We start from the raw sequence: 40,441 nt of genomic DNA, 5'->3' as shown, positions 1-40,441 counted from the left end.
GGTGAGCTCCTACAAGTCCAATATTTGCTATGGATGTATTAAGAGAGCAATCAACTGCCTGATCCGTCCTGTCACTTTGTGCTTCTTTTTCCCTCACATTTAAGTCTGGCACTCCGATAGTGCGTGCTTAGGCGTTTTGTGTATTTTTGGTGCGTTTTTCTACTGAGGCGCTGTGCACATCGGTAACAAAACGTGTCACTGACCAGCTGAAACGATTCTTCCCAAGAGTAATCCGTTAGCTCTAGCACTAACGTTTCCATAAGCGACGTCGTTTTTGAACTGTTCTGGCGCAGAACTTGCGTAAAGAATAAAAAACGCCCCGTTTCTTTCCTTTTACGGAGACGGTCAGGCAGTCGCTCCGCACGCAAAGGTAGTTTTATGAGCAGCATCCCTAATGCTTCAGAGCTCAATCAGGGGCTCAAACCTCGGCACATCACCATGCTGTCCATTGCTGGTGTCATTGGCGCCGGTCTATTTGTCGGTTCCGGGCATGCGATTGCCGAAGCCGGTCCAGCAGTTCTGCTGGCTTATGCGGCGGCCGGTACGCTGGTGGTACTGGTCATGCGCATGTTGGCTGAAATGGCAGTAGCGGCGCCGGATACCGGGTCGTTTTCGACATATGCTGATCGCGCTATCGGGCATTGGGCCGGTTTCACTATCGGTTGGCTGTACTGGTGGTTCTGGGTATTGGTCATCCCGCTGGAGGCCAACGCTGCCGCAACGATCCTGCATGCGTGGTTCCCGAACATCGCAATCTGGGTGTTCACATTGGTCATCACCCTGCTGCTCACGGTAACCAACCTGTTCAGCGTGAAGAATTACGGTGAGTTCGAGTTCTGGTTCGCCTTGATCAAAGTGCTGGCGATCATCGGTTTTGTAGTGCTGGGCGTGGCGGCTATTTTCGGCCTGCTGCCCAACAGCCAGGTCAGCGGCGTCAGCCATCTGTTCGATACCCAGGGCTTTTTGCCTAACGGTATGGGCGCTGTGCTGGCTGCCATGCTGACCACCATGTTCTCGTTCATGGGCACCGAAATCGTCACCATCGCTGCGGCTGAATCGAAGAATCCAGAAAAACAGATCACCAAGGCCACCAATTCAGTGATTTGGCGGATCTGCCTGTTCTATCTGGTTTCGATCTTCATCGTGGTCTCGCTGGTACCGTGGAACGACCCGCGCCTGGCTGAAGTGGGTTCCTATCAGACCGTGCTGGACATGATGGGCATTCCAAACGCCAAGCTGATTGTGGATATCGTGGTACTGATTGCGGTAACAAGCTGCCTGAACTCAGCGCTATACACCGCCTCGCGCATGCTGTTCTCGTTGGGTAAGCGCGGCGACGCCCCGGCGGTATCGACGCGTACCAGTAAAAGCGGCACGCCTTACTGGGCGGTCATTCTGTCCACTGCGGCTGCGTTCCTGACGGTATTCGCTAACTATGTGGCTCCGGCTGCCGTGTTTGAATTCCTGCTCGCCAGTTCCGGTGCAATCGCACTGCTGGTGTATCTGGTGATCGCGGTTTCCCAACTGCGTATGCGTCAGAAGAGCATTGCAGCGGGTGAGACCCTGTCGTTCCGGATGTGGCTGTTCCCGTACCTGACCTGGGCGGTGATTGTGTTCATCGTCGGCGTGCTGGGCATCATGCTGGTTCAGGAGTCGCACCGCGTGGAGATCATCGCGACGGGCTTGCTCAGTATTCTGGTGATTGCCGCCGGTGTTCTGGTTTCCCGGCGTCGCAAGGGCGAGCGGGCTGGCAAGGCAGTACTGAACTGACCGATTGACCTGCTGCAAACAAAAACGGCCGCGATCAGCAATGATCGCGGCCGTTTGTATTTGTCCTGTGAGCGTTTCCACCTGTAGGAGTGAGCTTGCTCGCGATCCAGTGCGAAGCGCTGGTAAAAGTTTGAACCTGAATTCGATTTAAGGCCCTTCCGGCCTTATCGCGAGCAAGCTCACTCCTACAGATTATGCGTGCACGTCTACAGGTTTTTCATTAGTCCCGAACACGCTGCCTTGTAAGCCTCGTGCTGATATTTGTTCAGCGAAGCAGGCAGGTCGAAGTTGTGTTTCTTGTTTTGCGCGTTGATGGTTTGCGGTGACAGCAGGGTGACCTCGCAATCGCGCAGTAACTGAAAAACTGTCTCGATCTTGAAGGTGGTCGGGCCACCGGCGAATTCGCCTTTTTTACTGCGCTTCTTGATGACGATGTGGCTGATACCGTTTTCGCGCACGAAACTGGCGATCTGAGTCGCGAAAGCTTTGACGTTGGCGGACTCGTCGTCATCTTCGAGTGCCAGCTTCTTGGTCGCCAGGGGGACATGCTCAAGGCCGCCTTGCTGGCGGGTCGCCAATGCAAAAATAGCCTCGCTGCCTTTGATTTCCACACCACAAATAATCATGAAAGAGCCTTTAAGTTACTGCCTTGGTTAGAAGGCAGACACCATAGCTCATTGCGGTGTTCATTCCTGCGCGATTGATTCCAGATACTCGGAGCGCTCGTCGCTGGTCCGCGCCAGGCAGTCGTTCTGGGCGATGTTGAAAGCCTTGCTGCCAGCCGCAGCCGGGAATACTTCCACTGCGCAATCGGCATCGCGAAGTTTTTCCCACGCCAGCTGGGCAGCCTTGAGTTTTTCGGCGAAAGCGTTGGCTTGCGACTTGTTCGCGCCGAACTGGGTGTTAACCCGCTGCAACAGGTTCTGGAAATTTTCTTTCAGCAATTCTTCCGCCGTGTCCCGGCTGTACTTCGAGCACTCAAGCGTTTGTTGGTCCTCTTCTACACCGTCGCATGGGGATACGTCCGGGTTTTGTGCTGCGTGGGCGCCAGCGATGCCGGACGCTAAAAGAAGCAAAGCCAGGCAAACCTTGTTCATCGAGTCTCTCCACTCCATTTGATGAGCTGGATTCTGGCCTAAGCGCGCTCTAAAGAACAGGTTGGCGAGATGCACGTCAGTAGCGTCCTGTCGCCCTTTGTCGTTTCTTGACGCTTTCGGCAAACCCCCTGTCGTTTTTGCACCCGGCTCGCTCGACCCTCAGGCATATGCTGGCCCCAATAGCGTCGGCATACGATTCGACGCACCAGTACCTAATCAGCACTTATATAAAGGGACAGCCTGATGAGCCCAGCCGAATTACACGCCGACAGCATCGTTATTGACGGGCTGATCATCGCCAAGTGGAACCGTGAGCTGTTCGAAGACATGCGCAAAGGCGGTCTGACCATGGCCAACTGCACTGTGTCGGTGTGGGAGGGCTTTCAGGCGACCATCGACAGCATCTGCAAAAGCCAGAAGCTGATGCGCGAAAACAGCGACCTGGTGATGCCGGTGCGGACTACCGCCGACATTCGCAAGGCGAAAGAACTGGGCAAGACCGGCATCCTCTTCGGCTTCCAGAATGCGCATGCTTATGAAGACCAGATCGGCTACGTCGAGATCTTCAAACAGCTCGGCGTGGGTATCGTGCAGATGTGCTACAACACCCAGAATCTGGTGGGCACCGGCTGCTACGAGCGTGACGGCGGATTGTCCGGTTTCGGTCGTGAAATCGTCGCTGAAATGAACCGTGTCGGCGTCATGTGCGACCTGTCCCATGTCGGCTCCAAGACTTCAGAAGAAGTCATCCTCGAATCGAAAAAGCCGGTCTGCTATTCCCACTGCCTGCCTTCGGGTCTTAAAGAGCACCCGCGCAACAAGTCTGACGAAGAACTCAAGTTCATTGCTGATCACGGCGGTTTTGTCGGCGTGACCATGTTCGCGCCGTTCCTGGCCAAAGGCATTGATTCGACCATCGACGATTACGCCGAAGCCATCGAATACACCATGAACATTGTCGGCGAAGACGCGATTGGTATCGGGACCGACTTTACTCAGGGCCACGGTCAGGACTTCTTCGAGTATCTGACCCACGACAAGGGCTACGCCCGCCGCCTGACCAGCTTCGGCAAGATCATCAACCCGCTGGGTATCCGCACGGTTGGCGAGTTCCCGAACCTGACCGAGACCCTGCTCAAGCGCGGCCATTCCGAGCGCACGGTGCGCAAGATCATGGGCGAGAACTGGGTCAACGTGCTCAAAGATGTGTGGGGCGAGTAACACCCCCGATCACGAGCAAAACCTTAATTGAATTGATCACCCCCACTGCCATTTCGCGCAGTGGGCGTACCCCGAACATCTGGAGTTTGACCCCATGGCTAAAATCGCCCCGCAACTGCCTATCGAAGTCGACAGCGAAACTGGCGTCTGGACCTCCGATGCGTTGCCGATGCTGTACGTGCCACGGCACTTTTTCGTCAACAATCACATGGGCATCGAAGAAGTACTGGGCGCTGATGCTTACGCCGAAATTCTCTACAAAGCTGGCTACAAATCCGCCTGGCACTGGTGCGAAAAAGAAGCTGAATGCCACGGTCTGGAAGGTGTCGCGGTTTTTGAGCACTACATGAAGCGTCTGTCGCAACGCGGCTGGGGCCTGTTCAAGATCCAGGACATTGATCTGGAAAAGGGCACCGCCAGCGTCAAGCTTGAGCACTCCTGCTTTGTGTACGTCTACGGCAAAGTCGGCCGTAAGGTCGATTACATGTTCACCGGGTGGTTCGCCGGTGCGATGGATCAGATTCTGGCCGCAGCAGGCAGCCCGATTCGCACCGTGGCCGAGCAAGTGTATGGCGGTTCTGAAGAAGGCCATGACGACGGCCTGTTCATCGTCAAGCCGCTGTAAGTCGAGGAACCTGTTATGGCTTTCGAAGCGATGTTTCAGCCTATCCAGATCGGCAAACTCACCATACGCAATCGTGTACTGAGTACTGCGCACGCCGAGGTCTACGCCACCGATGGCGGCATGACCACCGACCGCTACGTGAAGTACTACGAGGAAAAGGCCAAGGGCGGGATTGGCCTGGCGATCTGTGGTGGCTCTTCCAGCGTCGCTATCGACAGCCCGCAAGGCTGGTGGAAGTCGGTCAATCTGGCGACCGACAAGATCATCCCGCACTTTCAGAACCTTGCTGACGCCATGCACAAGCACGGCGCCAAGATCATGATCCAGATTACCCACATGGGCCGTCGCTCTCGTTGGGATGGCGATCATTGGCCAACACTGATGTCGCCGTCTGGCATCCGCGAGCCGGTGCACCGTGCGACCTGCAAAACCATCGAACCGGAAGAAATCTGGCGGGTGATCGGCAACTACGCCAGCGCTGCGGCGCGGGCCAAAGCGGGTGGTCTGGACGGTGTTGAACTGTCGGCGGTGCACCAGCACATGATCGATCAGTTCTGGAGCCCGCGGGTTAACAAGCGTACCGACGAGTGGGGCGGTAGCTTCGAAAATCGCATGCGTTTTGGCCTGGAAGTGATCAAGGCAGTGCGCAAGGAAGTCGGTCCTGACTTTTGCGTGGGCCTGCGTATCTGTGGTGACGAATTCCACCCTGACGGCCTCAGCCACGAGGACATGAAAGAGATCGCCAAGTACTACGACCAGACCGGCATGATCGACTTTATCGGCGTGGTCGGTTCTGGTTGCGATACCCACAACACGCTGGCCAACGTTATTCCGAACATGAGTTATCCACCGGAGCCGTTTCTGCATTTGGCCGCCGGTATCAAAGAAGTGGTCAAGGCACCTGTGCTGCACGCGCAGAACATCAAGGACCCGAACCAGGCGACGCGGATTCTTGAGGGCGGTTATGTCGACATGGTCGGCATGACGCGTGCGCACATTGCTGACCCCCACCTGATCACCAAGATCAAGATGGGCCAGGTTGACCAGATCAAACAATGCGTGGGTGCCAACTATTGCATCGACCGCCAATACCAGGGCCTCGACGTACTGTGTATTCAGAACGCCGCGACCTCCCGTGAATACATGGGCGTGCCGCACATCATCGAAAAATCCACCGGGCCGAATCGCAAGGTGGTGATCGTCGGTGCCGGGCCTGCGGGCATGGAAGCTGCGCGGGTTTCGGCCGAGCGCGGTCATAACGTGACCTTGTTCGAGAAGAAAGAGTTTATCGGCGGGCAAATCACCACCGCCTCGAAAGCCCCGCAACGTGACCAGATTGCAGGCATCACCCGTTGGTTCCAGCTGGAGCTGGCGCGTCTGAAAGTCGATCTGCGTCTGGGTACTGCGGCGGATCCGGCAACCATCATGGATCTGCGTCCGGACATCGTCGTGCTGGCGGTGGGCGGTCATCCGTTTCTGGAGCAGAACGAACATTGGGGCGCCGCTGAAGGTTTGGTGGTCAGCAGCTGGGACATCCTCGACGGCAAGGTCGCGCCGGGCAAGAACGTGCTGGTTTACGACACCATCTGTGAGTTCACCGGGATGTCGGCGGCTGACTTCCTTGCCGACAAAGGCTGCCAGGTAGAAATCGTCACCGACGACATCAAGCCGGGCGTTGCGATTGGCGGTACTTCGTTCCCGACTTACTACCGCAGCATGTATCCGAAAGAAGTGATCATGACCGGCGACATGATGCTGGAGAAGGTCTATCGCGAAGGCGACAAGCTGGTGGCGGTGCTGGAGAACGAATACACCGGTGCGAAAGAAGAGCGGGTGGTGGATCAGGTGGTCGTCGAAAACGGCGTGCGTCCTGATGAAGAGTTGTATTACGCGTTGAAAGCCGACTCGCGCAACAAGGGCCAGATCGATATCGAAGCCTTGTTCGCCATTCAGCCGCAACCGTGTCTGAGCGAGCCGGGTGACGGGTACCTGTTGTTCCGTATCGGTGACTGCGTGGCACAGCGTAATACCCACGCGGCGATCTACGACGGCTTGCGTCTCTGTAAGGATTTCTGATGGTGATTCTGTAGGAGCGCGCTTGCCCGCGATGAACGATGACGCGGTTTACCTGATACACCGCAGCGCCTGTATCGCGGGCAAGCCCGGCTCCCACAGGAAACACCGAATCCTCCTGTAGGAGTGAGCTTGCTCGCGATAAGGCCGGAACGGCCTTCAGTCGGGTTTGAATTTGAATCCATTGCCAGCGCTGCGCACTGGATCGCGAGCAAGCTCACTCCTACAGGAGACCGATGACCTCTGTCGGACCGAGCGCCGTAGGAGCTTCACATGCTGAACACACTGCTTCCGATCCTGCTGTTCGCTGCTCTGGGCCTTGCTGTCCTTGGGGCTGTGCGGCGGGTGAATATGTGGCGCAATGGCCGAGCCTCTAACGTCGACCTGCTCGGCGGGCTGTTGGCCATGCCCAAGCGCTATATGGTCGATCTGCACCATGTCGTGGCCCGGGACAAATACATCGCCAATACTCACGTCGCAACGGCGTTGGGCTTTGTGCTGTCGGCATTGCTGGCGATTGTGGTGCATGGTTTTGGCCTGCACAGCCGCATCCTCGGTTATGCCCTGCTGCTGGCGTCGACCTTAATGTTTGTCGGCGCGATCTTCATGTTCCTGCGCCGCCTTAACCCACCGGCTCGGCTGTCGAAAGGCCCGTGGATGCGCCTGCCAAAAAGCCTCATGGCGTTTTCCGTCAGCTTCTTTCTGGTCACGCTGCCGGTCGCGGGGATTCTGCCGCAGGACTTTGGCGGCTGGGTATTGGTCGCGCTGCTGGGCCTGGGATGCCTGTGGGGCGTGTCGGAAATGTTCTTCGGCATGACGTGGGGCGGCCCGATGAAGCACGCCTTTGCCGGTGCATTGCACCTGGCCTGGCACCGTCGCGCCGAACGCTTCGGCGGTGGTCGTTCAACCGGCCTCAAGCCGCTCGACCTCAATGACAAAACTGCACCGCTCGGCGTAGAAAAACCCAAGGATTTCACCTGGAACCAACTGCTGGGTTTCGACGCCTGCGTGCAGTGCGGCAAGTGCGAAGCGGCATGTCCGGCATTCGCAGCCGGTCAGCCACTGAACCCGAAAAAGCTGATTCAGGACATGGTTGTCGGACTGGCCGGCGGCACCGACGCCAAATTCGCCGGCAGCCCTTATCCCGGCAAAGCCATCGGCGAGCACAGCGGTAACCCCCATCAACCCATCGTCAACGGCCTGGTAGACGCTGAAACCCTGTGGTCCTGCACCACCTGTCGGGCATGCGTTGAGGAGTGCCCGATGATGATCGAGCACGTGGACGCCATCGTCGATATGCGCCGTCACCTGACACTCGAGAAGGGCGCTACACCCAACAAAGGCGCTGAAGTGCTGGAAAACCTGATCGCCACTGACAACCCGGGTGGGTTCGCACCGGGCGGACGGATGAACTGGGCGGCGGATTTGAACCTGAATGTGCTGGCCGACAAGCAAACGGTCGATGTGCTGTTCTGGGTGGGCGATGGCGCTTTCGATATGCGTAACCAACGCACTTTGCGCGCCTTCGTCAAAGTCTTGAAAGCGGCCAAAGTCGACTTCGCAGTGCTCGGTCTTGAAGAGCGGGACAGTGGCGACGTAGCGCGGCGTTTAGGTGACGAAGCGACTTTCCAGATGCTCGCCAGACGCAACATTCAGACCCTTAACAAATACAGCTTCAAACGCATCGTCACCTGCGATCCGCACAGTTTCCATGTGCTGAAAAACGAGTACGGCGCGTTCGAGGGCAACTACCTCGTGCAACACCACAGCACCTACATGGCTGAATTGATTCAAGGCGGCGCGCTGAATCTGGGCCAGCACAAGGGCTCCAGCGTGACGTATCACGACCCGTGTTATCTGGGCCGCTACAACGGTGAATACGAAGCCCCGCGTGAGGTGTTGCGTGCGCTGGGCATCGAGGTCAAGGAAATGCAGCGCTCCGGTTTCCGCTCCCGTTGCTGCGGTGGCGGCGGCGGTGCGCCGATCACTGATATTCCCGGCAAGCAACGTATCCCCGATATGCGCATGGAAGACATCCGCGAAACCGGTGCGGAGCTGGTGGCGGTCGGCTGCCCGCAATGCACCGCGATGCTCGAAGGTGTGGTCGAGCCGCGACCTCTGATCAAAGACATCGTCGAATTGGTCGCCGACGCGTTGCAGGAAGAAGTTATCCCCAGCAAATCTGCGCCAGTAAAACGTGAACCTGCGGAGGTGCACTGATGAGCGACATTATTCGCCGCGATCCGCGTGCCGAGTGGATTGCCCGCAACCGCTTGCACCCACTGCATGCCGCGATGCAGCCAGCGCAAACCAGCTGGATGGGGCCAAATGGCGTGATGCGCAAAAACGTGCACGGCATCGGTTTCATCGGTCCTAACGGGCTCAAGAGAATTGACCGCAGCGGTGCTCAGCAAGGCGGGGCGGTGAAACGTTCAGCAGCAGCCGAAGTGCAGTTGCCGCTGCATCAAGTGCCAGAACCGGCTTTCTATATCGCTGTAGTGCCAGACATGGTGGGCGGGCGTTTGAGCAGTCACGACCGAGACCTTCTGGGCCTTGCTCATCAGCTCGCTGGCCAGAACGGCGCGGTACTCGCCGTGGTATTTGGCGAGCACAAAGAGAGCGCTTTTGCGACGGCAGGCGTTGATCGCCTGCTGACACTCGAAGGTAACGAATTCAGCGGTTATTCACCGGAGCAACGTGTTCAGGGCCTGCGAGCTGTGGATAACCAGTTCAACCCTAGACACTGGTTATTACCGGATAGCCGCAGCGGTGGTGGTGAGTTGGGTCGCCGGTTTGCCGCTAGCCTGGGCGAGCGCCCCGCCACGCGTGTCTGGCAGGTTAACGATGAGCAATGCATAGGCCGGGCAGGAGCTGGGCAGCAGGATCTGGTGAGGCCTTTGGCACGCTTGATTTTGGCCGCTGTGGAATGCGCTGAACCGGTCAGTGAAACCCGTCATGAAGCGCTGCCGGTTGAGTTATCCACAAGCGTCGCGCGCAGCCTGCCCCGGATTGAAGACCTGGGCGCTGTCGCCGTCGACCCGTCCATGATTCCGATGGCGGAAGCGGAGTTCATCTTTTCGGGGGGCAACGGCGTCAAGGACTGGGATTTGTTCCATCAAACCGCTGCGGCGCTGGGTGCCACTGAAGGCGCCTCCCGTGTTGCGGTGGATGATGGCTTCATGGCTCGCGATCGTCAGGTCGGGGCCAGCGGCACCTGGGTCACGGCGCGGGTTTATGTAGCGGTGGGTATTTCGGGTGCAATCCAGCATCTGCAAGGCATTGGCGCCTGCGACAAGGTGGTGGCGATCAATCTGGACCCAGGTTGCGACATGATCAAGCGCGCCGATCTTTCTGTGATCGGCGACAGCGCTGCAATCCTCAAGGCGCTGATCGAAGCCGTGGAAATCCATCGCAATGGAGCAAAACAAGATGCGGCCTAAGCCAACTGCTTCCTCTGTGGATAACGCTGCGCTGCACGTCATCAGCCTGGTATCCATCGGCGCGCACCCTACGTCGGGGCGTTCACGTCGCGCCGAACAGGATGCTCGCGCCGTTGAGTTGGGCTTGCAACTGGCTGGGGATAACTTGCATGTGCTGCATGCAGGAAATGCCGAAGAGCCTGCATTGCGGGCTTATCTGGGGATGGGGCTGGACGAGCTGCATGTGCTGGAGCAGCCGGAAAACGCCGATGCATTGCCTGCCTTGACGGATTACATCCGTGAGTCGGGGGTACAAGTGGTGCTCACCGGAAGCCAGGCAGAAACCGGCGAAGGCTCGGGCATGTTGCCGTTCCTGCTCGCGGAAAACCTTGGCTGGCCGTTGGTCGTGGGGTTGGCTGAGGTGGAGTCGCTGGATAACGGCTCTGCCCTTGTTTTGCAGGCATTACCCCGTGGCCAGCGGCGGCGGTTGAAGGTGCGCCTGCCTTTTATGGCGACTGTGGATAACGCCGCGCCCAAGCCCCGGCAAAGCGCCTACGGCCCCGGACAGCGCGGCACGCTAGCAGCCGAACAGGTGGAAATCATCAATGATGAGCTGCTCGGCGGCTCGGCCCTGCAACCGGCCAAACCCCGGCCCAAACGCTTGAAAGTCATCAAAGCCAAAAGCGGCGCAGACCGCATGAAAGCTGCAACAGCCAAAGCCAGCGGTGGCGGTGGGCAAGTGCTCAAGGGTGGCACGCCCGAGGCAGGCGCGGAGGCGATCCTCAAGTTACTGATCGAAGAAGGCGTGGTGCGGTAAACCCTTCCGCAAGTTGACCCCTATCTTGTAGGCGCTCACCGAGTTACGAGGCCAGCGATCACGGTTTGTCTGACACTCCGCTATCGCTGGCCTCGTAACCTCGGTGAACTCACAAAACCGTTGTTGCCAGGCGACAGCGCTCTGTCGCGGCATGGCATCTCTTCGAATTTATTTTCAGCGCCCCCTGTCACTTTCCACTTTTCATTCGGCACATGGTTACTGAGAATTGCTTCCATTCACGAGTAGCCGCCATGTCCCTCCCGCTAGATACGCTTCTACGCCCCATTTTGTTGGCCATGGCTATCGCTTTTGGTTCTTCGATAGCCAGTGCACAGTTGATTGCGGCGGAACAGAGTTCCGCCATTCACGCCTATGATTTGCCAGCGGCCCCGTTAGCCAGCACCCTCAACGCTATTGCCAGTCAGGCCGGGCTGGCGCTGAGCGTCGATCCGTCTCTGGTTTCAGGCAAGACTTCGGCGCCCGTCAAAGGTGATCTGGATGCCGGTAGCGCAATGCGTCAGGCGCTGAGTGGCACGGGTCTGCAAGTGCAGCAGAATGGCAACGGTGGCTATTATCTGGAGGCGGCGCAGGAAGGCACGCTGGCGTTGCCGGATGTAAACATCAATGCTGCGGGTGCAGCGGTTTCCGGTTCCGAGGCCGCTGGCTATGTCAGCGAGAATGTCACCAGCGTCGGTGCACTGGGCGGGATGAGGCTTCAAGACACGCCTTACTCGATGAGTGTCACCTCTCAGGCGATGTTGAAAAATACGATGGCCACGTCTCTCGATGATGTGTTCAAACATAACCCGTTCACCCAGCTCTATTCACCGCGCAATGCCGGATACGCCAGCGCGGTCAACATGCGTGGGTTCAGCGCTGCGGGTAATCTCAACATCGCTAACGATGGCTTGCGCTTTACCACCGGTGCCGACGGCGGCAACTACATCGAAGAGAATGAGCAACTCGAAATCATTACCGGCCTGACCGGCTTCCTGTATGGCCCGGCTTCGCCTGGTGGTCTGGTTAACTATGTGCTCAAGCGTCCGACTTATGAGCGCTATAACAGCGTGACGCTGGGCAATGCGGGTGGCGAAAACTATTACCTGCACGGCGACTTTGGCGGACCCATCGACCCCGAAGGCAAGTTGGCTTACCGGGTAAACATCCTGACTCAGGACGGCGAAACCGCGGTTGACATGCAGAAGCGTCGACGTGAAATGATCAGCCTGGCGCTGGACTGGAACGTCAGTGATGACTTGCTGGTTCAATTCGACGCATCGCACAAGAAGTCCGAGATGCGTGGCACCACCAGCTACTGGTACTTCAATAACGAGGCCTGGCGGCCAAGCGCGTCATCTCTGGGCAACGATAAGTTGTACAGCCAGAAGTGGAGCTTCGCCGATGACGAAACCGATAAGGCCGGTGTGCGAGCCAAGTGGCGCCTGAACGATGTGTTTACCCTGCGCACTGCATTCTCGGCCCAGCAATACACGACGGAAAACACCTACACAGGCCCGACTGTCACCGGGCCCGGCGTTTACGCGCAGAATCTTTATGCGTTCGCGCCTATCGAGACCGAGGAGAAGTCCGGCTATTTGTTCCTTGATGCTGCGTTCGATACCGGCCCCATCGGGCACAAGATGACCATGGGCTATCAGGGCAACACCTCGCGCCAACGCCAGTATGAAGACCATATTCCGTTCCCGGGGCCGCAGTACCAATCGCCGGTTGGCACCATACCGCTCAGCCAGACTCCACAAGTCGACAAGCCGGGCTACTCCATCGGCCATGGCGATCAGCGCCTGGCGAATACATCAGAGACCAATAACTTTCTGATCGGTGATGTGATCACCTTCAACGAGCAGTGGTCGACGATTCTTGGCGTCACTAATACGCAAATCAAGACTTACGCCAACGAGTTTGTATACGCGAAAGCGTTTGGTACACCGGAAACAGAAACCAAGTACAACGAAAGCAAGACTTCGCCCAACATCTCCCTGATCTACAAGCCACTGCCCTGGCTGACAACCTACGCCACCTACATCGAAGGCCTCCAGTCGGGCGGTGTTGCGCCTTCGAGCACGATCAACGCCGGTCAGGCTTTTGCACCGGAAATCAGCGAACAGTATGAAATCGGCGCGAAGGCAACGGTTGGCGAGACGCTGCTCACACTGGCTTTCTTCAATATCAAAAAGCCTAACGCCTATACCAACGGTGCCAACGTTTACGTGGTTGATGGGCAGCAGGAAAACAACGGCGTGGAGTTCAGCGTCACCGGTAAGGTGATACCGGAGTTGACCGTGGTCGGGGGCATGACCTTCCTTGATCCACAGGTCAAAAAGACCGAGATTGCGGCGAATGAAGGCAATGCGCCGACCAACGTTGCCAAGCAGTTGGCCAAGGTCTATGCCGAGTACGACATCAATGGTCTGCCAGGGCTGGCGCTTACGGGCGGCGCGTTCTACACCGGCAAGCAGTACACCGATGTAAACAACGACTACCAGTTGCCTTCCTTCACGACGTTCGATGCGGGGGCCCGCTACCGGATGCGCCTGTCTGAAAATGATCTGACCTTGCGCATGAACGTCAGCAACCTGACCAATAAAGAGTACTGGCTCAACAGCAGCTACCTGGGCGACCCGCGCACCGTCGCGTTCTCGGCGCAGCTGGAGTTCTGACCCTGCTCTAAACCTGAGCTCATGCAGGATTGAATGCATTGTCTGTAGAAGCTGCCGAAGGCTGCGAAGCATTTAGCCTGACACACTGCGATCGCAGCCTTCGGCAGCTCCTACAGGTCCAGTGTGTGCCGCGAGACAGTGCGGTGCCATGGACGGCGGGGTAGCTCCTGCGGGGCGAGGTCGATCCCAAATTCCTGCCTCCCAGGCTGCATGCGTCAAACGTTATAAATCCCCTTCCGACGGGTGCCATTTGCCACTACCCGTCAGCTCTGAGACAATCGCGAATAGTTCTCGTTATTTAATGCACCTTATTCGAGGTTCGTTTCGTGTCGTCAGCCCCAAGCCCTCAGAGCGAGCTCATTGGCGCCCTCTATCGCGACCACCGCAGTTGGCTGGTCGCCTGGTTACGGCGTAATGTCGCCTGCCCGCAACGGGCTGAGGACTTGAGCCAGGACACGTTTGTGCGGTTGCTCAAACGTGAGCAGCTCGATTATCCGCGCGAGCCGCGGGCCTTCCTGGCGGCGATCGCTAAAGGGCTGTTGTTCGATTACTTCCGTCGGGCGGCGCTTGAACAGGCGTACCTGAGCGAGCTGATGCTGATCCCGGAAGCTGAGCAACCCTCTCTGGAAGAGCAACTGTTGATCCTCGAAGACCTGAAAACCATTGACCGCATGTTGGGCAAACTCTCGAGCAAGGCGCGTGCTGCATTTCTCTATAACCGCCTCGAAGGTTTGAGCCACGGTGAAATTGCCGAACGGCTGGGCGTTTCTCCTTCACGCGTACGGCAGTATCTGGCGCAAGGCATGCGGCAATGCTACGTGGCGTTATACGGCGAACCGCTATGAGCGCTTTCAGCTCTAAACCGGTTTCAGCGACGGTGCTGGAGGCGGCTATCGCCTGGCAGCTTTGCCTGGACTGCGGCAATAGCAGCCAGGACGAGCGCGATGAACACTCCCGGTGGCTGCGCGCCAGTGAGGAGCACTCTCGTGCCTGGGCACAACTGGGCATGCTTGATCATCAGTTTTCCCTGACGTCCGCGCCAGCGCGGTCCGCATTGCTGCAATCGCACGACAGCGCCTTGCGGCGCATGCGCAAGTTTGGCGGCGGGCTGGCCGGTGTGATGCTGGCCTGCGGCCTTGTGCTGTTCATGGGCAACCGTTTGATGCCGATCGATTACTGGCTGGCCGATCAGCGCACCGCAACAGGCGAACAGCGCACGGTGCGTCTGGCGGACAACACCGTGATCAGGCTCAACACCCACAGCGCAATTGATGTGAGATTCGACGCTACACAACGGCGCGTAATCCTGCAGGACGGTGAGATCTTCGTAGAAACCGGAAGCCATGAGGATCCGCGCCCCTTTATCGTCGAAACCCGCGACGGTCGCCTGCGTGCACTGGGTACCCGGTTTCTCGTGCGCCGTGAGGACGAGGGCACGCTGCTGGGCGTGCTGCAATCAGCGGTAGCGGCTCACGCGCAACGTGATGATCGTGAGCAGATTCTGCGTGAAGGTCAGCAGGTGCTGATGACCCGTGATGGCCTGGGGCCGATGCTGGCGCTCAAGCCTGGGGCCGATGCATGGACGCGCGGCATGCTGGTGGTGGATGACACGCGGCTTTCCGATCTGGTGGCTGAGTTGGGTCGCTATCGAGCCGGTTATCTCGGCGTCGCGCCTGAGGTGGCTGATCTGCGTATTACGGGCAGCTTCCCGCTGACCAACACTGACTTGGCGCTCAAGGCGCTATCGCCCACTCTTCCTGTTCAAGTTGAGCAACGTACCCAGTGGTGGACGAAAGTGATTGCGAGCGACGTCAAAAAAACCGCTCCCCAAGTACCTCCGAAACCTGAGACCTAGAGTCGAACAGTCCGTTGTGCGCGCTGTAGCGGGCGCGACGGCTCTCAGCATCAGGGGCTTGCTGGTTCGCAAGTCCTGAAAGCAGATATTGCGGACGTCGGTAGCGCTGGCTAGTCTGACGGACTGTCTTATTCGAGGAACCTCCATGTCCGCGCCAACCATGACTTTGTACTACAACCCGGCATCTCCTTTCGCCCGCAAGGTGCTGCTTGTACTGCATGAAACCGGACAGCTGGACAGGGTGACGCTGCAAACCACGATCCTGACGCCTGTCGCCCCGGTTGCAGAGTTGAACAGCGATAACCCTGCCGGCAAGATCCCGGCGTTGCGCCTCGCGGACGGTAACGTCATCCATGACAGCCGCGTCATCCTCGACTATCTCGATCATCAGCACGTCGGCATTCCGCTGATCCCACGCGAAGGTTCGGCCCGCTGGCGGCGTTTGACCCTGGCGTCTCTGGCGGATGCGCTGTTGGACGCGGCGTTGTTGATTCGCTATGAAACCGCATTGCGCCCGGCTGAGAAGCATTGGGAACTCTGGCTCGATAATCAGCAGGAAAAAATCGAGCGCACACTCGGTTATTTTGAGCAGGAAGCGATTACCGAGCTGAGTTCGTCTTTCGACGTAGCTTCAATGAGCGTCGCCGCTGCGCTGGGGTACATAGACTTCCGCCAGCCGGACCTGGCATGGCGCAGCCGCTACCCGCGTCTGGCCAACTGGTACTTTGAAGTCAGCCAGAGACCGTCAATGCAGGCGACACTGCCTTCGGTTTGATTTGGAATGCATTTGCTGTAGGAGCTGCCGAAGGCTGCGATAGCGGTATGTCAGGATCAACGCTTCGCAGCCTTCGGCAGCTCCTACAAGTCCTTTGTTCGCAGCTTACCAGCGTTGCTCAACCATCAATCACCTTGCGATAAAACGCCCACTCTTTTTCCAGCGCATCGGCCTGATTAACCGCTTTGCGGAAGCCGTGGTGTTCGTCGGCGTAAAAATGCCCTTCAGCCACGACACCTCGGGATTTCAGGGCCATCAGCATGGCGCGGGTTTGTTCGGGGACGACCACTGCATCAAGCTCGCCCTGGAAGAAAATCACCGGCACCTGAATGTCGGCGGCATGCAGCAGCGGCGTGCGGGCGTGATAGCGGTCGATGTCCTCCTCTGGATCGCCGATCAGCCAATCCAGATAGTCGCTTTCGAATTTGTGCGTGGCTTTGCCCAGTGCCAGTGGGTCACTGACGCCGTAAAGGCTGGCACCCGCGCGGAATACTTTCTTGAAGGCCAGTGCACATAACGTGGTGTAACCCCCTGCACTGCCACCACGAATGAATGCCTGCTCGGGATTGATCAACCCGCGCTCACCCAGATGCGCGACCACTGCGCAGGCATCTTCCACGTCCGCCACCCCCCAATTGAGGTGCAGGCTTTGACGGTACTCACGGCCGTATCCGGTGCTGCCGCGGTAGTTGAGGTCGGCCACGGCAAAGCCGCGTTGTGTCCAGTACTGGATTTTAGGATCAAGCACCGGGTAGCAGGCTGACGTCGGACCACCGTGCACAAACACCACCAGCGGCGGCGTGCCGACAGCATTCATGGCGGGATAGAAATAACCGTGCGCTTCACCGTCCCCACTCTTGTAGCGCAAAGTTTGTGGGCGGCTGATCTGTTCAGCCGGCAGTGGGGCGACGCCACCCGCCAGCACCTGGACGCTGTGGTCTTTACGACTGATCGCCAACACCGCCGAGGGGCTCGTTGCGGAGGCCGCGATGCAATAAACGTATTGATCGTCGAGCGCCAGGCTGCGGAAGCGGCTGTACTCGCCGCTGAAATCCTCCAGCGTGCCGTGGGTGTCACGCATGCCCAGCACGCCGGCACCATTTTCCGACCAGGTGGCGAGGTAGGCGCCATGATGCAATGGCAGCCAACTGCGCCCGCCCAGTTGCCATGGGGCGGGCGCATGGTCGGCGTCGGAAGCTTTGAGATGGGTCAGGCCGAACGAGCCTTCCACGCACGGCTGCCAGAAACCCCCTTGGTCGCTCAGGCAATACAGCCGACCCGTGGCATCGAAACGCGCTTGCTGGATGGACTCTTCTTCGCGATCGCCCGCCAGGCAGCGCGGTTCGGACCAGCCTCCCGCAGCCTGACGCTTGCTGCTCATCAATAAGGTGCTGGTCCAGGGTTGATGCGGCTTCTGCCATTCAATCCAGGCCAGACGCTGGCCATCCGCAGTCATGGTCGGCGATGCGTAAAAATCCGCACCTCTGGCCAGCACCAGACGCTTGCCATTGGCGACGTCAATGCTGACCAGTTGGTGGATGTCTTTGTCTTCTTCAACGGCCAGAATCTGTCCGTTGGCGAACACCAGATCACCGTAGCGTTTTTTGCCGGTGGTGATGGCTTCAGGCAGACCTTCTCCCTCGAACTCATCAAACACCAGTGGCTGGCGATAGAGCTGCTGATCGCTTTCGTTGACGAACACCAGCGCATCTTCAGTCAGGCAGAACGACCCGCCGCCGTACTCATAAACGCGGCTGCGTACGCTGAAGCCTTCCGGCGTAAGACACGTCTTGTTGTCTTCGAACCAGCGCCAGATGCGGCTTGCGCCATCCTCAGGCCGATATTCATTCCAGAACAAGCCCAGCGGGCTGACTGCCAGCTCGGCGAAGTCGACTCCGGCGACGACCGCCTGGGCTGCTGTGAATGTGTCAGGATTTGGCGATGAGGCGCGAGTTTCTGTCATTGCGAAAGGCCAGCTGCTCAATTGTTTGGGTAGCATATTCGGCTTCTTTTCGAGCCTGCACAATCATCCCGTGATGAGGCGATTTACTGCACACCGGATCGGCATTGGCGGCATCGCCGGTGAGCATGAATGCCTGACAACGGCAGCCGCCGAAATCCTTCTCTTTTTCGTCGCATGAGCGGCACGGTTCGGGCATCCAGTCGTAACCCCGGAAGCGGTTGAAACCGAATGAGTCGTACCAGATGTGCTGCATCGTGTGGTCACGCACGTTGGGGAACTGCACCGGCATCTGCCGCGCGCCGTGGCAGGGTAGCGCCGTACCGTCCGGGGTCACGGTCAGAAAGATGCTGCCCCAGCCGTTCATGCAGGCTTTCGGACGTTCTTCGTAGTAGTCCGGGGTCACGAAGATCAACTTGCACGGATGATTCTCCGCAGCCAGTTTGTCGCGGTATTCGTTGGTGACCCGCTCGGCGCGAACCAGTTGATCCTTGGTGGGCAGCAAGCCCTGGCGGTTCAGGTGTGCCCAGCCGTAGAACTGACATGTCGCCAGCTCGACGAAATCAGCTTCGAGGGCGATACAAAGCTCGATGATTTTATCGATCTTGTCGATGTTGTGCCGGTGGGTAACGAAGTTCAGCACCATCGGATAGCCGTGCTTTTTGACCGCACGGGCCATCTCTAGCTTTTGCGCGAAGGCTTTTTTCGAGCCCGCGAGCATGTTGTTCACTTGCTCGTCACTGGCCTGGAAGCTGATCTGGATGTGGTCGAGACCGGCTTCTTTGAAGTCGATGATTTTCTGTTCGGTGAGACCAATGCCCGACGTAATCAGATTGGTGTAATAACCCAGACGACGGGCTTCACGGATCAGTTCTGCCAGGTCCTGACGCACCAGCGGTTCGCCGCCTGAGAAACCGATCTGCGCCGCACCCATTTGCCGCGCTTCGGCCATGACCTTGAACCACTGTTCGGTGGTCAGTTCCTGGCCCTGTTTGGCGAAGTCCAGAGGATTGGAGCAATACGGGCATTGCAGCGGACAGCGATAGGTCAGCTCGGCGAGCAGCCACAACGGCAGGCCCACCTCGGGCTTGGGCGGAATCTTGATGGCTGAGTCGATCAGTGTCGAATCAGGCAAGTTCGATCCAGTGTTCGCCACGGGCGACCTCCATGAATTGCTCGACGTCGGTGCCGAGCTCGGGAAAGCCTGGGAACTGCTCGTTCAGTGCATCAATAATCGCGGCCACGCTACGTTTGCCATCGATCAGGCCGCCAATGGCACTGGCGCTTTCATTGAGTTTGATCATGCCTTCCGGGTAGAGCAGCACATGGCCGTTCTGCGCGGGTTCGAACTGGTAACGATAGCCTCGACGCCAGCTCGGGACTTGTTGTCTATCGAAGCTCATAGGGCTATCCCCTTATGCCAGACACGCTGGTCGGTCACGCTGTGATACGGCGGGCGGTTCAGCTCGTAGGCCATGCTCATGGCGTCCAGCATGCTCCACAAAATGTCGAGTTTGAACTGCAGGATTTCCAGCATGCGCTGCTGGCCTTCGTATGTGGTGTAGTGCTGCAGTGTAATCGTCAGGCCGTGTTCTACATCGCGACGCGCCTGGCCCAGCCGGGTACGGAAATACTCGTAGCCAGCCGGATCGATCCACGGGTAATGCTGCGGCCAGCTGTCCAGCCGGGACTGGTGGATCTGCGGGGCGAACAGCTCGGTCAGCGAGCTGCTGGCGGCTTCCTGCCAGTTGGCGCGGCGGGCGAAATTGACATAGGCGTCCACGGCAAAGCGCACGCCGGGCAGGACCAGCTCCTGCGAGCGAAGCTGATCAGGATCCAGACCAACGGCTTGTCCCAGGCGCAGCCAGGCTTCAATGCCGCCGTCTTCACCGGGCGCTCCATCGTGATCCAGCAGACGCTGAATCCACTCACGACGAATCTCGCGATCAGGGCAGTTGGCCAGAATGGCTGCGTCCTTGAGCGGGATGTTCACCTGGTAATAGAAGCGGTTGGCGACCCACCCCTGAATCTGTTCGCGGGTGGCACGGCCTTCATACATCGCCACGTGGTACGGGTGATGGATGTGGTAATACGCGCCTTTGGCCCGCAAGGCCTGTTCGAATTCAGCGGGGGACAGCGGCGTTGCTTCGCTCATGTCGGCTCCTGTAACAACACATGACTCTGTGAGTGTTCACAGCTCTTACAACTCAATACTCATCCCATCAAACGCCACTTCGACATTGCGGCGAGCAAGCTCTGCGCGCTCGGGCGAGTCTTCGTCGAGGATCGGGTTGGTGTTATTGATGTGGATAAGCACTTTGCGCTGCTTTGGCAGGCGCTCAAGTACTTCGAGCATACCGCCGGGGCCGTTTTGTGCCAGATGGCCCATTTCCGTGCCCGTACGCGTGCCTACGCCGCGGCGCTGCATCTCGTCGTCGTCCCACATCGTGCCGTCTACCAGCAGGCAGTCGGCAGCGACCATTTTCTCCATCAGCGCGTCATCGACTTTGCCCAGCCCTGGTGCGTAGAACAGCTTGCCGCCGGTCTTGAGGTCTTCAACCATCAAGCCGATGTTGTCGCCAGGGTGCGGATCAAAACGGTGTGGCGAGTAGGGCGGAGCGGCGCTGCGCAACGGGAATGGCGTGAAGCGCAGGTTAGAGCAGGCAGGAATCACAAAGCTGCCTTCGAGTTCTATCCTGTTCCAGACCAGGCCGCCGTTCCAGTGCTTGAGCATGTTGAACAGCGGAAAGCCGGTGCTCAGGTCTTCGTGAACCATATCGGTACACCAGACTTGATGCGGGCAGCCTTCGCGCAGGCTGAGCAAGCCGGTGGTGTGATCGATCTGGCTGTCCATGAGAATGATCGCGCTGATCCCGGTGTCGCGCAGGGCTCGGCCTGGTTGCATCGGGCCAAAACCGGCCAGCTGTGCGCGGATGTCTGGAGAAGCGTTGCACAGTACCCAGTTAACGCCATCATCGGACAGCGCGATGGACGATTGAGTCCGGGCATGGGCCCGCAGGCTACCGTCGCGGAAACCTGCGCAGTTCACGCAATTGCAGTTCCACTGTGGGAAGCCGCCGCCAGCAGCGGAACCTAGAATCTGGATGTACATGTCAGCTCCATGGGCGAGGCATGAAAAACTTCAAGAAAAAAGACGACTTATCAATAAAAAAAGCCCCGGCGAACCGAGGCTTTGCACCGCGTTGTAATCAACGGCTTGCGAAGTACATGGTGACTTCGAAACCGATACGCAGATCAGTGTAAGCAGGTTTAGTCCACATAAGAGACTCCTTCTGGGTGATTGCAGCGGTGGGTGGTAAATCGTTAGTACACCTGCGAAGGCATACGTTCGATGGTTAGGAAGCTATGTTACTTAATTTAACAAATTCTGGCTGTCGGATTCGTGAACAAAGCTTTTGCAGCTTTGGTAACGATCAAGCTGCGTGCCAAGGGTTTTGCGGGCTGTTTGTCAGGCAGAGCCAGCCGCCCACTGTTTGTTGAAGGCTAGCAGCGGCCTGCAACAAAGTGTGCCTGTCGAGGTTTCGTAATGTTTCATGCAGTGCGGACAGGAACTGTTCGTCACGGCCAGCCAGATGCGCTTGCCAGTGCAACTCGGCTGCTTGCGGGGTTTGCATGACGTTGACGTCCAGCTGCGCGATCAATGCTTCAGTCTGAACGGCAAGGTCGGCGCTATTTAGCCACTGAGGTAAATCGTTCAGGAACTGTTCGATGTGCTCGATCAGCTGCGGCACTGAGGTATTAGGCGACTGGACGCCGAAGAGTATTCCCGTTTGTCCGGCGATTTGCCGCAAGCCGCTGAAAACCGCATAGCCCAATTGCAACTCGACCCTTAGGCGTTGGTAGAACGGACCTTGTGCCAGATGAGCCAGTAATCGCCATGCAGCTTCGTCGGCGATGGAAGAAGAGGGCGTGGGGCAGAACAACAGCACGGCGCTTTCTGAGGACGGCGGTGCGCCGGCTTGCCAGTGTTTACCCGGTGCCAGCGCTGGCGCTCGCAGTGTCTGCTCGTTTCGCTGGCCCGGCGTACTGCGTAAGACGCTGTTCAGCGCAGGGAGCGTTCCTTGTGCAACGCCTGACGTGAAGCTGATCCACTGCGTTGCTGACCAGAAGGTCTGAACATCGCTGATCTCGTCAGCGGGCGCGGCATTCAGATAGCAATCGGGCAGGGTTTTGAGCAACTGCCGGATTGGAATCAGGGCAGCTTCATCGCTCGGTTGGCCCAAGCGCGCCAGGTCTGCATCTTCTGGAGCGCTGAGTTTTTGTAACGCATGCTTGAGGATTTCGGGCATCGGTGCGTCGAGGCCGCTGAGCTTGAGTTGCCAGTAATGGCCGTACGCACTGAACTCAAGATTGACGCCTGCTTGCTTCGCATCCTGCGCCAGGGATTTAAAGCTCTGATCAAACATTCGCCACAGCGTGGGTTGTGGGGACGGTAGATGCCAGCGCAGATAAAGCGCTCCTTCGTAGCCGTTACTCGGTACGGTCAGGAACGGGTTGGGTTTCGGGAATTGCCAGTGGATTTCTGAGGTGTGTGTGCCTGGTTGAATCTGCTCAAGCAATGCGATCAGCGCTGTGCAGCCTTGCCCGGACAAGCCTTGCGGCAAGTTGCGGGCGTGGTGGTGCGCCAGTTCCAGTGGGCCGCTGACATCCAGTTGTCGTTGCTGAAGGCGGTTGTAGTCGTCGCGCAGGGTTGGCCAATGGGTTTTGAGGTTTTGTGTCAGTGCCGACGCCATCGCGAGCAAGCTCACTCCTACAGGAAACGGTGATTCATCTGTAGGAGTGAGCTTGCTCGCGATTGCGTCGACCTTGATCAAAATCTGACCAGCAAACTGATAAACCACTTCCGCCTTCAACGCATCAACCACGCCCTCCGCCCGGCTGCCATTCAGGCAATGACACAAAAATGCAGCGGCCTCGTCTGCTCCCTCAGGTAAATCCTCACAGGCCACAAGCAGTTGCTGATTGGCACTGACAAGTATCCGGTGTTCATCATCAACCAGCTTCGGCGGCTGATCTTGCGCAACCTTTACGCCACTGGCGAAGCCCGAGCCGTACGTCGTTGCCAGCCGTTTTAGCTCCTCCAGCGACTGAGGGCCCGTCAGGCACAAGATCATTTGCCCTGCCTGATAAAACCGCTGATAAAAATCCTGCAACGCCAGCTGAAACGCCGGACGCGGCACCGGCAAACTGTAGCGATTGCCTGCATGAAAGGCGCGTAGAGGGTGGTGGGCCGATACGTGCTCCAGCAACTGTATTTGCTGACGCGATGTTGCGTCGCGCGACCAGGCGATGAACTCGGCATGCAGCACTTCGCGCTCGCGGAGTTGATCGGCCATGGTCATCCGCGGGTGAGCGAGCATGTCGCACAGGCGTTCCAGGCCTTGGGCGAAGACCGGTTCTGGCAGTTCGAAGAAAAAATCGGTGGTGCGCTCACAGGTGCTGGCATTGATTTGCCCGCCGTGACGCTGGACGAAGGCCATGAGCTTTTCGTCCCCGGCAAACTGCTCGGTGCCGAGAAAGAACAGATGTTCCAGAAAGTGCGCAAGCCCCGGCCATGCCGTTGATACATCATGACTCCCCGCCGCCACCCGCAACGAAGCGGCGCAGCGCTTGAGCCGTGGCGCATGGCACAGCACGACGTTCAGGCCGTTGGCGAGGGTCAGGTATTCGGTGGTGGGGGAGGCAGGCATGGGTATTCCGGGTGACGTGATCGGGTCATGCTAGCGGAATTACTTGTTTATGGCATCGCGCGGTCTCGCGGCAAACAGTCGGCCTGTAGGAGCTGCCGAAGGCTGCGATGGCTGTGTTTCAGGACAAATGCTTCGCAGCCTTCGGCAGCTCCTACAGGAAGTGCATTTCCATTTGCTGTTTGTATCTCCGACAAGGCCTGCTGTCAGCCTTCGCCCAACCCCAGATACAACCCCGGCCGCCGATCCTTGAAGTAGGTATTGATCGACCGCGACTGCTCCATCACCTGTCGATCCAGCGTGCCCCAGATCAGCACTTCATCCTGTTGCGCCACGGCCATGCGGCTGCCGTCCGGGGCGCAGAGGCTGCTTAGTCCGCAGTAATGAATGTCGCCTTCGCTGCCACAGTAGTTGGCGTAAACCACGTAGCACTGATTCTCGTAAGCCCGCGCACGCACAGTCACTTCGGCGACAAAATCATAAGGTGCCATGTTGGCCGTTGGCACAAGGATCAACTCGGCACCTTCCAGAGCCAGGCGTCGGGTGTTTTCCGGAAACTCCACGTCGTAACAGATCAGAAAGCCCAATCGCCAGCCGTCCAGCTCGACAATCGGGAAGCGGTCCTCGCCGGGGCTGAACATCGCCTTGTCCAGTTCGCCGTAAAGATGCGTCTTGCGATAGTTGCAGAGGGTCTTGCCGTGGCCGTCGATCAGTTGCACCGAGTTGTAGATCAGGTCGTCAGCACCCAACTCTGGATACCCGTAAAGGATCGCAATACCGTAACCCTTGGCGATCGCGGCAATATCACCCGCCGCAAAGCCATCGCTGGGCTGCGCCAATGCGCGTGCTGCCTCTGCACCAATGTTGTAACCGGTGAGGAACATCTCCGGGCACACCAGTAGCTCTGCCCCAATGGCCGCCGCCTCCCGAGCCTGATCATCCAGACGTTGCAGGTTGCCGCCGATATCCAGTGGCAATGGCGGGCATTGGTAAACGGCGATGCGCATGGTCGAGCCTCTTGTTCAGTCGGCGAGGGCGATGGGGCCAATTTCGTGGAATACATCGCCGGGGCCTGGGTTCTCGGCGTGGGTCTTGCCGCCGAAGTGGGTCATGATGCCCCACACCGCATTCAGTGAGGTCTGTACGGCGCCTTCAACCCATGCGGGCGTCCAGGATACGTCGTCACCGGCGATGAACATGCCACGCTGCTCCACCGGCATGTCCTGCTGCATGAAGTGCGCATACATGCGCTGGTTATAACGGTAATGCCCCGGCAAGGCGCCCTTGAAGGCGCCGAGGAAATGCGGGTCCGCTTCCCATGAAACGGTAATCGGGTCGCCGATGATCCGCGCTGCGATGTCGACTTTAGGGTAGATCTTTTTCAGCGCGTCGAGTGCCAGTTTGACCCGCTTGTCGATGGGCTGCGGCAACATCTTCAGCGCATCGCTCATCCACGAGTAGGACAGACAGATCACGCCGGGCTTGTCGTCGCCGTTATCAAACAGATAAGTGCCGCGGGTCAGGCGATCCGTAAGCGTCATGCTCATCAGGTCGCGGCCGGTGTCCGGGTCTTTATCCTTCCAGAACGGACGGTCGACCATCACGAAGGTTTTCGACGATTGCATGTAGCGTGTACGGTCCAGTGCCATCCACATCTTCTGTGAGAACAACGATTCTTCACATTCGATCTGAGTGGTCAGCAACCAGCTCTGGCAGGTGGTCAATACGGCGGCGTAGTGGCGAGTGTCGCCCCAGTTATCGGTGACGGCCAGAAGACCATCTTCGGCGCGGGCAATACGTTTCACTCCGGTTCGCGGTGCACCATGATGCAAAGACGCAAGGCTGGTGCCTTCGGGCCAGTGGGCGCAGCGCTCCGGTACGTGACGCCAGATACCCAGTGGTACTTGCTCTACCCCGCCGACGATCAGGTGCTGATGATCGTCGCAGTTGGTCATGACCACTCTGAAGATTTCCAGCATCGAATTTGGGAAATCCGAATCCCAGCCGCCGGTGCCGAAACCGACCTGGCCGAAGACTTCGCGATGGTAGAACGACAGTTTGGCAAATGCTTTGGAGGTGGCGACGAAGTCATAGAACGTACGGTCGTCCCACAGCGGAACCAAGGTGTTCCACAGTTCTTTGAGGCGCGGCACATCGCGGTCGCGGATGGCTTGCTGAATGTCCTTGAAGCCGGAACCCTCTTCCAGCGCATCAGCCCAGGCGTCGGCTACTTCCTGAAACATCGCGGGCAAATCAGACAGTTTCTGCGCGTAGTAAGTAACGCCTTCGAGATCAATAACGGTACTGCCCGAGGCGGCAGTCAGGGGGTTGGGAAACGGTTTTGATTCCAGACCGAGCTTATCGACGTAGTGGTAGAACGCGGTGGAAGACACCGGAAAGCGCATGCCCCCCAGCTCCGCAATAATGCCTTCAGTACCCTCAAAGGCTTGGGAGCGCAAACGGCCGCCCATTTTCGATGCTTCGTAAACCACGGGTTTCAGGCCCAGTTTCATCAGCTCATAGGCTGCCACCAATCCTGCGATCCCGGCGCCAACGATCGCTACTTCCTGGCCGTGATTTTCTGTGGGGATACTGCCCAGCCCGGCGGGATGCTCGATCCAGTCGTCGAAAGCGAAAGGAAAGTCCGGACCGAAGATAGTGATCGGCTTCTTGCCGTCTGCGGGGTGGCGATTGTTTTTCATGACTGACCTGGCTGGCACGCGAAAGAGACAGTCTAGACAGGAGCTGAGACGTAAATAAGACGCAAAGTGTCGTCGTTATGCAGTGTTTTTGTGCGATATGACGAAATTAGTGATCATTTAGACGGTTTTCTATATTTGCCCAAGCCGTTTTAGATTGGAACGCATTTCTGTAGGAGCTGCCGAAGGCTGCGATGGCGGAATGTCAGGATAAATGCATCGCAGCCTTCGGCAGCTCCTACAGGGGCGCGTCGTTCTAAACAGGCTGTCCGCGATCAATCTTGCTACTCAGGATGATCGAAGTCGTGGTCTTTTCGACCCCATCAACACTGCCGATCAGGTCCAGCAACTGGTCCAGCTGCTCGGGTGAATCAGTGCGTAGCCAGGCCACATAATCAAACTCACCACTTACAGCGCAGAGTTGCTGAACCTGAGCCAGGCTGCTCAGGCGGCGCAGCACCTCCTTGCCCGAACGCGGTTGCACGGTGATGCCGACATACGCCTGCAAACCGCCGTCGACCACGCGCTGACTCAGCCGCACGCCGTATCCGGTGATGACCTTCGTGCTTTCCAGCCTGGCCAGTCTGGACGTTACGGTCGTACGGGCAATGCCCAACTGCCTGGCCAGCATCGCCACGCTTTCACGGGCATTGAGTTGCAAGGCCGCAATCAATTGGCGGTCGATTTCATCAAGAACTGGCTGGCGCGTCGTGGACAAGAGCATCTCCTTCAAGGCAGCAGGCATATTACCTGTGGTGGCTGCCAATGGGAGCAGCGAGCTAAAACGAAGCAGAAGAATCATTCTGGTGCGCGCCAAATGCGTCGGTAACTGCACTAAAAAAAGCCAATGTGTCCGTTAATCGACGTCTTGTGTCTTGCCAGCGTTAGAGGCCTCCGGATTGTAGGCGTAGAGTGAAGGTCGTTAATAAGTTTCCTGCAACTATACTTTAAGCATTGTAATGCCGTTATTTCGACTGAGGCTTCGGAAGTTTAAAGTGTGGGCGGTTGTTTTTTATAACGTTGATCGGCAGGGTAAGTTTCGTGGCTTCTGTTGTGTTCGCTTAAATAATATTGGCATGCCACTTGCTGAGCAAGACACATAACCCACTTGCACAGTGAGATTCGTTATGGTCAGCAAGACGCTTACGCTAGAGCAGTCAGCCGTCGGGGCTTTCAGTTCGCGGTGGTATCAACTGGTTATCGGCATGGTTTGTATGATGGCCATTTCCAGCCCGCAGTATGTGTGGACTTTATTTACCGGGCCGTTAATGCAGAAGCTGGGTGTTTCATTGGCCCAAGTGCAAATAACTTTTTCGCTGTTAATTATTCTGCAGACCTTCTTTTCACCGGCCCAAGGCTGGTTGATCGATCGCTTTGGCCTGCGCAAGTTGATCGCCACAGGCTGTGTTCTTTCCGGATTGAGTTGGGTGCTGGCCAGTCAGGCGACTTCACTGACGTCGCTGTATTTGAGCTATGGCCTTTTGGGTGGGCTCGGGACAGGCATCGTGTATGTCGGGATAGTGGGCTTGATGGTGCGCTGGTTTCCTGACCGTCGCGGTCTGGCGGCGGGCGCGGTAGCGGCGGGCTATGGCATGGGCGCCATGCTCACGACTTTTCCGATCAGCAATAGCCTGAAGGATGTCGGCATGGAGTCGACGCTGATGACCTTTGGCCTGATCCTTGGGGGCGTTGGTTTGCTGGCTTCGCAGTTCTTGCGGCAACCGCCTGCGCAAGTCGCCGAGCAGCCTGTGCCGATTGTAGGCAAAGTCGTTGCCGATATTGCTCCGCGGCAAATGCTCAAGACGCCTATCTTCTGGCTGATGTTTGCGATGTTTACCATGATGTCCACCTCGGGCCTGATGGTCACTTCGCAGATGGCCAGTTTTGCCAAAGACTTCGGCATGACCAATGTGATGGTGATGGGTATGGCCGCATTGCCATTGGCGTTGACGATCGACCGGATCTGCAACGGGCTGACGCGTCCCTTGTTCGGCTGGATCTCGGATCGCTGGGGCCGGGAAAACACCATGGCCTTCGCGTTCTTCTTTGAAAGCGTCGCCATGACATTGTGGTTTTTGACCATCGATAATCCAGTCCTTTTCGTGCTGCTGTCGGGCGTAGTGTTTCTCGGCTGGGGGGAAATTTTCTCGCTGTTCCCGTCGACGCTGACTGACACCTTCGGCAGTAAAAATGCCACGACCAACTACGGCTTCCTGTACATGGCGCAGGGCATTGGCTCAATCTTCGGCGGTCCGGTCGCGGCACTGCTGCACCAATATGCAGACAGCTGGATTCCGGTGTTTGCCGTGGCCATCAGCTTCGACATCATTACTGCGGCACTGGCCTTGTTCGTGCTCAAACGCATGCGCAGTAACTGGCTGGCGAAGAACACTGCACAGCCTGTAACCCAAGGAGTCTGAATGCTTAATACAACGCTCGCTGCCCGAGGCATCGCCGTCGCACCTCATAGCCTTGCTGCGCAATCGGCACTGGCGGTATTACGCGATGGTGGCAATGCCATTGAGGCGATGGTCGCGGCGGCCGCTACGATCGCGGTGGTGTATCCGCACATGAACAGTTTGGGTGGCGACGGCTTTTGGCTGATTGTTCCGCCTGAAGGCGAACCGATTGCCATCGACGCCAGCGGCCCGGCTGGTAGCCTGGCGACAATGGAGCACTACGCCGGGATGACGCGTATTCCAGTTCGCGGCCCCGGCGCTGCGTTGACAGTTGCAGGTACCGTCGGCGGGTGGCAGGAAGCGTTGCAGGTCAGCGCCGAAATGGAGGGGCATCTGCCTCTGTCCCGGCTGTTGGCAGATGCGATTTTCTATGCTGATTCCGGCATCCCGGTCACGCCGTCGCAGCACTTCGCCACGGCAAGCAAAAAGGCTGAGCTACAGGGTATTCCGGGCTTTGCCGAAACATTTTTGCAGGAAGGACAGGTTCCTGCTACGGGTAGCCTGTTCAAACAGACCCGTCTTGCGGGTACTTTGCGAATATTGGCTGAAGAGGGGCTCGACTGTTTTTATCGCGGCTCTCTTGCCGACTCTATTGCCAAAGATCTGCAATCGGTGGGGGCGCCAGTGACGCGCAGTGATCTGGCTGATTATCGCGCCAGGCGTGTACGGGCGTTAACGCTCAAACACAGCGCAGGCACCGTGTTCAACATGCCGCCGCCGAGTCAGGGGTTAGTGTCGCAGCTGATCCTCGGCATCGCCGATCATGCAGGCCTTAGCCAGTGCGCGGCCGACAGTGCCGAGCATATCCATACCCTTGTTGAAGCCACCAAGCTGGCGTTTGCTGTGCGCGACGAGCACATCACCGATCCAGAGCACATGACTATTGATCCGCAGGCCTGTCTTGAGGCGAATTATCTGCACGCTTTGGCCGAACGCATCGACCCACTGCACGCCGCCGCGTGGGGTGAAGGTAAAGGACCTGGCGACACGATCTGGATGGGCGTCATCGACAGCAACGGGATGGCGGTGTCGTTTATCCAGAGCATCTATCACGAGTTCGGCAGCGGTGTTGTGTTGCCCGAAAGCGGCTTGAACTGGCAAAACAGGGGAGCCTCATTCAGCCTCGATCCCCACCACTTGCTGGCGCTGAAGCCAGGCAAGAAGCCGTTCCACACATTGAACCCTGCTGCTGCCCGTCTGGCTGACGGACGCACGCTGGTTTACGGCACCATGGGCGGTGATGGTCAGCCACAGACGCAGGCTGCAGTGTTCAGTCGTTATGCGGTGTTCGGTCAGCCGCTGCAGCAGGCCGTCACGGCACCGCGCTGGCTGCTGGGCAGAACCTGGGGCGACAGCAGCGACACGCTCAAGCTGGAATCACGCATTGCCCCCGAGGTGGTCGAACAACTGGCAGCGTGGGGGCATGAGGTTGAGATACTTGCGCCTTTTACCGAGACCATGGGCCATGCGGCTGCAGCGGTTCGCTTGCCCAATGGTTCTTTCGAGGGCGCGTTTGATCCGCGCAGTAATGGGGCGGCTGCGGGGTATTGAGTGTAGTCGCGCAGCAAACGTGGCCCCTGTAGGAGCTGCCGAAGGCTGCGAAGGCGGTGTGTCAGAATAAATGCATCGCAGCCTTCGGCAGCTCCTACATAAATATGATGACTCGCTACCCCTCTATCGCAGGCAATTGCTGCTCAATGACTCCCAGCCAACCCATTCCGGGATAGGTCTCGAAGCCGGGTGTCATTGAATAGCCCTGGATAAGGTTGTTCGGCAGGGTGCTGTAACCGCTTGCCTGACCAGCCTTGACCTGCAAGTCGACGTTTTGCCCCAAGTGACTTTGCGCATCGGAGCTGGCGATGATTTTGTGGTTTGCATCGATCAGCATCACCCGGCTGCGCGAGCGCTCTTCGTCACTCAAACGTACGCCGTTGATGATCGAGTCCGCCTGGTTTTTCCAGTCGAAGAAGATTCCGATGACACCAATCACCGGCGTCTGCTTGCCAGCCTTGCTGCGCACAGCGGCACTGAACGCACAAGTCTGGGAGCCGTTGAGCAGTGGCTCGACTGCTACTTCGCCCGCGAAATACTGATCGCCGGATGAGTGTCGTACCGCTTGTTTGAACCACGCTGCTTCAGCCACATTTGAACCGATGACCTTGCCAAACGTGCCCGGCCGACCCGAGGCAATGACGCGCCCTTTGGTGTCCGCGACCCAGATGTCCAGGTAAACGGTGTAACTGTCGAGAATGATCCCCAGGCGCTCACTGGCGTGGTTGCCGGTTTCCGGAGTCGTTGTGGTCAGCGCATCAACCAGCGAGGCATCGGTCGCCCACCAGCGAACATCACACGTGCGTTCGTACAGGTTGCGGTCGATGATCTCAATCATGTTCAGCGAAAGATCGGCCAGCCGCTGACCGCGTACGTCGAAGCACATACCGCGGCCCAGATCGGTCAGTTCGTTGACCGACGCTTGCAGATCCTGAGTCAGGCCGCTTGCGATTTTGGAAATCCGTTCCGAGATGTCTTTGACTTCCTCGGCTACCACTGAAAAACCCAGCCCGGCCTTACCCGCATGCGCCGCTTCAATCAGCGCATTGATCGCCAGCAGTCGCGTTTGACGCGTGATCATCTGTATATCGCTGACACCTCGATTCGCTAACGCTTCCACTTCTCGTGAGAGAGTGACGATCCGTTCGGGTTCGATCATTTTTTGTGTACTTCAAAGAGTTATTAGGCGGCAGCCTTCACATAAAAAATGCGCAAAAAAAGGTATAGAAAAAGGGGCTATTAATTGCCCCTTGGAGTGCGGAAGTTTGAACTTCCTCTCTGGTCATCGGCTGATATCACCGTGCCTTTAGGCAAGCTATCGCAGTTTCGGGGATCTGTCATCTGCCGGTCGGAATGTGAGAAATATTTGTTATTTATGTCGCGAGAACGCAAGTTAATAGTCGTTTTCGGAATAAGCACGAATGTGAATTTGTAGTAGGAGTGCTTATGCGTAGTAAATATTTATGACGATAAGATGACAGTATTTTAGAGGGAATAAAAAGTAACGGTGACCAGAGCGAAGCAGCCAGCATTGTGACTGCCTGTACTGTTCAGATTTTCCAGCGTCTCGAGGTCTTCGCCAGCCGCTGTTGCAGGCCGTCGATGTTGCTCGCCAGTTGCAGCATCAACAGGTGGTAACCGGTCAATTGCACAGGTATCGGATAACCCAGATCCGGCAGGCTGGTCTCCGAGGTGCGTTGCAGGCGCTCGGTGGCCCCGGTTTGCAGCGCACGAGCCATGCCGATCAACTGGCGACGGGTTTGACGAAACTCGGTATCCAGACGTGCACGCCATTCCGGACCAGCCGCTTGATCCAGATCCTCCGGACGGATGTTGGCGAGGATCTCCAGTGTGCTCAGGCACATCCGGAAGTGCCCTTGAATGGCATCCAGTTCGACCATGGAAATTCGCACTTCCTTGGACACGGATGGCAGCAGCGAGCGCAGTTGCAGCATTGTCCCGTTGAGACGCGCCACTAACTTCAAGTGCTCATCAGCGGTAACTGGCTGGCCGTGGATGATGCGGCTATACACCTTGGCGCAGTCACGCAAGCCGCTGGCCAGGTTGTAGCGCCAGGAGAACACTGCGTACAGGGGCAGTGCGAAGGAGAAAGCCAGCGCCAGTGCGATACCGATAAGGATGTCGACTGTGCGCCACAAGCCGTCGCTGATCGGGTTGTAACCATGGCCTGCGACGATAAATAAGGTAATGGCTGACAGCAGAGCGGTGTACCCACCCTTGCCGATCGCGTGATACGCGAAGAATCCGCACATGACTGACATCATTGCGTACGTCAGCAGCGGCATCTCCAGATAACCTTGCTGTACCACAACCAGCAATCCGAGCCCTGCGCCAATCAACGTCCCGTAGGCGCGCTCGACCGACTTTTTACGGATGTTGCCGTGGTGCTGAAGGCCACCAATTACGATGAGCATCGTCACCGAAGCCCATTCACCGTGAGGCAAGTTGAGTCCGGTGGTCAACAGAATCGTCACCAGCAGCCCGACCGCAATCCGCGCTGCATGGATCAGGCGTGCGTTGCGATAGCGGCGATAAGGATCCAGTAGGGGACGCAAAACGCGACGCAACCAGAAAGGCAAACGGAGAGAGCGGGAATTCGTCATGCGTTTAAAGACCGCGCGGTTTGGGAATCGATCCCGGAGGAGACGCGGGATGGCGTCAGTAAGCCACAGTTGCAGTGAAATGTTTCATCACATGTGAGGTGTTGCGCCTTAGAATTTTTGAGCGTAGCTTGCTCGGCTATCACATGTGATGTCTTGGAAGGCGCTCGGATGGCTCGAAAAACTTCAACCGACTACATGCGTGAAATGCGTGCACGGCTGACGGCAGCCGGGTACGTCAAAAGAGAGCTGTATGTGCTTCCTGAAAACGCTGAAGTCTTGAGAAATGTCGAAAAAGTGTTACGCCAGCCCTATTTGGGGAACCGCATCAAACTGGAGGAATTCATGAGCGAAAATACCAACTGGACCATCGACACGCTGCACTCGGCGCTCGCTGAACTGGACGTGGTAAAGAGTAATGAAGTCGAGTTGACGCTGGTCCAAGGGGCCGAGCCAAGCTTGAGCGTGACGATGAACAACTTCGGCGGGCTGCCGATCATCATTGCAATCGCCGGCGACCAGATTCTTGTGGATTGCGTACTGGTTTACGCCTCCCAGGTAAAAGACGTCGCTGCATTCAACGACACCGTATTGCGCAGTCGGGACATCTTCCCGTTGTCGTCTATCGGTATCGAAACCATGCCGAACGGCGAGACCGTTTACAGCATGTTTGGCGCATTGAGCGCGGCTTCTTCACTGACCGTTATTGTCCAGGAAGTATTTACCCTGGCAGATAACGTGATCCGCGCCGCCGATGCCTACGAAGATTTTTTAACAGTTGACTCACAGTAATCGGGAGACAAATAAATGAGCCTTTGGAAGAAAATGGTTACCGCTATGCGTGGCGGCGCCTCCGAGGTCGGTGAGGCAATCGTCGACGCTCAAGCACTCCGCATTCTGGATCAGGAAATCCGCGACGCCGATGCTTCGATGCTCGCTGCCCGCAACCAACTGATCCAGATCAAGGCCAAGCACAAGCTGTCCGTACAGCGTGTGGATGAGCACGACAAGAACATCGCTAACTGGGAACAGAAAGCCATCGCCGCCATGAATAAGGGCGAAGAAGGTCTGGCTCTGGAGTGTGCGGAAAAGGTTTCTGAGCTGACCGCACTGCGCGATCAGGAAAAAGCCGCTGCTGATCAGTTCGGCATTCAGGTCACCAAGTTGACGGCTCAGGTCACCAAGGCTGAAAGCCAGATCAAAGGTCTGCGTCAGCAAGCCGATATGGCCAAGGCGCGTGACAGCGTGCAGAAAGCGCAAATCAATGCCGCAGCGGCCACGGGCGGTGCCAATGGGCGTCTGGAAACTGCAGTGGGTTCGCTGGCGCGCATCAAGCAGCGTCAGGACGAGCAGGATGCCAAGCTGGAAGCCGCAGAAGAACTCGCGGATGCTGCCAACGGTGGTGATCTCGAACGTCGTCTGCAAGACGCCGGTATTGGTGCGAAAACCGGTGGTGCTGCTGACGTTCTGGCTCGCTTGAAAGCGCAGAGCCAAGGCGGTAACGCAGGTCAGTAACATCGTATAAAAAGGGGCAGGCGGAGATCCGTTTGCCCCTTTTTTGTCTGGCTGCATTTGTCTGGTTCTAACGGTACCTACATGAATGTCGGAAACGGGCTACGCGTTATTCTTGGCCTGGCCGCTGTGATGATTGCAGTTCAGGTGATTAACTCGCTGACCGCAAACAGCCTGCTGAGCCATGGTCTGGTCCCCCGAACCTGGGAGGGGCTGCAAGGGATTATTTTTTCCCCGTTTTTGCACGGCTCTGTTCGGCATCTCCTGAGTAATCTACTGCCCTTTATCGTGCTGAGCTGGCTGGTGGCGACTGAAGGCCTGCAGCGTTATGTCCGCGTGCTGTTGCTGGTAACGCTACTGGGCGGTCTGTTGGTCTGGATCGTGGGCAGGCCGACGATTCATGTGGGTGCCAGCGGACTGATCTTTGGCTTGTGGGCTTATTTGCTGGCGCGCGCGTGGTTTCAGCGCAGCCTGATCAGCTTTGCCGTCGCCTTGTTCACGCTGGTGGGCTACAGCGGATTGGTCCTGGGCTTCATTCCCGTGCCGGGCGTCTCGTTTGAATCACACATTGCGGGTGCACTTGCCGGTATTGTTGTGGCCTGGCTGATGCACGCAAAAGGGCTGGTTGAAAATCCGTAGCGCTGAAACTCCAGACATCGCTCGCGCAAAATGAAAGGAAACGCATTATGAGTTGGATCAAACGAGCTTTAGGCCTGGCACCGCCAAAGCCACCTGCTGGCGCTACGCCGTTAAACAGCGCAGCGTTGCTCGCACCGTTTGGCCTGGCGACCGGACGCATGCTGGATCTTGATGACTCGCTCAAGCTGCTGCTCGACGGGCATTCGGAACTGGTCGTCCCCAATGAAGAGGTCGTCTGGTCTGTTGGGCATGTTGACCTCGGACAGTCCATTCGCCTGGTGCGCTTCTACTTCGAAGATGAAGACTACTGGATGCAGGTCATGATGAACGGCCCTGCGGCGGAAGACGTTCAGGACGTTATCCTGTTCGGCTACAGCAGCGTTGTGACCATCAACAGCGAGTCGGAACTGAAACGTCTGGTAGGTCCTGAATCAAAAATCGGTTTGCCGGTGTATGAGCATGACGGTTGGGAGTACGAGCGTCAGTGGGGCACCGAACAAGGTCAGACTGAACTGACCCCGATGACCGAGGAAGTGGCCAATCCTGACGGCAGCTATCGTATCGAGCATCTGAGCATGTTGTACGCTCGCGACACGGGTTTGATTGATCGTCGTGAGTTTTTGCTGCTGTCTGTCGAGGAGGATGAAGACGGTGTGGTCTCTCTCACTACTTCGGTTGGCGTCACGCTGCAGTCCACTGACTTCACCGTCATCTAAAAGGAAGTAAAAATGCTTGATGCGCTTAGTTTGTCCCTCAGTTTTCAGTCGGTGCTGAGCTTCGTTATCTACATCATTGTGGCCGGTGGCTTGTTTGGTCTGTTCCAGATGGCCTACACCCGCCTGACCCCGCACAAAGAGTTCGTGCAGATTCGTGAAGGCAATGTCGCCGCAGCCGTAGCACTGGGCGGTGCATTGATTGGCTTCGCATTGCCTGCCAGCAACGTGATTACTTACAGCATCAGCGTGCTGGACGTAGTGATCTGGGCGGTCATCGCAGCCGTCGTGCAATTGCTGGCGTTCACTGCCACCAACTTTGTTCTCAAGGACCTCTCGGCTCGCATCACCCGTGGCGAACTGGCCGCTGCCATCTATGCGGCCAGCGTTTCGATCAGTGTCGGCTTCCTCAATTCGGCCTGCATGACGCCGTCGACCTGATTGCCCTTGATCGAAAGGAGTATTCGATGAGACGTAGTTCTTTGAAGCTGGTTCTGGCCAGCACGTTGCCGCTGGCACTCAGTGCATGCGGCAAGTCCGATACCGTTGATGTCACCGCGCAACAGACGTTCCCGACGGTACAAGCTTGCGTGGACCAAAAGGTTCCCGTAGACGTTTGCTCGGACGCTTACATGACCGCCTTGGCAGATCACCGTCGCATCGCGCCAACCTATGACAGTGCGTCCGCGTGCGAGGCAGACTTTGTGCCTGATTACTGCCAGCAGAACTCTGATGGCAAGTTCACCCCCAAACTCGGTGGTTTCCAGCTGGAGCTATCCGGGCAGTTGCCTAAAGAACAGGTCGATGCGGCCAACGCTCAGGCCGGTCAGTCGGGTGGTTCAGGGTTCGCCAGCTCGGGCGTCAATGGATTCCTGATGGGCATGTTGGTCAGCAACATGGTCAATAACATTGGCGGCGGTGGTCGCTACAACTCTCAGCCGGTCTATCAGGAGCGTGACTCGCGCGGCGGCTACCAGTCTTCGACGCTTTCTCGTCAGATCGAGCGCGGCAAGACTTTCGGCAATTCCACTCAGGCGCGCACCAGCTCAACCGGTGCTTACACCAAGAGCACGCTGGGCCGTAACTCGTCAGTCTCGTCCTCGGTTTCTCGTGGCGGATTTGGCAGCCAGGCAACTGCTCGCAGTGGCTGGGGTGGCAAAAGCAGCGGTTTCGGCGGCTAACGGGAGCGCTAGCCATGAAAAAGATCAGTATCGAAGAGCGGCCTGACTGGCGCGCGACCGCCGAGCGTGAGGGGTTCGATTTCCACACGATCGACGGCGAGCGCTACTGGGATGAACGCGCTTACTATCAGTTCACCGAAGCTCAGATCACTCGGGATATCGAAGCACCGACTCAGGAGCTTCATGCCATGTGTATGGATGCCGTTGAGCGGGTGGTGGACAGCGAGGAGTTACTGACTGAACTGGAAATTCCACCAGCGTTCTTCGATCTGGTCCGGACTTCCTGGAAGGAAGGGCACCCACATCTTTATGGGCGCTTCGACTTCAGTTACGACGGCGTGAACCCTGCAAAGCTGCTTGAAGGCAACATGGATACGCCGACCTCTGCCTATGAGGCCGGCGCATTCCAGCTCATCTGGCTGGAAGAGCAGATTGCCCGAGGCCTATTGCCTGCGCATGCCTCGCAGTTCAACTCGCTGGCAGAAGATCTGGTTCGTGCTTTCGCAGCCATCAGAGAGGGCGGGCCATTCTATTTCTCCTCGATGTCCGGTTCAGCAGAAGACCGGGGCACCACCGAATTCCTGCGCAAGATGGCCGAACACGTCGGCATCGAAACCCGACACATCGACATCGAAGACATCGGCCTCAACTCGCAGGGCCGCTTCGTTGACCTTGAGGGGCGCTGGATCGAACGTATATTCAAACTGCATGCCTGGGAGCACGTGTTCCACGAACCCCATGGGCAGGCGGTTCCGCAATGTGACACGCAGTTCATCGAGCCTGCGTGGAAGTCCATCATCTCCAACAAAGGCATTCTGCCGCTGTTGTGGAAATTCAACGAAGGGCATCCAAATCTGCTGCCGACCTTCGTCGACAAAGATCCGCGAGCACCTGTCCCGAAAGGCTGGGTCCGCAAACCCTACTTCTCCCGCGAAGGCGCCAACATCGAAATCCGTACGCCGGGTGACGAAGTCATCTTTGAAGACGGCCCCTACAACGACGCGCCCTATATCCTGCAACAGTTCGCCCCGCTGCCACGCTTCGGCGACAGCTACACGCTCATCGGCTCATGGGTCGTGGGCGACCTGGCTTCAGGGATTGGCATTCGGGAAGACGATAGCCTGATCACCAAGGACAGCAGCCGGTTCTTGCCGCATGTTGTGGTGGATTGATTACAGGGCTGAGCTGAAAACGAATTTCTGTGGGCGGACCTGCGAGGGACTCAATGTTCTCCCAGCAAGATGGTCGACCATGGCTCTGTTGGAGCGAGGCTCGCCCGCGAATCAATCGATGAGGTAAGTCAGGTACAGCGCGTCATCGTTCTTCGCGGGCAAGCCTCGCTCCAGCGGGGGCGTTGTTATTTGCTTTGCAGCAACTTAGCGACGAATCAAGCAAACACCACTTCAACACGCCCCACACCGTGACGTGAACGAGGCGCTGTTTTAACCACAATCTGTACGTCACGCCCAAGTCGGGAAAGGCAGTCGATCATCTTGGTCTCGCTGATCCCTCTGAACTTCCCGCGCAGCATTTCGGATACTTTGGGCTGAGGCATGCCCAGGATTTCAGCTGCCTCGAGCTGAGTCAGATGGCGAGCTTTGATTATGCCGCCGATCTTCGACGCTAGCTGAGCCTTGACCAGCATCTCCTTGGCGTCACCCTGGCCTAGGTCAGCGTAGACGTTGCCGCTACCTTCTTCGACCTTAATCATTTTTCAAACCCTTCGCGTGTTCTTCCGCCGCTTTCAACCGTAATTTGATCAGGTCAATATCGTGTTGTGCAGTCTTGATGCCTGTACTCGATTTCTTTTGAAAGCAGTGCAGCGCATAGACAGCTCTTCCGAATTTCACAGTGTAAACCGCTCGATAAGTATCGCCATCGTGGTCTTCAACGATCTCAAGCGTCCCAGCTCCTGAGAACCCCTTCAGAGGTTTGGCTTACAAAAAAGATATACCTATTTAGGTATATCCTCAATCGTTCCATGCCGCCGCCGTCAGCAATAGGCTTGACGGTGATTTGCTTAGGTGTCGATTAGTTTGAGCCGCTCTGATGTGCGCGGCGGAATGACAAAAAAGCCGCGCATTAGCGCGGCTTTTTAAATAATGGTGGGCCCACACGGACTCGAACCGTGGACCAAGGGATTATGAGTCCCCTGCTCTAACCAACTGAGCTATAGGCCCTCAGTAGGCCGCGGATTATAACGGCGGTTTCGACGCTGTGCTATCCGAAAAGTCCGAAAGAGGCGTACGAAGAAATTTCGAGCTGAATTCATCGGGCGGGAGGGGGAGGCTGACGATGTAGCCCTGGATCTGTTCGCATCCTTCGTTGGCCAGGAATTGCTGCTGTTCGTTGTTCTCTACGCCTTCGGCAATGACGGTCAGTTGCATGCTGCGGCCCAGCGCAATAATGGCGCGGACGATGGCTACGTCGTGCGGGTCATCGGGGAGGCTGCGCACGAATGACTGGTCGATTTTCAGGATATCCAGCGGTAAACGTTTCAGGTAGCTGAGGGACGAATAGCCTGTACCGAAGTCGTCGATCGCTAGCTGTACACCAAGTGCCTTGAGCTTATGCAGCACGGCCAGGGCTTCCTCTGCCTGGCTCATGATGAAGTTTTCGGTGATCTCCAGTTGCAGGCAGTCAGGAGCAAGGTGGCAATCCGAGAGCAGTTGCTCTATGCGTGCCAAGAGATTCGGCTGCCGCAACTGTGCGCCCGCCAGATTCACCGACAGCGCGCCGAAAGGTGCATAGCGTTTGTTCCATTCGTGCATTTGCAGACAGGCCTGCTCAAGTACCCAGTCGCCGATCTGCAGAATCATGCCGTTCTCTTCTGCCAATGGAATGAAGTGCTCCGGTGGCACTTCGCCGAGAGTGGGGTGCGCCCAGCGAATCAAGGCTTCTGCGCCGACCAGTCGTTGGCTGATCAGGCTGATTTTCGGCTGATAACAGAGGCTGAATTCATTACGCTCCATTGCTCTGCGCAACTCATGCTCCAGGGCTATCCGGGCACTGGCCTGGGAGGTGAGGTCTTCCGTATAGCTTTCGACGCGATTGCGGCCCTTGGCCTT

The 40,441-nt window shown here is 57.4% G+C and carries 35 protein-coding genes, 1 tRNA gene and 2 pseudogenes (1 of these 38 running past the window's edge); 20 read left to right on the top strand and 18 right to left on the bottom strand.

The features are described from left to right. Positions 1–378 precede the first annotated feature (378 nt). Positions 379–1,770 (top strand): GABA permease, encoded by a 1,392-nt coding sequence (gene gabP, locus AUC61_RS03080; RefSeq protein ID WP_243244409.1) that lies wholly within the window; start codon positions 379–381, stop codon positions 1,768–1,770. A gap of 206 nt (positions 1,771–1,976) precedes the next feature. On the opposite strand, the gene AUC61_RS03075 is transcribed toward gabP, so the two are convergent. Both AUC61_RS03075 and AUC61_RS03070 read right to left on the bottom strand, forming a co-directional pair. Further along, positions 1,977–2,396, bottom strand: a complete 420-nt coding sequence (locus AUC61_RS03075) for a DUF3010 family protein (RefSeq protein ID WP_243244408.1) — start codon at positions 2,394–2,396, stop codon at positions 1,977–1,979. Between the two features lie 60 nt (positions 2,397–2,456). Next, positions 2,457–2,867, bottom strand: a complete 411-nt coding sequence (locus AUC61_RS03070) for a lysozyme inhibitor LprI family protein (RefSeq protein ID WP_243244407.1) — start codon at positions 2,865–2,867, stop codon at positions 2,457–2,459. A 243-nt stretch (positions 2,868–3,110) separates the two neighbouring features. Here AUC61_RS03070 and AUC61_RS03065 point away from each other — a divergent pair, with 243 nt between their 5' ends. The 10 genes from AUC61_RS03065 (at position 3,111) to AUC61_RS03020 (ending at position 16,330) form a co-directional block, all read left to right on the top strand. Next, on the top strand, positions 3,111–4,088 hold the full coding sequence (locus AUC61_RS03065; protein ID WP_243244406.1) for a dipeptidase: 978 nt from the start codon (positions 3,111–3,113) through the stop codon (positions 4,086–4,088). 94 nt (positions 4,089–4,182) lie between these two features. After that, positions 4,183–4,713, top strand: coding sequence for a DUF5943 domain-containing protein (locus AUC61_RS03060; RefSeq protein ID WP_187521455.1), 531 nt, complete (start codon positions 4,183–4,185; stop codon positions 4,711–4,713). Between the two features lie 15 nt (positions 4,714–4,728). Next, positions 4,729–6,789, top strand: coding sequence for a dimethylglycine demethylation protein DgcA (gene dgcA, locus AUC61_RS03055; protein ID WP_243244405.1), 2,061 nt, complete (start codon positions 4,729–4,731; stop codon positions 6,787–6,789). A 270-nt stretch (positions 6,790–7,059) separates the two neighbouring features. Beyond that, on the top strand, positions 7,060–9,006 hold the full coding sequence (gene dgcB, locus AUC61_RS03050) for a dimethylglycine demethylation protein DgcB (protein ID WP_243244404.1): 1,947 nt from the start codon (positions 7,060–7,062) through the stop codon (positions 9,004–9,006). Continuing rightward, positions 9,006–10,226: an electron transfer flavoprotein subunit alpha gene (gene etfA, locus AUC61_RS03045; protein WP_243244403.1), complete on the top strand. Its 1,221-nt coding sequence runs from the start codon at positions 9,006–9,008 to the stop codon at positions 10,224–10,226. Before dgcB ends, etfA begins: the two co-directional genes overlap by 1 nt. Beyond that, complete coding sequence (gene etfB, locus AUC61_RS03040; protein WP_243244402.1) at positions 10,216–11,022, top strand: electron transfer flavoprotein subunit beta; 807 nt, start codon at positions 10,216–10,218, stop codon at positions 11,020–11,022. Before etfA ends, etfB begins: the two co-directional genes overlap by 11 nt. 251 nt (positions 11,023–11,273) lie before the next feature. Then, a complete protein-coding gene (locus AUC61_RS03035) occupies positions 11,274–13,700 on the top strand; it encodes a TonB-dependent receptor (RefSeq protein WP_243244401.1) in 2,427 nt (808 codons plus the stop codon). A 326-nt stretch (positions 13,701–14,026) separates the two neighbouring features. Then, on the top strand, positions 14,027–14,545 hold the full coding sequence (locus AUC61_RS03030; RefSeq protein WP_243244400.1) for an RNA polymerase sigma factor: 519 nt from the start codon (positions 14,027–14,029) through the stop codon (positions 14,543–14,545). Continuing rightward, entirely contained in the window at positions 14,542–15,555 is a 1,014-nt protein-coding gene (locus AUC61_RS03025; protein WP_243244399.1) for a FecR domain-containing protein, read from the top strand. The genes AUC61_RS03030 and AUC61_RS03025 overlap by 4 nt, the downstream gene beginning before the upstream one ends. Positions 15,556–15,700: 145 nt before the next feature. Next, entirely contained in the window at positions 15,701–16,330 is a 630-nt protein-coding gene (locus AUC61_RS03020) for a glutathione S-transferase (protein WP_243244398.1), read from the top strand. A gap of 118 nt (positions 16,331–16,448) precedes the next feature. Here the strand turns inward: AUC61_RS03020 and AUC61_RS03015 are convergent, their stop codons facing one another. From AUC61_RS03015 to AUC61_RS02970, 10 genes are all read right to left on the bottom strand, one after another. After that, positions 16,449–18,293, bottom strand: coding sequence for an alpha/beta hydrolase family protein (locus AUC61_RS03015; RefSeq protein WP_243244397.1), 1,845 nt, complete (start codon positions 18,291–18,293; stop codon positions 16,449–16,451). Next, positions 18,259–19,446 (bottom strand): pyrroloquinoline quinone biosynthesis protein PqqE, encoded by a 1,188-nt coding sequence (gene pqqE / locus AUC61_RS03010; protein ID WP_422764914.1) that lies wholly within the window; start codon positions 19,444–19,446, stop codon positions 18,259–18,261. Before pqqE ends, AUC61_RS03015 begins: the two co-directional genes overlap by 35 nt. Then, positions 19,418–19,693 carry a pyrroloquinoline quinone biosynthesis peptide chaperone PqqD gene (pqqD, locus tag AUC61_RS03005; RefSeq protein WP_122663989.1) on the bottom strand — a complete coding sequence of 92 codons (276 nt, stop codon included), beginning with the start codon at positions 19,691–19,693 and terminating at the stop codon, positions 19,418–19,420. Before pqqD ends, pqqE begins: the two co-directional genes overlap by 29 nt. Continuing rightward, complete coding sequence (pqqC, locus tag AUC61_RS03000; RefSeq protein ID WP_099268493.1) at positions 19,690–20,445, bottom strand: pyrroloquinoline-quinone synthase PqqC; 756 nt, start codon at positions 20,443–20,445, stop codon at positions 19,690–19,692. The genes pqqD and pqqC overlap by 4 nt, the downstream gene beginning before the upstream one ends. 45 nt (positions 20,446–20,490) lie before the next feature. After that, positions 20,491–21,402, bottom strand: a complete 912-nt coding sequence (gene pqqB / locus AUC61_RS02995; protein WP_243244395.1) for a pyrroloquinoline quinone biosynthesis protein PqqB — start codon at positions 21,400–21,402, stop codon at positions 20,491–20,493. A gap of 97 nt (positions 21,403–21,499) precedes the next feature. Then, positions 21,500–21,571, bottom strand: coding sequence for a pyrroloquinoline quinone precursor peptide PqqA (pqqA, locus tag AUC61_RS02990; protein ID WP_008365141.1), 72 nt, complete (start codon positions 21,569–21,571; stop codon positions 21,500–21,502). Positions 21,572–21,724: 153 nt separating this feature from the next. Continuing rightward, the gene (gene pqqF, locus AUC61_RS02985) at positions 21,725–24,007 is read right to left on the bottom strand and encodes a pyrroloquinoline quinone biosynthesis protein PqqF (protein ID WP_422765013.1); all 2,283 of its coding nucleotides are present in this window, start codon (positions 24,005–24,007) and stop codon (positions 21,725–21,727) included. A 197-nt stretch (positions 24,008–24,204) separates the two neighbouring features. Next, on the bottom strand, positions 24,205–25,005 hold the full coding sequence (locus tag AUC61_RS02980; RefSeq protein WP_243244393.1) for a carbon-nitrogen hydrolase family protein: 801 nt from the start codon (positions 25,003–25,005) through the stop codon (positions 24,205–24,207). Between the two features lie 15 nt (positions 25,006–25,020). Beyond that, positions 25,021–26,700: a flavin monoamine oxidase family protein gene (locus AUC61_RS02975; RefSeq protein WP_243244392.1), complete on the bottom strand. Its 1,680-nt coding sequence runs from the start codon at positions 26,698–26,700 to the stop codon at positions 25,021–25,023. Between the two features lie 253 nt (positions 26,701–26,953). Next, positions 26,954–27,415 (bottom strand): Lrp/AsnC family transcriptional regulator, encoded by a 462-nt coding sequence (locus tag AUC61_RS02970; RefSeq protein WP_122664219.1) that lies wholly within the window; start codon positions 27,413–27,415, stop codon positions 26,954–26,956. A 409-nt stretch (positions 27,416–27,824) separates the two neighbouring features. On the opposite strand from AUC61_RS02970, the gene oxlT reads away from it, so the two are divergent. Both oxlT and AUC61_RS02960 read left to right on the top strand, forming a co-directional pair. Beyond that, positions 27,825–29,117 carry an oxalate/formate MFS antiporter gene (gene oxlT, locus AUC61_RS02965; RefSeq protein ID WP_243244391.1) on the top strand — a complete coding sequence of 431 codons (1,293 nt, stop codon included), beginning with the start codon at positions 27,825–27,827 and terminating at the stop codon, positions 29,115–29,117. Beyond that, positions 29,118–30,707: a gamma-glutamyltransferase family protein gene (locus AUC61_RS02960; RefSeq protein ID WP_243244390.1), complete on the top strand. Its 1,590-nt coding sequence runs from the start codon at positions 29,118–29,120 to the stop codon at positions 30,705–30,707. It begins immediately after the preceding gene. 115 nt (positions 30,708–30,822) lie between these two features. On the opposite strand, the gene AUC61_RS26410 is transcribed toward AUC61_RS02960, so the two are convergent. Together AUC61_RS26410 and AUC61_RS02950 are read right to left on the bottom strand one after the other, a co-directional pair. Next, positions 30,823–31,866 carry a methyl-accepting chemotaxis protein gene (locus AUC61_RS26410; protein WP_279290893.1) on the bottom strand — a complete coding sequence of 348 codons (1,044 nt, stop codon included), beginning with the start codon at positions 31,864–31,866 and terminating at the stop codon, positions 30,823–30,825. Between the two features lie 391 nt (positions 31,867–32,257). After that, positions 32,258–33,331, bottom strand: coding sequence for an FUSC family protein (locus tag AUC61_RS02950; protein WP_243244389.1), 1,074 nt, complete (start codon positions 33,329–33,331; stop codon positions 32,258–32,260). A 168-nt stretch (positions 33,332–33,499) separates the two neighbouring features. On the opposite strand from AUC61_RS02950, the gene AUC61_RS02945 reads away from it, so the two are divergent. The 7 genes from AUC61_RS02945 (at position 33,500) to AUC61_RS02915 (ending at position 38,545) form a co-directional block, all read left to right on the top strand. After that, on the top strand, positions 33,500–34,120 hold the full coding sequence (locus AUC61_RS02945) for a YjfI family protein (RefSeq protein ID WP_027899474.1): 621 nt from the start codon (positions 33,500–33,502) through the stop codon (positions 34,118–34,120). Between the two features lie 15 nt (positions 34,121–34,135). Beyond that, a complete protein-coding gene (locus tag AUC61_RS02940) occupies positions 34,136–34,843 on the top strand; it encodes a PspA/IM30 family protein (RefSeq protein ID WP_122663997.1) in 708 nt (235 codons plus the stop codon). An 81-nt stretch (positions 34,844–34,924) separates the two neighbouring features. Further along, positions 34,925–35,479 carry a rhomboid family intramembrane serine protease gene (locus AUC61_RS02935; RefSeq protein ID WP_243244388.1) on the top strand — a complete coding sequence of 185 codons (555 nt, stop codon included), beginning with the start codon at positions 34,925–34,927 and terminating at the stop codon, positions 35,477–35,479. A gap of 47 nt (positions 35,480–35,526) precedes the next feature. Then, positions 35,527–36,195, top strand: coding sequence for a DUF2491 family protein (locus tag AUC61_RS02930; RefSeq protein ID WP_243244387.1), 669 nt, complete (start codon positions 35,527–35,529; stop codon positions 36,193–36,195). Positions 36,196–36,207: 12 nt separating this feature from the next. Then, a complete protein-coding gene (locus tag AUC61_RS02925; RefSeq protein WP_032629074.1) occupies positions 36,208–36,633 on the top strand; it encodes a DUF350 domain-containing protein in 426 nt (141 codons plus the stop codon). Positions 36,634–36,659: 26 nt separating this feature from the next. Then, entirely contained in the window at positions 36,660–37,373 is a 714-nt protein-coding gene (locus tag AUC61_RS02920) for a DUF1190 domain-containing protein (protein ID WP_243244386.1), read from the top strand. A 14-nt stretch (positions 37,374–37,387) separates the two neighbouring features. Beyond that, the gene (locus tag AUC61_RS02915; RefSeq protein WP_243244385.1) at positions 37,388–38,545 is read left to right on the top strand and encodes a glutathionylspermidine synthase family protein; all 1,158 of its coding nucleotides are present in this window, start codon (positions 37,388–37,390) and stop codon (positions 38,543–38,545) included. A gap of 215 nt (positions 38,546–38,760) precedes the next feature. Here the strand turns inward: AUC61_RS02915 and AUC61_RS02910 are convergent, their stop codons facing one another. From AUC61_RS02910 to AUC61_RS02895, 4 genes and pseudogenes are all read right to left on the bottom strand, one after another. Continuing rightward, positions 38,761–39,084, bottom strand: a complete 324-nt coding sequence (locus tag AUC61_RS02910; protein ID WP_243244384.1) for a helix-turn-helix domain-containing protein — start codon at positions 39,082–39,084, stop codon at positions 38,761–38,763. Then, positions 39,077–39,310 (bottom strand): annotated as a pseudogene (locus tag AUC61_RS02905) (type II toxin-antitoxin system RelE/ParE family toxin); the annotation flags it as partial. The gene AUC61_RS02910 and the pseudogene AUC61_RS02905, both read right to left, overlap by 8 nt. Before the next feature lie 166 nt (positions 39,311–39,476). Further along, positions 39,477–39,553, bottom strand: a tRNA-Ile gene (locus tag AUC61_RS02900). Positions 39,554–39,568: 15 nt separating this feature from the next. Continuing rightward, positions 39,569–40,441, bottom strand: a pseudogene (locus AUC61_RS02895) (sensor domain-containing protein); its annotated part runs 2,070 nt beyond the window's last position; the annotation flags it as partial.

It is taken from the genome of Pseudomonas maioricensis (assembly GCF_022790535.1).
Lineage (GTDB): Bacteria > Pseudomonadota > Gammaproteobacteria > Pseudomonadales > Pseudomonadaceae > Aquipseudomonas > Aquipseudomonas maioricensis.
Note: the sequence above shows the minus strand (reverse complement) of the source record. Positions and strands in the feature narration are given on the sequence as shown.

What these genes read in the sequence shown, in the direction of transcription:
- AUC61_RS02950 (WP_243244389.1), bottom strand. Translation starts at nt 33,331, where the DNA reads ATGACGAATTCCCGCTCTCTCCGTTTGCCTTTCTGGTTGCGTCGCGTT.
- gabP (WP_243244409.1), top strand. Translation starts at nt 379, where the DNA reads ATGAGCAGCATCCCTAATGCTTCAGAGCTCAATCAGGGGCTCAAACCT.
- AUC61_RS02980 (WP_243244393.1), bottom strand. Translation starts at nt 25,005, where the DNA reads ATGCGCATCGCCGTTTACCAATGCCCGCCATTGCCACTGGATATCGGC.
- pqqC (WP_099268493.1), bottom strand. Translation starts at nt 20,445, where the DNA reads ATGAGCGAAGCAACGCCGCTGTCCCCCGCTGAATTCGAACAGGCCTTG.
- AUC61_RS03025 (WP_243244399.1), top strand. Translation starts at nt 14,542, where the DNA reads ATGAGCGCTTTCAGCTCTAAACCGGTTTCAGCGACGGTGCTGGAGGCG.
- AUC61_RS03020 (WP_243244398.1), top strand. Translation starts at nt 15,701, where the DNA reads ATGTCCGCGCCAACCATGACTTTGTACTACAACCCGGCATCTCCTTTC.
- AUC61_RS02910 (WP_243244384.1), bottom strand. Translation starts at nt 39,084, where the DNA reads ATGATTAAGGTCGAAGAAGGTAGCGGCAACGTCTACGCTGACCTAGGC.
- AUC61_RS03015 (WP_243244397.1), bottom strand. Translation starts at nt 18,293, where the DNA reads ATGACAGAAACTCGCGCCTCATCGCCAAATCCTGACACATTCACAGCA.
- pqqB (WP_243244395.1), bottom strand. Translation starts at nt 21,402, where the DNA reads ATGTACATCCAGATTCTAGGTTCCGCTGCTGGCGGCGGCTTCCCACAG.
- etfB (WP_243244402.1), top strand. Translation starts at nt 10,216, where the DNA reads ATGCGGCCTAAGCCAACTGCTTCCTCTGTGGATAACGCTGCGCTGCAC.
- oxlT (WP_243244391.1), top strand. Translation starts at nt 27,825, where the DNA reads ATGGTCAGCAAGACGCTTACGCTAGAGCAGTCAGCCGTCGGGGCTTTC.
- AUC61_RS03065 (WP_243244406.1), top strand. Translation starts at nt 3,111, where the DNA reads ATGAGCCCAGCCGAATTACACGCCGACAGCATCGTTATTGACGGGCTG.
- AUC61_RS03060 (WP_187521455.1), top strand. Translation starts at nt 4,183, where the DNA reads ATGGCTAAAATCGCCCCGCAACTGCCTATCGAAGTCGACAGCGAAACT.
- etfA (WP_243244403.1), top strand. Translation starts at nt 9,006, where the DNA reads ATGAGCGACATTATTCGCCGCGATCCGCGTGCCGAGTGGATTGCCCGC.
- AUC61_RS03075 (WP_243244408.1), bottom strand. Translation starts at nt 2,396, where the DNA reads ATGATTATTTGTGGTGTGGAAATCAAAGGCAGCGAGGCTATTTTTGCA.
- AUC61_RS03035 (WP_243244401.1), top strand. Translation starts at nt 11,274, where the DNA reads ATGTCCCTCCCGCTAGATACGCTTCTACGCCCCATTTTGTTGGCCATG.
- dgcB (WP_243244404.1), top strand. Translation starts at nt 7,060, where the DNA reads ATGCTGAACACACTGCTTCCGATCCTGCTGTTCGCTGCTCTGGGCCTT.
- dgcA (WP_243244405.1), top strand. Translation starts at nt 4,729, where the DNA reads ATGGCTTTCGAAGCGATGTTTCAGCCTATCCAGATCGGCAAACTCACC.
- AUC61_RS02945 (WP_027899474.1), top strand. Translation starts at nt 33,500, where the DNA reads ATGGCTCGAAAAACTTCAACCGACTACATGCGTGAAATGCGTGCACGG.
- AUC61_RS02930 (WP_243244387.1), top strand. Translation starts at nt 35,527, where the DNA reads ATGAGTTGGATCAAACGAGCTTTAGGCCTGGCACCGCCAAAGCCACCT.
- AUC61_RS02935 (WP_243244388.1), top strand. Translation starts at nt 34,925, where the DNA reads ATGAATGTCGGAAACGGGCTACGCGTTATTCTTGGCCTGGCCGCTGTG.
- AUC61_RS03070 (WP_243244407.1), bottom strand. Translation starts at nt 2,867, where the DNA reads ATGAACAAGGTTTGCCTGGCTTTGCTTCTTTTAGCGTCCGGCATCGCT.
- AUC61_RS02940 (WP_122663997.1), top strand. Translation starts at nt 34,136, where the DNA reads ATGAGCCTTTGGAAGAAAATGGTTACCGCTATGCGTGGCGGCGCCTCC.
- AUC61_RS02915 (WP_243244385.1), top strand. Translation starts at nt 37,388, where the DNA reads ATGAAAAAGATCAGTATCGAAGAGCGGCCTGACTGGCGCGCGACCGCC.
- AUC61_RS02975 (WP_243244392.1), bottom strand. Translation starts at nt 26,700, where the DNA reads ATGAAAAACAATCGCCACCCCGCAGACGGCAAGAAGCCGATCACTATC.
- AUC61_RS02920 (WP_243244386.1), top strand. Translation starts at nt 36,660, where the DNA reads ATGAGACGTAGTTCTTTGAAGCTGGTTCTGGCCAGCACGTTGCCGCTG.
- AUC61_RS02925 (WP_032629074.1), top strand. Translation starts at nt 36,208, where the DNA reads ATGCTTGATGCGCTTAGTTTGTCCCTCAGTTTTCAGTCGGTGCTGAGC.
- AUC61_RS26410 (WP_279290893.1), bottom strand. Translation starts at nt 31,866, where the DNA reads ATGATCGAACCCGAACGGATCGTCACTCTCTCACGAGAAGTGGAAGCG.
- AUC61_RS02960 (WP_243244390.1), top strand. Translation starts at nt 29,118, where the DNA reads ATGCTTAATACAACGCTCGCTGCCCGAGGCATCGCCGTCGCACCTCAT.
- pqqD (WP_122663989.1), bottom strand. Translation starts at nt 19,693, where the DNA reads ATGAGCTTCGATAGACAACAAGTCCCGAGCTGGCGTCGAGGCTATCGT.